The sequence below is a fragment of the bacterium genome (assembly GCA_014360495.1).
GTDB lineage: Bacteria > Armatimonadota > JACIXR01 > JACIXR01 > JACIXR01 > JACIXR01.
On the sequence record JACIXR010000005.1, the window covers coordinates 115,343 to 173,013 of the forward strand.

The 57,671-nt window shown below is 45.8% G+C and carries 52 protein-coding genes and 1 tRNA gene (1 of these 53 cut by a window edge); 11 read left to right on the forward strand and 42 right to left on the reverse strand.

Annotated elements, in window-relative coordinates; translation table 11 throughout:
- The 4 genes in view from mfd to eno are tightly spaced (at most 21 nt apart) and all read right to left on the reverse strand, a layout consistent with a single transcriptional unit that may run on beyond the window.
- Window positions 1–2,651 carry the 5' portion of a transcription-repair coupling factor gene (gene mfd, locus H5T88_05635; protein MBC7329825.1) on the reverse strand. 466 nt of this gene lie to the left of the window's left edge, so 2,651 of the gene's 3,117 nt are visible here — the first part of the coding sequence; the start codon lies at window positions 2,649–2,651; the stop codon falls past the left edge of the window.
- 21 nt (window positions 2,652–2,672) lie between these two features.
- Window positions 2,673–3,038 (reverse strand): hypothetical protein, encoded by a 366-nt coding sequence (locus tag H5T88_05640; GenBank protein ID MBC7329826.1) that lies wholly within the window; start codon window positions 3,036–3,038, stop codon window positions 2,673–2,675.
- A complete protein-coding gene (gene pyk, locus H5T88_05645) occupies window positions 3,035–4,771 on the reverse strand; it encodes a pyruvate kinase (protein ID MBC7329827.1) in 1,737 nt (578 codons plus the stop codon). Before pyk ends, H5T88_05640 begins: the two co-directional genes overlap by 4 nt.
- A complete protein-coding gene (gene eno, locus H5T88_05650) occupies window positions 4,768–6,045 on the reverse strand; it encodes a phosphopyruvate hydratase (protein MBC7329828.1) in 1,278 nt (425 codons plus the stop codon). The genes pyk and eno overlap by 4 nt, the downstream gene beginning before the upstream one ends.
- A gap of 496 nt (window positions 6,046–6,541) precedes the next feature.
- Between eno and H5T88_05655 the strand changes: the two genes are divergently transcribed.
- From H5T88_05655 to H5T88_05685, 7 genes are all read left to right on the forward strand, one after another.
- Window positions 6,542–7,345: an AAC(3) family N-acetyltransferase gene (locus H5T88_05655; protein MBC7329829.1), complete on the forward strand. Its 804-nt coding sequence runs from the start codon at window positions 6,542–6,544 to the stop codon at window positions 7,343–7,345.
- A 179-nt stretch (window positions 7,346–7,524) separates the two neighbouring features.
- On the forward strand, window positions 7,525–9,237 hold the full coding sequence (locus H5T88_05660; protein ID MBC7329830.1) for a hypothetical protein: 1,713 nt from the start codon (window positions 7,525–7,527) through the stop codon (window positions 9,235–9,237).
- A 5-nt stretch (window positions 9,238–9,242) separates the two neighbouring features.
- Entirely contained in the window at window positions 9,243–10,244 is a 1,002-nt protein-coding gene (locus H5T88_05665; protein ID MBC7329831.1) for a hypothetical protein, read from the forward strand.
- A gap of 159 nt (window positions 10,245–10,403) precedes the next feature.
- Window positions 10,404–11,576: an FAD-dependent oxidoreductase gene (locus H5T88_05670; protein ID MBC7329832.1), complete on the forward strand. Its 1,173-nt coding sequence runs from the start codon at window positions 10,404–10,406 to the stop codon at window positions 11,574–11,576.
- On the forward strand, window positions 11,573–12,862 hold the full coding sequence (locus tag H5T88_05675) for an FAD-dependent oxidoreductase (GenBank protein ID MBC7329833.1): 1,290 nt from the start codon (window positions 11,573–11,575) through the stop codon (window positions 12,860–12,862). Before H5T88_05670 ends, H5T88_05675 begins: the two co-directional genes overlap by 4 nt.
- The gene (locus H5T88_05680; GenBank protein MBC7329834.1) at window positions 12,859–13,266 is read left to right on the forward strand and encodes a tetratricopeptide repeat protein; all 408 of its coding nucleotides are present in this window, start codon (window positions 12,859–12,861) and stop codon (window positions 13,264–13,266) included. Before H5T88_05675 ends, H5T88_05680 begins: the two co-directional genes overlap by 4 nt.
- A 6-nt stretch (window positions 13,267–13,272) precedes the next feature.
- Window positions 13,273–15,210: a hypothetical protein gene (locus tag H5T88_05685; protein MBC7329835.1), complete on the forward strand. Its 1,938-nt coding sequence runs from the start codon at window positions 13,273–13,275 to the stop codon at window positions 15,208–15,210.
- 62 nt (window positions 15,211–15,272) lie between these two features.
- Here H5T88_05685 and H5T88_05690 read toward each other — a convergent pair whose 3' ends face one another.
- The 6 genes from H5T88_05690 to H5T88_05715 form a co-directional block, all read right to left on the reverse strand.
- Window positions 15,273–17,189: a right-handed parallel beta-helix repeat-containing protein gene (locus H5T88_05690; GenBank protein MBC7329836.1), complete on the reverse strand. Its 1,917-nt coding sequence runs from the start codon at window positions 17,187–17,189 to the stop codon at window positions 15,273–15,275.
- A 244-nt stretch (window positions 17,190–17,433) separates the two neighbouring features.
- Window positions 17,434–19,614, reverse strand: a complete 2,181-nt coding sequence (locus tag H5T88_05695) for a hypothetical protein (protein ID MBC7329837.1) — start codon at window positions 19,612–19,614, stop codon at window positions 17,434–17,436.
- Window positions 19,615–19,635: 21 nt separating this feature from the next.
- Window positions 19,636–20,835, reverse strand: coding sequence for an aldo/keto reductase (locus H5T88_05700; protein MBC7329838.1), 1,200 nt, complete (start codon window positions 20,833–20,835; stop codon window positions 19,636–19,638).
- 16 nt (window positions 20,836–20,851) lie between these two features.
- Window positions 20,852–21,514, reverse strand: a complete 663-nt coding sequence (locus tag H5T88_05705) for an HD domain-containing protein (protein ID MBC7329839.1) — start codon at window positions 21,512–21,514, stop codon at window positions 20,852–20,854.
- A complete protein-coding gene (tgt, locus tag H5T88_05710; protein ID MBC7329840.1) occupies window positions 21,501–22,625 on the reverse strand; it encodes a tRNA guanosine(34) transglycosylase Tgt in 1,125 nt (374 codons plus the stop codon). The genes H5T88_05705 and tgt overlap by 14 nt, the downstream gene beginning before the upstream one ends.
- 80 nt (window positions 22,626–22,705) lie before the next feature.
- Complete coding sequence (locus H5T88_05715) at window positions 22,706–24,565, reverse strand: LysM peptidoglycan-binding domain-containing protein (GenBank protein ID MBC7329841.1); 1,860 nt, start codon at window positions 24,563–24,565, stop codon at window positions 22,706–22,708.
- Window positions 24,566–24,667: 102 nt separating this feature from the next.
- Here H5T88_05715 and H5T88_05720 point away from each other — a divergent pair, with 102 nt between their 5' ends.
- Window positions 24,668–25,153, forward strand: a complete 486-nt coding sequence (locus H5T88_05720) for a GNAT family N-acetyltransferase (GenBank protein MBC7329842.1) — start codon at window positions 24,668–24,670, stop codon at window positions 25,151–25,153.
- 6 nt (window positions 25,154–25,159) lie between these two features.
- Here H5T88_05720 and H5T88_05725 read toward each other — a convergent pair whose 3' ends face one another.
- The gene (locus H5T88_05725; protein MBC7329843.1) at window positions 25,160–25,537 is read right to left on the reverse strand and encodes a hypothetical protein; all 378 of its coding nucleotides are present in this window, start codon (window positions 25,535–25,537) and stop codon (window positions 25,160–25,162) included.
- Between the two features lie 75 nt (window positions 25,538–25,612).
- Between H5T88_05725 and H5T88_05730 the strand changes: the two genes are divergently transcribed.
- The 3 genes from H5T88_05730 to H5T88_05740 are packed head-to-tail and all read left to right on the forward strand — an operon-like array spanning window position 25,613 to window position 28,489.
- Entirely contained in the window at window positions 25,613–26,455 is an 843-nt protein-coding gene (locus tag H5T88_05730; protein MBC7329844.1) for a sugar phosphate isomerase/epimerase, read from the forward strand.
- A complete protein-coding gene (locus H5T88_05735; GenBank protein ID MBC7329845.1) occupies window positions 26,424–27,539 on the forward strand; it encodes a PmoA family protein in 1,116 nt (371 codons plus the stop codon). Before H5T88_05730 ends, H5T88_05735 begins: the two co-directional genes overlap by 32 nt.
- Window positions 27,536–28,489 (forward strand): ABC transporter permease, encoded by a 954-nt coding sequence (locus H5T88_05740; protein MBC7329846.1) that lies wholly within the window; start codon window positions 27,536–27,538, stop codon window positions 28,487–28,489. Before H5T88_05735 ends, H5T88_05740 begins: the two co-directional genes overlap by 4 nt.
- 5 nt (window positions 28,490–28,494) lie before the next feature.
- Here H5T88_05740 and H5T88_05745 read toward each other — a convergent pair.
- From H5T88_05745 to H5T88_05895, 31 genes are all read right to left on the reverse strand, one after another.
- Window positions 28,495–28,569, reverse strand: a tRNA-Ala gene (locus H5T88_05745).
- A gap of 156 nt (window positions 28,570–28,725) precedes the next feature.
- Complete coding sequence (locus H5T88_05750; GenBank protein MBC7329847.1) at window positions 28,726–29,760, reverse strand: Gfo/Idh/MocA family oxidoreductase; 1,035 nt, start codon at window positions 29,758–29,760, stop codon at window positions 28,726–28,728.
- 18 nt (window positions 29,761–29,778) lie between these two features.
- Entirely contained in the window at window positions 29,779–30,225 is a 447-nt protein-coding gene (locus H5T88_05755) for a hypothetical protein (protein ID MBC7329848.1), read from the reverse strand.
- Window positions 30,226–30,254: 29 nt separating this feature from the next.
- On the reverse strand, window positions 30,255–31,019 hold the full coding sequence (locus tag H5T88_05760; GenBank protein ID MBC7329849.1) for a slipin family protein: 765 nt from the start codon (window positions 31,017–31,019) through the stop codon (window positions 30,255–30,257).
- A gap of 4 nt (window positions 31,020–31,023) precedes the next feature.
- Window positions 31,024–32,307: a nodulation protein NfeD gene (locus tag H5T88_05765; GenBank protein MBC7329850.1), complete on the reverse strand. Its 1,284-nt coding sequence runs from the start codon at window positions 32,305–32,307 to the stop codon at window positions 31,024–31,026.
- A 154-nt stretch (window positions 32,308–32,461) separates the two neighbouring features.
- Window positions 32,462–33,076 carry a hypothetical protein gene (locus tag H5T88_05770; protein MBC7329851.1) on the reverse strand — a complete coding sequence of 205 codons (615 nt, stop codon included), beginning with the start codon at window positions 33,074–33,076 and terminating at the stop codon, window positions 32,462–32,464.
- Window positions 33,077–33,082: 6 nt separating this feature from the next.
- Complete coding sequence (locus H5T88_05775; protein MBC7329852.1) at window positions 33,083–33,814, reverse strand: ZIP family metal transporter; 732 nt, start codon at window positions 33,812–33,814, stop codon at window positions 33,083–33,085.
- Between the two features lies 1 nt (window position 33,815).
- Complete coding sequence (locus H5T88_05780) at window positions 33,816–34,157, reverse strand: histidine triad nucleotide-binding protein (GenBank protein MBC7329853.1); 342 nt, start codon at window positions 34,155–34,157, stop codon at window positions 33,816–33,818.
- Window positions 34,114–35,415 carry a tRNA (N(6)-L-threonylcarbamoyladenosine(37)-C(2))-methylthiotransferase MtaB gene (mtaB, locus tag H5T88_05785; GenBank protein ID MBC7329854.1) on the reverse strand — a complete coding sequence of 434 codons (1,302 nt, stop codon included), beginning with the start codon at window positions 35,413–35,415 and terminating at the stop codon, window positions 34,114–34,116. Before mtaB ends, H5T88_05780 begins: the two co-directional genes overlap by 44 nt.
- A gap of 144 nt (window positions 35,416–35,559) precedes the next feature.
- A complete protein-coding gene (locus H5T88_05790) occupies window positions 35,560–36,501 on the reverse strand; it encodes an ATP-dependent 6-phosphofructokinase (GenBank protein ID MBC7329855.1) in 942 nt (313 codons plus the stop codon).
- Window positions 36,502–36,506: 5 nt separating this feature from the next.
- Window positions 36,507–37,877, reverse strand: coding sequence for a hypothetical protein (locus H5T88_05795; GenBank protein MBC7329856.1), 1,371 nt, complete (start codon window positions 37,875–37,877; stop codon window positions 36,507–36,509).
- 6 nt (window positions 37,878–37,883) lie between these two features.
- The gene (locus H5T88_05800; protein ID MBC7329857.1) at window positions 37,884–38,927 is read right to left on the reverse strand and encodes a type II secretion system F family protein; all 1,044 of its coding nucleotides are present in this window, start codon (window positions 38,925–38,927) and stop codon (window positions 37,884–37,886) included.
- Between the two features lie 52 nt (window positions 38,928–38,979).
- Window positions 38,980–40,050 carry a type IV pilus twitching motility protein PilT gene (locus tag H5T88_05805; protein MBC7329858.1) on the reverse strand — a complete coding sequence of 357 codons (1,071 nt, stop codon included), beginning with the start codon at window positions 40,048–40,050 and terminating at the stop codon, window positions 38,980–38,982.
- A 25-nt stretch (window positions 40,051–40,075) separates the two neighbouring features.
- On the reverse strand, window positions 40,076–41,797 hold the full coding sequence (locus H5T88_05810; GenBank protein MBC7329859.1) for a type II/IV secretion system protein: 1,722 nt from the start codon (window positions 41,795–41,797) through the stop codon (window positions 40,076–40,078).
- A 208-nt stretch (window positions 41,798–42,005) separates the two neighbouring features.
- A complete protein-coding gene (nadA, locus tag H5T88_05815; GenBank protein MBC7329860.1) occupies window positions 42,006–42,908 on the reverse strand; it encodes a quinolinate synthase NadA in 903 nt (300 codons plus the stop codon).
- Window positions 42,884–43,921 carry a tRNA 2-thiouridine(34) synthase MnmA gene (gene mnmA / locus H5T88_05820; protein MBC7329861.1) on the reverse strand — a complete coding sequence of 346 codons (1,038 nt, stop codon included), beginning with the start codon at window positions 43,919–43,921 and terminating at the stop codon, window positions 42,884–42,886. The genes nadA and mnmA overlap by 25 nt, the downstream gene beginning before the upstream one ends.
- Window positions 43,914–44,555, reverse strand: coding sequence for a serine O-acetyltransferase (gene cysE / locus H5T88_05825; protein ID MBC7329862.1), 642 nt, complete (start codon window positions 44,553–44,555; stop codon window positions 43,914–43,916). Before cysE ends, mnmA begins: the two co-directional genes overlap by 8 nt.
- A gap of 221 nt (window positions 44,556–44,776) precedes the next feature.
- Window positions 44,777–46,786 carry an AMIN domain-containing protein gene (locus H5T88_05830; protein ID MBC7329863.1) on the reverse strand — a complete coding sequence of 670 codons (2,010 nt, stop codon included), beginning with the start codon at window positions 46,784–46,786 and terminating at the stop codon, window positions 44,777–44,779.
- Window positions 46,783–47,343 carry a hypothetical protein gene (locus H5T88_05835; protein MBC7329864.1) on the reverse strand — a complete coding sequence of 187 codons (561 nt, stop codon included), beginning with the start codon at window positions 47,341–47,343 and terminating at the stop codon, window positions 46,783–46,785. Before H5T88_05835 ends, H5T88_05830 begins: the two co-directional genes overlap by 4 nt.
- A complete protein-coding gene (locus tag H5T88_05840; GenBank protein ID MBC7329865.1) occupies window positions 47,340–47,987 on the reverse strand; it encodes a hypothetical protein in 648 nt (215 codons plus the stop codon). The genes H5T88_05835 and H5T88_05840 overlap by 4 nt, the downstream gene beginning before the upstream one ends.
- Entirely contained in the window at window positions 47,984–48,568 is a 585-nt protein-coding gene (locus H5T88_05845) for a PilN domain-containing protein (protein ID MBC7329866.1), read from the reverse strand. Before H5T88_05845 ends, H5T88_05840 begins: the two co-directional genes overlap by 4 nt.
- Window positions 48,565–49,530, reverse strand: a complete 966-nt coding sequence (pilM, locus tag H5T88_05850) for a pilus assembly protein PilM (GenBank protein ID MBC7329867.1) — start codon at window positions 49,528–49,530, stop codon at window positions 48,565–48,567. The genes H5T88_05845 and pilM overlap by 4 nt, the downstream gene beginning before the upstream one ends.
- A 205-nt stretch (window positions 49,531–49,735) precedes the next feature.
- Window positions 49,736–51,178 (reverse strand): hypothetical protein, encoded by a 1,443-nt coding sequence (locus H5T88_05855; GenBank protein ID MBC7329868.1) that lies wholly within the window; start codon window positions 51,176–51,178, stop codon window positions 49,736–49,738.
- A complete protein-coding gene (locus tag H5T88_05860; GenBank protein ID MBC7329869.1) occupies window positions 51,142–51,663 on the reverse strand; it encodes a hypothetical protein in 522 nt (173 codons plus the stop codon). Before H5T88_05860 ends, H5T88_05855 begins: the two co-directional genes overlap by 37 nt.
- Window positions 51,626–52,009 (reverse strand): prepilin-type N-terminal cleavage/methylation domain-containing protein, encoded by a 384-nt coding sequence (locus H5T88_05865; protein ID MBC7329870.1) that lies wholly within the window; start codon window positions 52,007–52,009, stop codon window positions 51,626–51,628. The genes H5T88_05860 and H5T88_05865 overlap by 38 nt, the downstream gene beginning before the upstream one ends.
- Window positions 52,010–52,080: 71 nt before the next feature.
- The gene (locus H5T88_05870) at window positions 52,081–52,440 is read right to left on the reverse strand and encodes a prepilin-type N-terminal cleavage/methylation domain-containing protein (protein ID MBC7329871.1); all 360 of its coding nucleotides are present in this window, start codon (window positions 52,438–52,440) and stop codon (window positions 52,081–52,083) included.
- Between the two features lie 237 nt (window positions 52,441–52,677).
- Entirely contained in the window at window positions 52,678–54,204 is a 1,527-nt protein-coding gene (purH, locus tag H5T88_05875; GenBank protein ID MBC7329872.1) for a bifunctional phosphoribosylaminoimidazolecarboxamide formyltransferase/IMP cyclohydrolase, read from the reverse strand.
- 21 nt (window positions 54,205–54,225) lie between these two features.
- Window positions 54,226–55,143 (reverse strand): GNAT family N-acetyltransferase, encoded by a 918-nt coding sequence (locus H5T88_05880; protein ID MBC7329873.1) that lies wholly within the window; start codon window positions 55,141–55,143, stop codon window positions 54,226–54,228.
- 15 nt (window positions 55,144–55,158) lie between these two features.
- Window positions 55,159–55,962: a radical SAM protein gene (locus tag H5T88_05885; protein MBC7329874.1), complete on the reverse strand. Its 804-nt coding sequence runs from the start codon at window positions 55,960–55,962 to the stop codon at window positions 55,159–55,161.
- Window positions 55,946–57,133 carry an aminotransferase class I/II-fold pyridoxal phosphate-dependent enzyme gene (locus tag H5T88_05890; protein ID MBC7329875.1) on the reverse strand — a complete coding sequence of 396 codons (1,188 nt, stop codon included), beginning with the start codon at window positions 57,131–57,133 and terminating at the stop codon, window positions 55,946–55,948. Before H5T88_05890 ends, H5T88_05885 begins: the two co-directional genes overlap by 17 nt.
- On the reverse strand, window positions 57,130–57,609 hold the full coding sequence (locus H5T88_05895; protein MBC7329876.1) for an Lrp/AsnC family transcriptional regulator: 480 nt from the start codon (window positions 57,607–57,609) through the stop codon (window positions 57,130–57,132). Before H5T88_05895 ends, H5T88_05890 begins: the two co-directional genes overlap by 4 nt.
- Window positions 57,610–57,671: the final 62 nt, after the last annotated feature.

Sequence of the window (57,671 nt, forward strand, 5' to 3'; positions counted from 1 at the left end):
AGGGAAAGATACATATCAAACCCTACAGCCTGGATATGCCCATGCTGTTGAGGTCCGAGGATATTGCCCGCCCCTCTTATCTCTAAATCCCTTATAGCAAGACGCAATCCCGAGCCCAACTGTGAGAATTCTTCTATTGCCTGTAATCTCTCTTTAGCTTCTTTTGTTTTCAACTGCTTGGGGTCGTAGAGAAGATAGGCATAGGCTTGTCTATATGAGCGCCCCACCCTACCCCTTAGCTGATAGAGCTGACCCAATCCGAATGAGGTGGCTTCGTCAATGATGATTGTATTTGCATTGGGCACATCCAAGCCGTTTTCTATTATTGTAGTAGAGACGAGGACATCTATTTTCCCCTCGTAGAAATCTAGCATAGTCCTCTCCAATTCCCTCTCTGGCATAGCGCCATGCGCCACCTTTACCCTCGCATTGGGACATAACCCCTTTATCTTTCTCGCTTCTTCGTAAATATCCTCAATCCTGTTGTGAACATAGAAGCACTGCCCTCCCCTTGCTAATTCCCTGTTTATAGCCTCCGCGATTAACTTATCATCCTTTTTCGCCACTATCGTTTTTATCGGCAATCTCCCCTCGGGAGGTTCGGTTATTATGCTTATATCCCTTATATTGCTAAGAGCCATATTGAGGGTTCTTGGAATTGGGGTGGCGGTAAGGGTTAAGACATCAATCTTCGTCTTCATCTTCTTCAGCGCTTCCTTCTGAAGCACTCCGAACCTTTGTTCTTCATCTATTATAAGCAAGCCGAGATTTTTGAATTTCACATCTTTTGACAAGAGCCTGTGGGTCCCTATTATTATATCAACACTTCCCTTTTCAAGGTCCTCAAGGATTGCCTTTTGCGTCGCTTTTGAAACGAATCTGCTCAATACCTCCACTCTAATGGGAAATGGTTGGAGGCGCTCCTTGAAGACTGCATAGTGTTGCTGAGCTAGAACGGTTGTGGGCACGAGAACTGCCACTTGATAATTATCCATAACAGCCTTGAAGGCTGCCCTAATTGCCACCTCTGTCTTTCCGAATCCAACATCTCCACAAATCAACCTATCCATAGGCTTTGGTGATTCCATATCTCTTTTAACTTCCTCTATGGCTCTCTTTTGGTCCTCCGTTTCCTCATATGGGAAGTATGCTTCAAGCTCGGCTTGCCATGGTGTATCGGGAGAAAAGGAAATTCCCCTTTCTATCTCTCTTCTCGCATAAAGCTCCAAAAGCTCCTTAGCCAATTTCCGCGCTGATTCCTTTGCTTTCCTCTTTATCCTCTCCCATTCCCCTCCGCCAAGCCGACTGAGGGGAGGATTCGCTTCCCCTATATAGCGCTGAAGCTGACGAACATCCTCCACGGGAATATAAAGCTTCGCCCCCTCGGCGTATTCCAAGCAAATATAATCCTTCTTCACACCTTGAACCTCCAAGGGGAAAATTCCCTTGAAAGCTCCAATCCCGTGGCGAGGGTGGACGATGAGGTCCCCAATTCGCATATCGGTTATATCCGATATCTTCGCAACCTCGCGGGAGGGGAATATCGGTCTCGGTCGCCACGCCTTCTTTATCCCTGTGAGCTCTTCATCAGTTATGAATGAAAATTTCCCTTCCGGAATGAGGAATCCACCTCTAAGGGTGAGGGAAAGGAGATTAACTCCACCAATCTTTAGGGAATCCTCGTAGCTCTCCAATTCGCTTATTTTGATTCCTTCCTCTCTCAAAAGGTTCGCCACACCATATCCCTTTCTGGTGCAGATGATTTGCGTCCATCCGAGAGCTTCCCTTGTCTTTATATCTTCTATGAGGAGATTTAACTGCCCTCTATAGGAAGGAGGAGGCAATACCTCAAGATTAACTGTTGGAGAGCGAGGAAAAATGTAAAGGATATTCGCTTCTTGTGGCAAATTGAGGTCATCAGGAGCTACTCCCAACACTATTTTGGGGTAATCTGCAATTATTTCCTCAATTTTTCTTCCTTTGCCCGAGTCGAGGAGTGAGAAAATATCCTCCTCCTTCGTTCTTTCATAGGAGCGCTGGGTTGAGATATCAAAACGGCGTATCTCCTCAATCGTATCGCCGAGAAATACGAGGCGAATTGGTTGGGGAAGATGAGGAGGGAAGATATCAATAATCCCACCCCTCACCGCAAATTCCCCCGGACCCTCTACGATATCAACTCTTTCATAGCCAAGCTCTATTAGCCTTTTCAATAGCTCTTCAAAAGGGAAATCTTTTCCCTCTTCAATCTTAATATACTCCCTCTCCCCTATCCTCTGACCAAGGGTTTGAAAAGGTATGACGACCTTTCCTCTTCCTCTTTTCAATTCCTCAAGGGAGTTGATTTGCCAGTGGAGGAGTTCTTCTTCAAGGAACTCCTCGTGATGAGGAGGAAGGAATTGAACATCTAAGCCGATATCGTAAAGCTCCTCGTAAAGCTTCCTTCCCGATATGAAATCGGGAGTGATGATTACCGCTTTCTCCATCTCCCTCAGCAACCCAGCCACCAGGAGGGTATAGAGTGAGCCTACATTCTCTATACCGACCCATCCCTTCCCCTTACCTTTGAGGAAGGAAAAGAGTGTCTCGGAAAGAGAAGGAAGGGATAAAAGGCTACCCCAAATACTCTCCGGGTTTAGCTTTATCACCATTATCCTTTTTAAATTTTAACCTTACTTTTTCCCCTTTTCAAACCAACTTAGAAATTTTTGTAATAATCCTGCCTTTTCCTCCTTCTTCTCCGGCAGCTTTCCCTTAATCCTTATCAATATCTCACCCTCTTTCACCCACCCTTGCTCGGGCAATATCTCTTCCCACCCCTTACCCTTCTTCAAATCCATGATTCGTTCCTTCATCTCCTTGTTTTCGCCGCTCAATCTCTTAATATTTCGTTCTAATATTTTGACTTCTTTTGTTGTCTTGATGTAGGAATAGCAAAAGGTAATAAGGGAGGGAATAACTCGTATGAGGAGAAATAGCCACACCACGCATATCCCGATAATAAAAAGTATCGTTTTCCTTCCCTTTTTTCTCCTCACACTACCTGCGTCTCCCCTTCAAGGACAACTCCTTTATCAACATCTACCGTCAACACCATCCCTTCCTTCAACACCTCCTCCCCGACATCTATGCCAGTTAACAATGGCACATCTATCTCCGCTTTAGTCAAGAGAAGATAGGGTTGGACTCCCTCTTCCCTAGTGAGGATTGCCTTGGCTTCCTTCAAATAGGGAAGAAGCTTTTCCTCAACTTTCTCCACTGCAACGATATATCCCTTAACCAATTGTCCTTCCTTCTTTAACCACTTAAGGACACCAGTGATGGTTCCTTCCCCGAAGCCCTTTCCCGTAGCAAGAGTCCTCGCTATCATATGAACTTTGAGGAGATTCGTCGTTCCCGGAACCTTTATGGGAACACCTCCCGTCAGCACAACAACATCACCATCTTTCACAAGACCGCTTTCCTTTGCAGCTTCAATGCTATTGGAAAGCATCTCATCGGTGCTTTCATAGTAGGGTCTAAAACAGGGATAGACTCCCCAAACCAAGGGAAGTCTGCGGAGGGTTTTCTGCTCCGGCGTAATGGCGATGATGGGAATTGAAGGTCTGTAGCGGGAGACCATCCTTGCAGTGTAGCCTGAAGAGGTCACAGTGATTATTGCTTTTGCAGAGAGATTTTCCGCTATTTGGCAGGCGCTAATCGCTATTGCATCGGTTGTGCTCTCAACTTTTTCGCTGAGGCGTTGGGCGAAGAAGTTTCTCTGCTCTATGAATCTTTCCGTTCTCTCCGCTATGCGGTGCATAATCTTAACCGCTTCAACAGGATATTTGCCAATAGTAGTTTCCTCCGAGAGCATAACTGCATCAGCACCATCAAGGATTGCGTTTGCCACATCGGTCACCTCAGCCCTCGTAGGACGAGGGTTACGCACCATTGATTCCAGCATCTGTGTCGCCACGATACAGGGTTTCCCGAGTTTGTTCGCCAAGCGGATGATGTTCTTCTGTTGGGCAGGCACTTCCTCAAGCGGTATCTCCAAGCCCAAATCGCCGCGCGCTACCATAATCCCATCCGCTTCCCTGCATATCTCCTCTATGTTTTGCACCGCTTCCTGCTTCTCTATCTTTGCTATTATCGGAATGTAGTCGCCTCTGCGCAGCATCAATTGCCTTAAACGCTTTATATCCTTAGCCGACCTTACGAACGACAGCGCTACCCAATCCACTCCCATGTCAATCCCGAAATTGAGGTGTTTGATGTCTTCCTCGGTAATAGAAGATATGGGAAGGCTAACCCCGGGAAGATTTATCCCTTGATGGGAGAGAAGAGTTCCACCCGCTATAACCTGACATTCAATTCTCTCTTTTCCGGGTTTAAGCACCTCAAGTTGGATGTTCCCATCAGCTAACAAAACCCTATTTCCTTCTTTTAGAGCAGAAAATATGGGTGGAATGGGGATTGGAATATCCTTTTCGGCTTTCTCGGCTAAAATGAGATTAACGATAGCACCTTCCTCTAAAACCAATCCTTCCTCGCTTGCGAGTTCCCCGATGCGGAGCTTCGGACCGGGAAGGTCCTGGAGAATTGCCACAGGCTTGCCAAACTCACTGGCGATTCTCCTTGTGTTTTTTATCCTTTCCCTATGTTCCTCATAGGTGCCATGGGCGAAGTTTAGCCGTGCTACATCCATACCTGCTTCTATGAGAAGCCTTAATACCTCGGGCTTCTCGCTTGCGGGCCCTATTGTGGCTACTATCTTTGTCTTCCTCATCTAATGAAGGCGCTCCTGCCGGGGAAAATCGCTGCCCTGCCCAAATCCTCTTCTATCCTCAGTAGTTGATTGTATTTGGCAACTCTTTCCGTCCTCGCAGGAGCTCCGGTCTTTATTTGACCGGCGTTCACCGCAACCGCAAGGTCAGCGATTGTGGTATCTTCCGTTTCTCCGCTTCTGTGTGATATAACAGTCGTATAACCAGCCTTCTTGGCAATCTGTATGCATTGAAGGGTTTCCGTTAGTGTGCCGATTTGATTGACCTTTATTAGAATTGAATTCGCTACCTTTTCCTCAATACCCTTTTGGAGCCGCTTGATATTCGTAACGAATATATCGTCTCCCACTAACTGGATTTTGCTTCCAAGCCTTTCCGTGAGAAGTCGCCAGCCTTCCCAATCGTCCTCTGCGAGTCCGTCCTCCAATGAAATAATGGGGAATTTTTCAATCAATTTCTCGTAGAGTTCCACCATGTCCTCCGAGGTCAATGTTTTCCCCATTCCCTTGAGGACATATTTCCCATCCTCCCACAGCTCGGAAGCGGCTGAGTCCATTGCGAGATAAACAGTCTTGCCAGGCTCATAACCCGCTTGCTCTATAGCCTCTGTAAGAAGACCCAAAGCCTCCTCGGGGGTGGTGATATCAGGGGCGAATCCGCCTTCATCCCCTACTCCAGTGGACAAACCCTTTGACTTGAGAAGCTTCTTGAGTGATTGATAGACTTCGGCTCCAATTCTTAGAGCTTCCTTAAAGGAGTCCGCTCCCGCGGGAACAATCATAAACTCCTGCATATCCAACTTGTTATCCGCATGCACTCCTCCGTTTATTACATTCATCATTGGAACGGGAAGCTCCCTCGCTGTCAATCCACCTATGTATCTGTATAGGGGTAAGCCCAGGCTATTTGCGGCGGCGTGGGCGACGGCTAGCGATACACCCAATATTGCATTGGCGCCCAAACGGCTCTTGTTCTCCGTTCCATCCAACTCTATAAGGGTCATATCTATCTCTACTTGGTTCATAGCCTCCATACCGACGATTTCCTCCGCGATTACCTCGTTCACATTCTCAACCGCTTTTAAAACTCCTTTCCCTCCGTATCTTTCCTTATCTCCGTCCCTCAGTTCAAGAGCCTCATGAGCTCCTGTGGAAGCTCCGGAAGGAACAATTGCCTTCCCTACAGCGCCATCCTCAAGAAAAACTTCCACCTCAACGGTTGGGTTGCCTCGGGAATCTAAAACTTCTCTCGCTTTTACATCTACGATACCGCTCATAGTTTAACCTCCTTTCGTGGTGAGAGAATATAGGATTTCTATAAAGTATATTAAAACAAAAAAGAGTTAGCAAGGGAGAAATAAGATGAAATTTTTCTTTCCTTTCAAGAGGCGCTAAAAAGAGATTTATTCTTTCTTTTTATGAAAATCTTCATCGGGAGGATTTGAACCATTCCGTTATCGCGAGCCTAAACCCCTAAGCATAAGCAAAGCAATCCCGCTTATAGGATGAAATCTTTCCTCACAACTGCCTTATAATAGCGATAAACAGCGAGACATCCCAACAGTATTTACAGGAGATTAAGAAAAGAAATAGCGCAGCTATATCTACCCAAACAATAAGAATTGCTAAAAAATGAAACGAATAAGACCTAATGCAAAAGGGCACTTATCGTGGGATTTTGTTCAATTTCCCATTATATACGTCCTTAATAGATTTGGACACCGAGAAAAATTATAATTGCTATAAATCGTCAATAAAGGGAGGTAGAATAAGATGAATCAGTATCGCTCAATTGCAACGAAAAGAGACTTGATAGAAGGTTGGGAGAAATTGGGGATAAGGAAAGGGGATGTGGTTTTTGTCCACTCTTCCCTCTCAAGTTTCGGTTATGTTGAGGGTGGAGCGGAAGTGGTCATTGGGAGCTTGATGGAGGTTATTACAGAAGCAGGCATACTCGCTATGCCCAGTTTCCCCGCCTTCGTTGATGGGGAATATGGAATAGCCAAGAACGAGATGATTTTTGATGTTCGTTTCTCCCCTACGGCTATGGGTAAAATCCCCGATACATTTTGGCGAATGGAAGGGGTGCGAAGGTCCCTCCACCCAACACATTCAGTTGCCGCTTGGGGAAAGGAAAAGGAGTGGTTGATAGAAGGACACGAAAAATGCCCTTCTTCCTGCGGAAAGGATACTCCCTTTCACAAACTCTGTAAAATCAACGGGAAGATTTTGCTAATTGGAGTTGGGCACAGCTCAAATACCACTCTCCATACAGTTGAAGATGCGAATGGATGCCCAACGAGAGGCTGTATACCTTATTATCCAAAGGTTATAGATTACGAGGGAAGAATCATACCGGTAGAGACATATCCCCATCTACCCGATTTGCCGAGGGATTATGATAAGGCGGATGAGATATGCAAGCAACACGGGATTCAGAAAGAGATAAAAATAGGAAATTCCCTCTGTAAGCTCGTTGATGCTGGTAAACTGTTTGAGATTTTCAGCGTATTCGTTAGGGAAAATCCCCTCTTTTTGATAAATATGGAAATCTATAAAAACCCGCCTTTATCATAATTTGTGGATGTTTTCGTTTCTCAAGGAGCATTTTTCTTCCTACTCTTGTCAATGCGAGCCCGCCTTTGACGCGCTCGCGTGTTCCCGTCTTGAGAAATGAAGCCGAGTGATTCATAAATTGCGTTCTAACAATTTTATTGATAAACTTTATTAAATCACGATTAAAGGAGGCGAGACCTATGCTCTTTGCAGCTCTTCTTTTAACTAGCCCTCTCGGACCAGCGAGCGAGGGAGATTTTAAAGTCAGTCTCAAGGTTGAAAGTGTACCTAAAATGAATCCCGTCGACCTTTCCCACATACTCCTGCCACCCTCTTACCTCGTCGTTCCTGATGATGGTTTCATACTGGTAAGGGTGGAGATTGAGAATGTCTTAAATAGAGAGGCTTCCCTCACCATTCAAGTCATCCCTTCCTGGGAATCCCTCAAGGAGGACCTTGAAATTTTACGCTCGGGAGAGAAGAAGAGAATTATCACGAGGATAAACCCTTCCCTTGGTTCCCATTCCCTTAAAGTGATACTTAAAGAGGGGGACGAAGTCATTTTGGAAAGGGAGTGGAAGGTGATTTGTGAGGAGAAGGGAGATATTCCCTCGTTTGGCGCTTCCTATGGTGACTTGACCTACGACCTTCCTGTCCTCTTTCATAAGGATGGGAAATTTGAGAAAAAGGATTGGAAGGAGGTCTGGCGATTCGGGCCTCTTTCCGATATCATCGTGAGATTCCCCAACGGCGCTCGCCTCGTCTTCTGGAAAGGAACAAGCTTTATTCCGATTTGGGCTTTTCAAAATTGCGGCTTCTCCTATGAATGGGTTGAGGTAGTGAGTCCTCGCCCGCCCGAGTTTGTTGATTGCGTTGAGCCATTGATGGATAGGGAATGCAGATATTCCCGCGCTTCCATTATCCACAACACACCCGCTCGCGTGGTTGTCCATTGGCGATATGCCCTCTGCGATTTCAACTACAGAATCTACGAGGACGAATGGGTTGACGAATATTATTATCTCTACCCTGATGGGGCTGGCGTAAGGGCGATAATCGGATGGCTGAAGCCGGGCGTTCATCATGAGATGAACGAGCTCATAACCGTTCTCCCACCAGCTACCCATCCTAATGATGTCCTCCCATCCAACGCTGTTGACTTCTTCGATTTGGAGGGAAACAAGGAGTCAATTAGCTGGCCTCAGCCAAAACTGAACTGGCCAACCGGCAAGCCATCGGTTATAAGGGTCAAGCTGAAGGATGATTTCCATCCTTTTATGGTCTCTCCCTCAATCGCCGAATATCTTGCTGTTTGGGATGGATGGAAAAAGGATGGAGAATATGTTTCCCCTTGCTATTGGGGAAATCACTGGCCAGTGACGAGGGGGCTCGGCACGGTGGGGTATATTCCAGTTGGCTGGGAGGAAGGACCAGCTCACGCCTCCCTCATCTCAATGAACCACAAGCCTCTCAGCGAGGAGGATGTTTCTCCTTCCATTCACAAAACCGTTTGGTCTCTGCTAATAGGAGCGATTGGAAAGGACGAAAGCGACGAACAACTTATCCTCTTTGCCTCTTCTTGGCTGAATCCCGCGGATATAAAAGTGGAAACCCCGGGGATTGAGTTCCAGGGTTATGACCAATTGCAAAGGGCATATGTTTTGAAATGCAAACCAAATGTTTCTTTAATCAATTTGAGGCTCGAGCCAAAAGCTAAGATAATTAATCCAGTGTTCGTTTTCAAGAATTTAGCGAAGGGAATTTCGGAAGTTAGTTTGGATGGGACGATATTATCCACTGACCTCTATAGATGGGGAATGGAGGTTGAGGGTAATAGGAAGGATTTAGTGCTTTGGCTTGAATCCGAGATTGATAAGCCCACTCAGTTTACGATATCTCTTATTGGAGAGTGAAGTTTATGACAAAGAAGGAAAGGGTTAAATTAGCGATATCTCATCAGGAAACGGATATCGTGCCCTACGATATTGGCTTCACCTATCCAGCTTGGCAGAAGCTAATCAATTATATGGGGAGAGTTCCAACCATAGACGAACTCGGCTTGCATATAGTCCATCTTGGCACTACTCCGCAAGGAGCTTGGGTAGAGGTCAAGCCCGATTTCTGGCGGGATGAATTCGGCGTTATTTGGAATAGGACGATTGATAAAGATATAGGCAATCCCGAGCCAATCCTCTTGGAGCCAAGTTTGAAGGGATACGAGTTTCCCGACCCCGATGACCCAGAAAGATATGCCCATTTCCCTTCCTTCATTGAGGCTAATAAGGATAAATTCATCCTCTGCGAGATAGGTTTCTCCCTTTTTGAAAGGGCTTGGTCTATGAGGGGAATGGAGAACCTTCTGATTGATATGGTGGAGAATCCCTCTTTCGTCCACGAGCTTATGGAGGCTATTGCTTGGTTCAATATAAGGGTGATTAGAAATGCTACTAAATACCCCATAGATGGCTTCTACTTTGGCGATGATTGGGGGCAGCAAAGGGGGTTGATAATGGGTCCTCGCCATTGGCGAGAATTCATCAAGCCTCGCTTGAAGATGATGTATGATGAAGTTCATAAGGCAGGACTCCCCGTTTTCATTCATTCCTGTGGCGATGTTCAAGAGCTTTTCCCTGAGCTAATAGAAATAGGCGTGAATGTCTTCAATCCCTTCCAGCCGGAGGTTATGGATATCTACGAGATGAAGAGAAAATATGGGAAGGATTTAACCTTTTATGGAGGGATAAGCGTGCAAAGGCTGTTGCCCTTCGGCACACCTGAGGAGGTAAGGAACGAGACGAGAAAGATATTGAAGAAGTTGGGAAGAGGTGGAGGATACATAGCTTCTCCTTCCCACGCCATTCCCAAAGATGTTCCTATAGAAAACATCCTCGCACTCATTGAAACCCTGCAACAGCAATGAAAACAAAGCGGAGCGCTGAAGACGGGCGTGGCAATCTCGTCTTTTCATTGGATGTTTGAGAAGGTAATGAGTAAGGAAATGCAGTTCGTTTTTAATTTTAAAAATGCAATAATTACTTCGTTGACCTGTTGACCTTACAGGAAGTATAATTCTATTGCTATGGAGAAACATGTATTTATCTTTCTTATTGTGTCGCTTATCTCCATTTCGGCGAAGGCATTTGAAACTTCTTCTCTTGAAGCCTTTCAGGTAGATGTTCCCGTTCTAAAGGAAGTTGATGTTTTGGTTCTCGGAGGGAGTATCTCCGGAATCGCTTCCGCCCTCATGGCGAAATCCCTTGGAGAAGAGGTGCTTATCGTTGAGGATAAAGGCTTTTTAGGCGGTGCCCTCACTGCTTCCCTTGAATTCTCCAGTTATCGCTTTGGGTGGGAAAACGATGAAGAACTTTATGCCTATCTTCGGGAAAAGAAAGCCATTATTGAAGGTGATATCATCGTCAATCCCGAAGGGTTGAAGGTTGCTCTTGAGGAACTCTGTAGGGAAAAAGAGATTCCCTTCCTCTATTGGTGCAGACCGCTTGAGCTCGTTATAAGAAATAAAAAAATAGAGGGAGTCGTTTTCGCCAGCAAAGGAGGAGTTTTTCTCATCAAATGCAAGATTTTGATAGACGCAACTCCCTTCGCCCAAGCCACTTACCGCTTCCTTCTTGCTCCCCTACCCTCTCTCTACATTGAGAGTAGAGGATTTATAACCTTAAGCGAAATAGGAGAGATTCCTCCCAAATCTCTCATACTTTGTGAGAATTCGCCGAAGGGCGATGGAAAAGTCTGCCGATTTTTAACCCTACAAAGTGGAACAATTTCTCCCCTGGAGCTATCGGAAAAAGCGGGAGAATTAATCAAAACGATAACGACCACCTTCCGCCCTCTCGCAATCGCTCCCTATAGCACAATCGCCCCCCAACGCTTTCCTCCCACTTATAGAACCATCTATCTCTCCGATTGTTCCGAGGGAAAGAAAGCGAGAAACCCCATAGCGAGGGGAAAGGGAACTGTTATCTTTATGGACTCACAGGGAAATATTCACCAATGGGAGAGTAAGGAAGTTGAGGTGGACAAGGGCTTCTTCATTTCCCGTCAGATAACCAATCTCCTTTTCACATTTGGCGACAAGATTCCCCTTCAACCCGGTGTGGCTTGGTTGGAGAGCCTGGGGATTTCCCTGAAAGCGGGAAGAGCAATTGGTGCTTTATCAGCACTTGCCGTGAAGAAGAATTTTGCACCAGTTAGGGTGAGTTATGAGGAATTGATGAAGGAGGTGAAAGGGAAGTGAAAATCGGTCTAATAATCCTTATCTGTGTTTTTCTTGCCTCGGCAGGCGAGCTCCATCTTTTACCAAGCCAATTTTTCAAGCCAAATCAAACGACGAGGATGTCCCTCAAAATAGCCTTTCGTGAGCAAGCAGATGTAGTTGTCGTCGGCGGAGGTCCAGCGGGATGCGGCTCAGCAATCGCTGCAGCTTCCCAGGGCGTGAAGGTGATTTTGATTGAAAGATTTGATTATCTGGGAGGGGCTGGAACGGCGATGGGCGTTTCCCTCTTTATGGGACAGGAAGTTGTGGGAGGGCTTTATGAGAAAATTAGGGAGGAGCTGAATAAGAGGGGAGGCTTAAAGGGAAACGCATACGACCCAGATGTTATGAAAGTCGTCCTCTATGATATGTGCAAGGAGAAGGGCGTGAGGATTATCTTCAATGCTTGGGCTATTGGTGTTGTTAAAGAAAACTCAAGAATTAAAGGAATTCTCATCCATATCCCAGAATTGGGCTTTGGAATCGTAGAAGGAAAGATGTTCATTGATGCAACTGGAGATGGGGATATCGCTGTCTCCGCTGGCGCTCCCTATGAGATATCCCCCGAGGATAGGATAATGCCCCTTACCCTTTGCTACATTCTCTGGTGGCAGGATGGTTGGCCACCACTTTGGAGAAACTACGGGGCTGTTTGGCGAATGGACCCTTACAGGGTATTCGCTAACCAAACCCGTATTCCCTCCAATCCACTCAACCCCTTCAAATTAACCGAAGCGGAAACGGAGGGAAGGGAGGAAATGCTCTCTCAAGTGGAGGAGTTGAAGGGCAAGAATTATCCCGTTGAGCTCCTTATATCCGCCCCCCACATTGGGATAAGGGAGTCAAGGAGAATAATCGGCGATTACATCTTAACTGAAGAAGACCTTGTTAAAGGCAAAATGTTTGAGGATAGGATTGCCCTTTGCAATTATCCAATTGATGTCCACTATCAAAAAAGGAGCGCTAAATTGGAGGAGAAAACGGGCAGACTTGATAAAGTTCCAACATATTCTATTCCCTACAGATGTTTACTTCCCAAGGGGTTAGATAATTTGCTTGTAGCTGGGAGATGCATTTCTGCTACCCAGGAAGCTATGGCTTCCTTCCGCATTCAGCCCACTTCAATAGCTATTGGAACTGCTGCGGGGGTTGCAAGCGCAATTGCGGTGGAAAAGGGCGTATCTCCTCGCAATATTGATGTCAAAGAGCTTCAAACGCGCTTACGGGAATTGGGTCAGATGATTGATAAGCCGGAGGGAAAGAATTGAAGTGTCCAGTTTGCGGGAAAGAATGTAGTGAGGAGGACAATTTCTGCTCCAACTGCGGGACGAGGCTAAAGCTCCCTCCCCAAAAGGGGGTTTCTCTTGAAAGCCTTGATAGGATGATAAACGACTTCCGAAGGAAGCTGGAAGATAATCCCAAGGACCCCGATATCTATTACAACCTTGCTTTGGCGTTTAGTATGAAGGGAGAGGATGAGATTGCTATGACGCAATTGCGCAATGTTTTGGCATTGGACCCAACATTTTCCGATGCGCTCTTCCTTTTGGGGAAGCTTTGCCTAAAACACAAACTTTATGAGGAAGCAAAGGAAAATTTTCGCAAGCTACTGGAAATAGAGCCTGATAGGGAGGATGTAAGGGAAATCCTTCAACAGCTTGAGGGCGAGTGAGGAGGTTTGGGGTTTCGGCTAACCCTCCGCTCCCTACTTTTAGGAGTTTTTCTCTCAGCTATTATGGGGTTTCTCTGCCCCTTTGTGGAGGTCTTCAACTGGACATGCGACTATACTATCCCACCTCCTCCCATCGGGGTTATGTTCCTTCTTTTTCTTATCCTTTTAGCAAACGGCTTCTTGAGAAGATATGCTCCCCGAAAGGCTTTATCAAGTGGGGAATTGGTGGCGGTTTATGTGATGGCTATGATATCAGCCCCCTTCTCTTCTTTTGGCTTGGTGCAATTTCTCATCCCAAGCATAGGAGACCTCAAATACTTCTCTCGTATTGAGCTTCATTGGGACAAATTCCTTCATTATTTGCCCGCTTATCTCTATCTCCAAGACGAAGGGGCGATAAGAGCCTTCTTTGATGGTGGGACGAGCGTTCCCTGGCGAAGTTGGATAACCCCTCTTATCCACTGGCTCATATTCTCGTTTGCTCTCTATTTCTTTTTCTGGTGCGTGGCGGTGATTTTTCGCAAGCAATGGGTGGAGAATGAGAAGTTAACCTTCCCCCTTGTCATTTTACCCCTTGAAATGCTCAGGGAGCCGGAAGAAGGACATATCTTAAATTCCTTCATCCGCCATCCCTTAACCCTTACGGGAATGGCTCTAACCATTCTCTCTCAAATCTCCTACGGCATCTATCACATAAAACCCTCTATACCTCCTTTTGTCCTCTTACACAATAATCTTATGCGCTACTTCCCCTACCCTCCTTGGAATGCTATGCAATGGTTGGAAATAAGTCTTTATCCTTCCTTTCTGGGCATAGCATATATCGTCTCGGCGGAAATCGCCTTCAGCTGCTGGTTCTTTTATTTTATGGGGAAAGCGGAACTCGTGCTTGGCTCCGCCTTCGGCTTCAGTGCTGGAAGGGAGAGCGGTTTCTTGGCTCGTTTTCCCGGCTTGGAGGAACAGACTTTGGGTGCCTTTCTTGCCCTTTTTGCCCTTATGCTCTGGTCGGGAAGGCATCATTTAAAGAATGTGTTTCTAAAGGCTATTGGTAAAAACAAGGAGATAGACGACTCCTTTGAGCCCTTATCTTATAGGTCTGCAGTCCTTGGTTCCCTCATTTCCTTACTCGTTCTTCTCGTCTGGCTTAACCGAGCGGGGCTTTCCATTGTTTCCTCTTTGTTTTTCATTTTCGTTTTTCTCGTCTTCTCCCTTGTCCTATCAAGAATGAGGGCAGAAGGCGGGCTTACCTGGATACATACCCCCGACCATCCAAGCAATATCGCCGTCTCGGCTTTGGGCGTGAAGGGAATAGGTGAGAGAAATCTGACGATTCTCTCCGCACTGAAGTTTTTGGAGGTTGATGGAAGGGGTTATCTCATGCCGTCTCTCGTTGAGGGAATCAAGTTCGTTGACCCGAAAGCTAAAAGAGGATGGATTTTCAGCTTAGCTATATGGCTGGCGATTATCTCTTGCGTTTTGGTAGCTGTTCCTACTACTCTTCATCTTTACTATCTTTACGGAGCTGGTTCAGCTAAGGCCGATAGATGGAGGGTGGAGAGCGGTGTATGGGCTTTCAGGGAGCTTGCCTCTTGGCTTAATGTTCCTCCCCAGCCTAATCCTCAGAGATTCATCTATTCAGCAGCGGGAGCATTATTCACGATTTTCCTTGGCTTTATGAGGATTCGTTTGCCCTGGTGGCCTTTCCATCCTCTCGGCTATGCGGCGAGCAACACTATCAGTATGAATTTCCTCTGGTTCTCCTTCTTTTTAGGATGGCTTTCCAAGACCATAGCTTTGAAGGTAGGTGGATTGAGAAGTTATAGAAAGGCGCTTCCCTTTTTCCTGGGGTTAATTATGGGTGAGGTCATAGGGAATGGCTTTTGGGCTATACTTCAGGCAATTTTCGGTTTCCACGGTTTCGCCTACAATCCCGGCACACCATAAGGATACTTATTCGCTATTATCACCATGGAAGGTCTTTACACGGGAAAGATAATAAAGCCAATTCAATCAGGGTATTTATACAATTTTCTTTCCGGCAGGTTGCAACCAGCTATCCATTCATCTCCGCCGTACTCGTAGGCTCCAATATCCGGAGCACTGCCAACGAACTTGTCCGTTATGCCGGGAATCACCGCCCCACGGTCAATAGCAGGAGAATCAGGTCTCAGCCTGAATTTCAGCCCTCCCCAACCCTTATTCATGAACTTGGGGTCCGTTGGTGCTGTAAGCTCATTAGCTCCCGGAATGTTTGGACGAATAGATGCACGGTATATGTTGTTATTAATATTCTCGGGAGTGTGGGCGGGATAGGATTCCAGTGAATTCCAGAACTCGGCTTCCGTGGAAGCGAGAGTGTTGTTGAAAACCCGATTAAATGGGGGATTGTGTTGTTCTATGCGCAAATCGTTTTTGTGATTGTTCCAGAAGACATTGTGATGAATCAACACGGGCTTGGCGTTTTGGTCCAAGTAGATTCCCGCTCCCACTGGGTATTTATGAGTCTTATCATTTCCTGCGTCATGGAGCCAGTTGTGGTGAATGTGTGTCCCTGTAAGGTCGCTTCCACGTGCTGAGTAAATCGCCCCCAGGTCGGTGTTGAGCAGACCAAACCAATATATGTCATTGTAAGCTATTTCCACATTACCGCGGAGTAAATCAATGGCTGAGCGACCCGTTCGGAAAATCGTATTGTGAGTAACTACAACTCGTGTTGCTTTGCCTGGGGCAGGGCAGATAGCGCAGAGATAGGTGCCACCGTAGGAGATATCATGAATAAGGTTGTTCTCCGCTACACATCCTTCCCCTCCCAAAACAATTCCATGACCCGCGCTGTATTCAATGATGCTGTTCCGAATGACATTGTTGGGACCCATAAGCCGAATACCGGTTTCATCGGAGTGTGAATAGAGGACATCGCCTCCCGGAAGAGTCACGAAATGGCTGATGTACTTGGCTTTAATCCCATCCAAAACGATGTTTTTACTGTTTTCATCTGTGATGATTGTGGCGGCGAATATGCGGATATTCCTGATAGTAATGTAAGATTTTCCACGGAGGTCAAACGCGTAGTTGCGTCGCTTAACCTCCACATTCTTTGGTTTATTTCCGTCCGGCGGCCATAAATAAAGGTATGTGCCGTCGTAGAACCACTCACCCGGGGCGTCAAGCAAGCCCAATTTTCCGGTAATGTAATAAAAGTCGTGGAACTCTTCTCCTGCAGTGGAACGAAACACAATCGCCCCAGGTGATGAAGATTCAATTATGCTTGTATGAGGAACGAACCAACCTAAATACCAAATAGTTGCACCTGCCAAGCCCTCGGGAATATCAGGGATGGCTTGGTCTTGAAGCATTACAGTGCCATTGGGCAATGCCGTCCAGGCGTTTTTGGGAATGTGCCTAAAATCCTTGCGGTTCATCAAGTCATCCAAGTTGCTCACATTTGGCCAGCGAGCTTCAATCATCATTTTTCCATTGACGAATACTTGATTGGCAAGGAGCGTTTCGTTATCGGTTATCCGGTCGTTATATCCAGTCAATGGAAGGGAGATTTCCCTTTTGTAAATCCTGCCTTTATAAACAGTCCAGCCTCCTTCAACGGGGTCTGCCCCACTTATGACTACGACAGAATTTCCCTCCGGTTCAAACACGATGGGCTTGCCTTCCGAGCCCGAGTTTGTGGGAATCACTGTTTCGCGGTATATGCCAGCGCGTATCTTGATTACATCCCCTGCCTTTGCCACCGTAGCCGCTTTCTGGATTGTCGCAAAAGGACGAGATGCCGACCCTGGGTTTTTGTCCGAGGCCCTTCGTCCGCCTACATAATAAACCGAGGGAAAAATCCGTCCCGTTCCAATAACCAACAAAACTATTAGCGCCAATATCTTGATAGCGCTACTAAAATCGCATACTCTATTCATATTCCAATTCCTCCTTCAAAGTAGCGTGTTATTTATTTCCATAACATATTACTTCTCAAGTCCGGGGTAATCAATCCGAAGACTTTTGCAGGGCGATGGCTAAGGTCGCAATATAGTCCTGCAATCCATTTTGCAGGCGGTAGCATTAAGAAGGAAACCTTTTGCTTTCATTCCTTGCTTAAAATCGCCCCCCAAACGAGATATCAAACGAATAAAAACAATAATACCAGGCGATTAATCATAATCACTTTTCTTCTACCCCTTTATAGAGTGAGTCAATGAAGTTTATAGAGAGCTCCCTATCAACCGAGCTGTGCAAGATAATATGATATCCACAGGGCTTGTTTATTCGCTCGTGAAGAATCTTCTTCCCATCCGAGATTGTCTCCACTTGTTGAGAAGCTTTTATAGAGATTGCAAGCTCAACAAAGTAAGCAGACCCACCTTCCTTTTTTATCTTCAAGCTCGCCCTTTTCCCCTCGTTTTTCCATTCCATCGCCCACTTGCTATCTCCAACCATTATATTCGTTAATTTAAGGGAAGTGAGTTCCTCGGGGATATGAAGGGTCATCTTTATTCTCTTTTCCAGGGCATTCGGCTCCAATCCCAACATCCCTTTGACCAAAGGAAGGATGACCATCGCCTCTGACCAACCTTGCAAGGGACAGCCTCCTGCCTCATATCTATCGCCATTCAAAATCTCGGGTATGTAGCCAAGGCAGAAATCCCTCGTCATTTTGGCGTTGCGAAGTAGATTTGCATATCCATCTATTGGATGGCAATTGATGAACTGCGCCCAAGAAGCCCAACCCGTTACAAGCGGCCAAACCGTCCCCTCATGATATCCCCAGGGATTGTAAATCCTTTCGTCCTTTGATGTTGTCCTAACTCCCCAATCGGTTGTGAAAGAGGTAGAAGCGAAGTAATGGAGGGTGGTTTCCGCTTTGTTTTCCTCAATCTGCTGCCAAAGAAGCGGTATCAAGGGATTACAGGTTGCGAGATCAAGGAAGGAGCCATCTGGCAACTTTCGGTCATAAAAGAAATTTCTTCTCGCATTCCAAAAGTCCTCATTCAAAATCCTATGCACCTTCCTTGCCTTATCTTCCCACCTTACCGCTAAATCCTCTTTCCCCAAAAACCTTGCTATATATGCTCCTTCCTCCAATGCTTTTTGCCAGATAGCAACGAGGTCTATCATGTTCTTCTCCCCATAATCAAACCATTGATGTCCGGCGGGAGGATTATCAATCAATAAATCGCCATCTACATCCATTCTCTCGCACCAATCCAAAGCATCTTTGATGCTTTCCCAATTTTCCCTCAAGAATTCCCCATCCCCTGACCATTTGGCATATTCGGAGCAGAGTATTACATATAGAGGGGTGGAATCGCCAGCGACATAGGCGTAGGAAGGGTTGGAAACGAAACTATGAGCAAGGGAAAGCTCGTGATATATTTTCCCCTTGTCATTCCCCTCTTTGATTTGAAATCTCTTTTGAAGAAGGAGGTTTTCCTTCACTTTGGAAAAATCTCCTATGGAAAGCAAAGCGAGTCCCATCCAGAAGGAATCTCTACCGAAATACCAAGCGAAGCCGGGACGATTGCCTTCTCCCGCCATATGATAACCGGCTACGAAACCTTTTCCTAAAGCGGTCTCAACGAAGCATTTATCCAGCCCAGCTTTAGCCCAATAGAAAGCCTCATCAAAAAGAGGATTGGAGCTTCTCAGTTGGCTGGTCCTTGCTTGAAATTCGTTCTCCTCTCCCTCGTTTTCCTCAAGCAAAAGTTCTGGTTTATCCAAATAGCGTTTCGCTATTCCCTCACAATCCTCCCCTACCCCGCCACAGAAAGCCAAACAAACATGGGCATCTAAAACTTTTATCTCAATCCGTCCATCCTGATAATTCATCGCTTCATTGGAAAGAATGGAAAATTTGAGCTCTTTTCCGCCCGCCAGGCGGGAGAATTGGAGAAAATATGGTGATTTCTGTTGATATTTCACATCGCCTTCCGTTGAAGCAGGCCACATAAGAGTTAGGGAGGGTTGGAAGGTGATTATGATTTTCTGAACAGTGTTCTTCAAGAGATGGAACTCAAAGAGGGATACGGGAAATTCTTTTGAGCATAGAAAATCTATCCTTCCTATAACTTCTCCATTGAAGACTATAGAGGATATAGCAGGGGAGATGATGACCTGGCGGGAAATCCGTGATAAATTTAGGGTTTTCCCATCCGATATAAAGGTTATTCGTCCATTGTAAACGGCTTTGAAGGGATAGAACCATAGTTCAAATTCCCCGTTCTCCCTCGCGAGAATTGAGCATTTCCTTCCTAAAACGGGAAGAAATTCGTTCTTACCCTCACGAGTGAGGGTAAAAGGATAGGCTAAGCAAATCGCAAATAATAGCAGAGGAATCGCTTTCAACTCAATTCCTCCTCCTTGATTTTAGGGATTGAAGGATTCTATTTTATTTTGAATATCCTTAATCCTTTTCCGCACCGGGATATTGTAAGGGCATCTTTCCTCGCATTTGCCGCAATCCATGCACGCATCAGGTTTAATGGTAAGGTCCTCATAAAGCGACTTCGCCCATTTCTCGTTTCCGTACCAATGGGCGAGAGTGTAGCGCCACTTGTTCTCCTCTTCTCCTCTATCCACTCCATCCACTACCTGTCTATCAAAGGCTCCCTCAACCAGGAAGACCTTAGGGATATCAATTCCCACTGGGCAAGGGAGGCACTTCCCGCATTGCCTACATACGAAATTTCCAAGCTCTGGCGCCTTCTTGAACCATTCCTCCTCTTCCTCCTTCGTCATTGGCTTGAAATTTCTCGCCACGCTTATATCCAACTTTGCTTGCGCTATTGTATTCATCCCTAAAACAGCTACATCGCAATGGGTGAGGGCATAGCGGAGCGCCATCCGCGCTGAATCCCTCAGCAATCCATCTCCTATAGCCTTCATCGCTATAACTGCTATCCCCTTTGCTCGTGCATAGGGAATTATCTCCTCAAAGATGATTGGATAATTGAAGCGGTCAAGATAATTAACCCACACGAGGATAGAATCAAAGGGATAGAGCTTAATCGCCTTAGAAAGGATATCGGGGCGATGAGAGGAAATCCCGAGGAAGCGAATTAGCCCTTTCTTCTTCAATTCCTCAGCGGCCGCAATGGCTCCATAGGGTTCGAAAATCGTGCCGAAATCCTGCCAATTGCTTACTCCGTGAAGTTGTAGAAGGTCAACGTAATCGGTCTGCAATCTCTTCAAGCTTTGTTCAAAGAGTTGAAGGGTTCCCTTCTTCGTTCTTTCGTGTGTTTTCGTTGCGAGGAAAACCTCTTTTCTTCTGCTTTTCATTACTTTCCCCACTTTCACCTCCGCATCCCCATAGGAGGGGGCGACATCTATGTAATTCACCCCCTCATCTATGATATAATTCAAAAGCTTTACCGCTTTCTCCTCACTTCGTTCAATGAGATGGAAGCAGCCAATCCCTATAATGGAAGTTTCAACGCCCATTTTCCCCAGCCTTCGTTTGGGGATTTCTTTCTTCTCATCCGTTAACCCGCTTTCTCCAAGGGCAAGCAGGGAGAAGGTTCCCGCCGCCAAAGTTTTTAAAAACTCTCTTCGCGTTTGTTTGAACATTTACAACACTCCTTTCTCACATCTCTAAGTTATTGACTACAAGCCTGAAGGAACAGCCTAAGAAATCTGCTGCCCTTCGGCAAAGAAGCATTCGTTGTAAAAATATCTCAAAATATTCCATAATGGAGATTTGATTCGTATCTATATCCAATTCCAACCTCAACTTCTTAGCTTCTTTATCCACATTTAAGAATGATTTGTGAACGGCGAAGTTCACTCTGTCGTGAATGTCAAAAGTGGAGGGATTGGGATTCCTTACCCTCGTGTAATGCACATCCGATTTGTCCGCGATTATAAGAGCTGCGCAGATAGTATTAACTGGATAGCCGGAGTCCTCATCGTGATTGCCGATTGCGGCCATAACTTCCGTTATCTCCTCCAATGGCATACCGAGATTGGAGAGAATCTCATAGGCTAACATTGCTCCAGCGACTGAGTGCCCCTCCCTGTTGACCGCGTTTCCGATATCGTGAAGATAACCGCTGATTGCAGCAAGTTCAGCTTCCCTTTCAGGATAGCCGAGACGAATAAGGATGTTGCGTGCGATGTTTGCTGTGAGGTCAGCGTGTCGTACACCGTGCTCCGTGTATCCCATCGCCTCTAAGTTCTTATCCGCTGCAAGTAAGAGAACCTTCACCATTGGGTACTCCTTGACATCCTTCAGTTTAACCTGCGTCATCTTCATCACCTCTATATTTTCTCAGAAAATCTTCCTTAAACTCCAAAAATCTATCCTCCATTATCGCTTTCCTTGCTTGCCTCAAAAGTTCTCTGTAAAAGTAGAGATTGTGATAAGTCGCCAATCTGGCGGCGAGGATTTCCTCCGCTTTATAGAGATGACGAAGATAGGCTCTCGTATAGTTGCTACAAGCCCAACATGTGCAGTTGGGGTCAATGGGGGAAAAATCGTCCTTAAAACGAGCGTTCTTTATGTTGAGTTTCCCTTCACTTGTATATACGCATCCGTTTCTCCCAAGCCTTGTCGGCAAAACACAATCAAACATATCTATTCCCTTCTCTATCGCCTTCAGTAGGTCAATAGGGCTACCAACCCCCATCAAATAGCGAGGTTTATTTGAGGGGAGCAACGGTTCAACCCATTCAATCACTGCCCAGAGAAATTCCTCCGGCTCACCAACACTCACTCCACCTATTGCATAGCCATCAAAATCTAAGGAGGTGATTTCCTCAGCGCTTCTTATCCTCAAGTCCTGATATATTCCTCCCTGAACTATGCCGAAAAGAAGCTGGTCTTTCCTTGAGTGCCTTTCTTTGCTCCTCTTTGCCCAGAGAAATGTTCTCCGTGTAGCCTCTTCAGTATAAGATTTTGTTGAAGGGTAAGGCGGACATTCATCAAGGACCATCGCTATATCGGAGCCCAGTCTCTCCTGAATTTCAATAACTAATTCTGGGGTGAAGAAATGCTCTGAACCATCAATGTGGGAACGAAACAGGACGCCATCATCCTCTATGCTTCGTAAGTCTATCAAGCTGAAGGATTGAAAGCCTCCACTATCGGTCAATATCCCGCCTTTCCAATTCATAAATTTATGCAGACCTCCACCCGCTTCTATCACCTCTAAACCTGGTCTGAGGTAAAGATGATAAGTATTGGCGAGGATAAGCCTATATCCTATATCCCAGACTTCCTCTGAACTCATCGCTTTAACAGTGGCTTGCGTTCCAACAGGCATAAAGGCAGGTGTAGGAACGCTGATATGGGAAGTGTGTAGTATCCCTGCCCTTGCTTTACAATCGTTAGATTGCTTAACGAGATGGAAATGAGGCATATTATTCTTTAATAATAAGGGTAGGCTCCCTAAAAGACAAGGAAGCCTACCCTTGTTTATTATCTTTATCTCAATTCTTTCTATGGCGTGGAGATATAGAGATGACCCGTTTGAGGGTCCCATTGGATTTGAGCGTCAAGAGCGTAGTGGAAGAGAGTAGCGGGAACATAAGTGCGATTGAACTTGATGAAAGCTGCTACCTCCATAAGAATCGTCTGGTCGTTCACTTGCGCCTTTCTGCTTCCAATCTTCAACCATACATTCTTATCCCCTCTGTGTGCCTCAACTTCCCGGCTATCCGCGTGCCATATGACAGTTCCACCTGCTGTCTCAAAAACCGCTCTGAAGGGAACAAGTGGAATGTCGTTCTTCACAAACGGGTGTGCATCGGGGAACGATACTTCGTTTTCGTTGTAAAGGACGGTGATATTGGGAACAAGAAGCTTCTCGCCAGCTTTTATAAAGTCAGGATTCTCTAGGTTATTCAGGCTCGCAATCGTTTCCCAGGGAACGCCATAAGCCTTAGCAATCCTAAACAGGCACTCACCTTTCTGGATAGTATGTACCTTGAAACTATTCTGGGAAGAAGCGTTTGTGGAAATGACGCTCAAAGTTTCGGATGGCTTGCTCACTATCAGCAAGGTCTTCTGATTTGTTCCTTTAGGGGAGGCGAGTGCCCCGGAGGGAGTTGCGATTGATTTAGCAGCGGATGGTTTGCTTGAGGGAGGAGCGGAAACTACGGGCTTTCCTCCGATTTTACTATGCTGGTAGGAAGGTCCAGGGCTTTCTAATGGGGTAGATTGAACCGTGCTTTTAGCCTCCGCCTTGGGGATAACTGGAGGTAAAACGGGAACTCCACCGACCTTGCCTTCCTTTGCGGGCTTGTCTTTAACGGCTTCCTTGAAAGTCGCGCCACCAGCGATAGCGGATTGACCTTTTGTAGTTGTGGAAGGCGGGGTCTCCTTTTGGGGCAAGTTAAGAGTTATTGTTAACGTTCCCTCCCCCTTGCTGATTTCCTTCGGTTCAGCTCCTGGGGAAGTCACTGCTTGCCCCTTACTTGTCACCGAGGGTGGTGTCTCCCTCTTTACAGTTGCAATTGAAGGCTTCGTTCCCTCATCCTTTTTTGCTTCTTTTGGTTCAGCTTGCCCCTTAGCGGGAGTGGATAAGGCTTCCCCTTTTGCTTCTTTCGTCTCTGGTGTAGAGGGCGGAGTTATTATTGAGGGCGGTGTAATTTCCTCTTTAGCTGAAGTTTTCGCCTCTCCAAGAGCTGTCTTGCCCGATGGATTATCAACTACTACTTTTACGGGTTTGGATTCCCCTTTGTTTTCCGCGGCATCATAAGCGAATGCCTGCAAAATATGGATACCATTTAAATAATTTGTCGTGTCCCAAATGTCGGTATAGGGAGGATAGTTCTTGAGGAATTTGAATTTATCGTCAATGAACAGCATCACATACTTGACTTCCCTATCATCCACCGCTTTTATCTTTACCTCTACCTTACCCGCTAACTTTTGTCCCCCTTTCGGATAGAGAATCTCCACAAGGGGAGGTGTTATATCCTCAAGACCATTGTTTACATACACCATTATTGTTGCCTCTCCTACATCCTCAGGTCTGCTGTATGCTTTAGCAGTAAGGCTGTGGGGACCATTAGCCAGCTGTAAAGTGTTTATATAGTACACCTGCTGACCCGAAAGCAGGGGAGAATCAAGCGTCGTTTCTTCTACCAATTGTCTATCAACATAAAGCTCCAGCTTAGTTACGAGATGCTCGGCGGTAGCGGAGAAAGAGATTGTTATCTTCGCTTCCCCGCTGATTGTCGACCCATTTCTCGGTGATACAAAGGAAACAGCTGGCGGGTAGGTGGTAGCATAGGAAAGGCTTACCACCATAACCAGCAGAGCGACAAGTAACCATATTCTCTTAGTAAACAGCATGGTGAAATGACACCCCCTTAAAAAGATTGATTGTAAAAAGTATAAACACAGTTTGAAATGCTGTCAAATATTATATGCAATTCTAAAATATTTATTATAGTTATGCAAGTGGAAAATTTATTAAAAATAACGAATTTGGAACGCTCCGAATTTCTCAAGTTGAGGTCAATCCTTGTGGATATCTATTTATCAGCCTACAAGGATATGCCTGAATACGCCTATAATAAGAGAAAATCTGTGAAAAGCTATATGGATTGGTTGTTCAAGGGAGACCCTTCGGGATTCTTCGTTGCCAAATTGGGCGACGAAGTTGTGGGTTTCATCTCCTGCCACGGAAACTGGGAGGATTATAGGGAAGGTAGAGTTTGCGAGATTCACGAATTTGCCGTTAAGGAGGAATATAAAGGACGAGGGATAGGAAGAGCCCTCTTGCAAAAGGCGATGGATTATGCGATTTCTTTGGGACGCAAGAAAGTGACGCTTTGGGTTGGAGAAGGGAACGAGAGGGCGATTAATTTATATTTGAAAATGGGGTTTAAACCCCTCTACAAGGCGGGAATATGGGTGAGAATGAAGAAAGAACTATAAGTCAATTCATTCCTCCATCTTTTCTATCAATATACCCTCTCCTTCCTTTACCTTATCCAATTCCTCGGGAGAGGCTTTTATCTTGCCGAATATATTAACCGCGCTTGCCGGTCTTATCTCTCCTTCCTTGCTTATCGGTGTCGGTCCAAAGAATATGCACCAAGCCGAACCCGGAACCCAATATCCCATATCCCCTATCTCCACGACCTCCTTCTCGTTTTCGGGTGGGCATTTAACAGGTATAGTGAAATATATCTCCATTCCCCATCTCTTTGCCTTTGAGCGAATAGGCAAGGAATTATAGATTGCCCTGGCAGTCTCATTATCTAAAAGCTCTCCCTCCGCTTCCAAGCCTGTTTTCTCAAATTTTATCTTTACCTTCATATTTTCACCTCCTATGATTGTTTTCTTCAATTATACAATGGATTGTTTTTTGAATAAATGATAAAATATCAACAAATGCAATTCGCAATTTGCAATGAGATATTTAAGGAATGGGATTTCCCAAAGGTATGCGATTTCGTCTCATCCATAGGCTACGATGGGATAGAAATCGCTCCCTTCACCTTCGCCTCCGATGTAAGGGATTTGAATGAGAAAGATTGCAGGAACATAAGGGAAATCGCAGAAAAGAGAAAGCTCCAAATAGTGGGTTTGCATTGGCTCTTGGTTTCCCCTCCCGGTCTCCATATAACTCATCCCGATTCATCTATCAGAGAGGAAACCCTTGAATATATGAAGCACTTAATCAAATTCTGCCATTTATTGGGTGGAGAGTTGCTTGTTTTCGGCTCGCCGAAGCAGAGGGATATTATGCCCGGTGTTGAGAAAGGGGAAGCTTGGTTATGGGCGAAGGATTTCTTCCTTCGGGCATCGGAGGAAGCAGATAGATACAATATCTTCATTTGCTTGGAACCTCTCTCTCCCAGGGAGACGAACTTTATCACCACGGCGAGAGAAGCAATAAAACTAATTGAGGAGGTTTCCCATCCCAGATTCAAACTGCATCTTGATGTAAAGGCGATGTGCTCGGAGGGAAGGGATATTGGGGAGATAATTAAGGAAGGTGCTCCCTATTTAATGCATTTCCACGCAAATGATGAGAGCGGAAAGGGACCCGGATTTGGCGAAACTGATTTTCAACCCATAATCAGGGCTTTAAAATCCATAAATTATCAAGGCTTCGTTTCAGTGGAGATATTTGATGTTTCGCCTTCTCCCGAGATTTGCGCTATTGAGAGCTTAAAATATCTGAAGGAGGTAATGAAAGATGAGGATAAAAGTGAAGGCAGGTGCTCATAGAAGGCTTTTTTGCCCTGTTGAAATTGGAGATTTTGAAGATTTGCCGGATAGCTTCTCGCTGAGAGACGAGGGAAATGGAGCCCTTTTACCAGCCCAATTAGAGGGAGGCAAAATCGTCTTTATAATCCCATACTTGGAGAAAGGGGAAGAGAGAACTTATGAGATTGTGGAAGGGGAAGCAGAGGAAAGAGTGGAGCTCAAAGAGAGGGAGAATTTGGTGGAAATTATCCTTGGAGGAAAAGTGTTTACTAATTATCATTTTGGCGCGGATTTCCCTCGTCCTTTCCTTTATCCCCTTAATGCTCCTGGGCAGATACCTATAACGAGGAGTTATCCAATGGAGGATGTGGAGGGAGAAAGCAAGGACCATAAGCATCATCGTTCCCTGTGGGTAGCCCATGGAGATGTTAATGGAGTGGATAATTGGAGCGAGGAAGAGGGACACGGAAGACAGATTCATAGATTTTTCAGAGAAATAAAAAGCGGAGTAGTGAGAGGGTCTCTGCGAGAGCTATTGGATTGGGTGGGGACAGATGGGAAGAAGGTTTTGGAGGAGGAAAGAGAGATAATTTTTTATGCTCTTTCCTCGCCAATAAGAATGATTGATTTCCGCGTAACCTTCCACGCAAGTGAGGAAGATGTTGTATTCGGGGATACGAAGGAAGGAGGGATAATCTCCTTACGAGTGGCGAGCGCGTTGGAGGGAAAGAGGGGCGGCGTAATTGAGAATTCCTTCGGAGGAATAGGCGAAAAAGAAGCTTGGGGGAAAAGGGCTCATTGGTGCGATTATTGGGGATACATAAAGGGAGAGAAGCTCGGTGTGGCAGTGCTTGACAATCCCTCTAATCTCCGCCATCCCACATATTGGCATGTACGAGATTACGGTCTCTTCACTGCTAATCCATTTGGTGTCTCCTACTTCACCAATAACCCTCTTAATAGAGGGGACTATAAATTGAACAAAGGGGAGAAGCTGGAGTTTCGCTATCGTCTTATTATCCATAAAGGAAGCGCTGAGGAAGCTTCAATAAAGCAACATTTTCTCAATTATGCTTTCCCTCCAGAGGTGGTAATAGAGAGATGAGCAAAGCTTTGAATTTTCTCAGAAAATTGTTTTCCATCAGGGAAGCGAACATATTGTTCGCCTTCATAGCCCTATGCGCCGCGGTATCCATTTATGCTCCCGACAAGTTCCTAAACCCATTCAATATAGAGAGCGTTCTTCGGCAGGTGGCTTTCTTCGGTCTTCTCTCCATAGGGGAAACAATAGTGATAATAACGGGAGGAATAGACCTTTCCCCTGGCTCTGTCATAGCTTTCATCGGGGTAATCGTAGCGCTCTTCATAAAGCAAGGTATTCCCGTGCCGCTCGCCATCCTTTTCGCTTTAGCTATTTCCTCATTAATTGGTCTTTGGCATGGCATCTTTGTAACTAAACTTAGAGTTCCTCCCTTCATCATAACATTGGGAACCCTGAGTATGGCGAGGGGAGGAGCTTCCGCTCTTACCAAGGGCTGGCCGGTAACGGGATTGCCCGATTCCTTCAATTTCCTTGGCAGGAAAGGACTCCCCTACCTGCCCATTCCCTTTATCATTTTAATAGTCGTTTTCCTGGTCGCTCACATTACGATGAACTACACGACATTTGGAAGAAGAATCTACGCGATCGGAGGGAATATTGAGGCGGCAAGATTATCGGGTATAGATGTGGATACTGGAAGGATTCTGTGTTATATGATAAGCGCCTTTTTAGCTGGACTGTCGGGCATACTAATAGCGGCAAATATGGGGCAGGGACAGCCAGGTGTAGGCAGTGCCTACGAGCTTCAGGCAATAGCGGGCGCAGTGATAGGAGGGACAAGCCTTATGGGAGGGGAAGGAACTATGCTCGGGACATTATTGGGGACATTCATAATCTCGGTTCTTTATAATGCATTGATACTATTACAGGTTTCTCCTTACTGGCACGAGATAGTGGTGGGAAGTGTGGTAGTTGTGGCGGTAACGATAGATGTTTTACGCAGGGTAAAATAAAAAATTGGTGGAGCCGAGCGGAATCGAACCGCCAACCTCCTCATTGCGAGCGAGGCGTTGTCCCATTCAACTACGGCCCCATCTATTTTTAATATTATACCAAAATCTATATCTAAGTCAAATCATTTTTGTAATTCGCATATTTTCTTGAAGCCCTATATGTCAACGGGAAAGAAAAAAGACCTGGAGAATTAGGAAAAGCTCTGTTAAAGAATGTTAAATTTTTCTCCTTAAACTTATACACTAAACTTTTCTTCAAGATACACCTTTTCTCCTTTCCTTGAAGCCTCATAGATTGCAAGGCAAACTTCCAATGCCTCTCTTGCTTCCTCTGGCTTGACTTCTGGCTCTTTATCTTTTAGCAGACAGTCAATGAAATGGTCAAGTGCCAGCTTCACGCTCAAGATGTGAGGATGGGAGCCCATTGGTCCTACATCTATAACATTTGGTTTGTTATCTTTAATTAATATAAGTGGTTCTTTAACATCATCCTTTATATGAATAGAGCCTTCCGTTCCATAGATATGCCTTGTTTCCTGCCAAGCCTCGGATAACACCGTGTAAGAGATGGCTATCGTCCCCAGAACCTTCTTATCGAACTCCAAAATTGCCACCGTATTGTCATCCCCTTTGTTCTCCGGCACAACCACTAATCTTTTCGCGACGGCGGCTACAGCTTTCGGCCTGCCGAAGAAATGTAACATCGTATAGATGGCGTGATAACCCGTGTCAATCATCGCTCCTCCTCCCGCTTTATCCCAGCTCCCTTTCCAATGGTTTGGGTCGTTCATTCTGATAAATTCGTTTCCCATTATGTTGAAAACAGCCATAAAAGGTCTGCCAATTGTCCCTTCGTCAATTATTTTTTTCGCCCTCTTGTGATATGGCATAAACCTCTGATTCATTGAGATAAATAACCGGTGTCCGGTCTCTCTCGCCGTTTCTATCATCTCATCTGCTTCTTTCAAGTTCATCGCTATGGGTTTCTCACACACTACATCCTTTCCAGCTTTCAGCGAGTGGATTGCCATCGGATGATGAAGATAATGAGGGGTGCAGATATCAACAAATTGGATGGGAGCCTCTTCAATCATTTCTCTATAATCTTTATAAGCTTTCCTTATTTTTGGATAATTGTCTTGAGCATAGCGGACTGCGTGTTCGTTTTCATCAGCGATATATATCTCTTCTATGTTTGAGTTTTGGGTATAAGCTAATAGATGGACCTGAGCGATTCCTCCAACTCCGATGATTCCGACATTAACCCTCATCTTCACACTCTCGCTTAATTATTCTTTACCGCTGAATAGGAGTGGTGCGACTAAAATTGGTAGGGCGGTGGCTAATCGGAAAAGGTCGCCCCTGTTTAAACCAACGGTGATTTTGTTTTCCCCTTGGGAAAGGGAGATAAAAGCTTGGATATTGCCTGTCTCAGCTGGTCGGAAGGAAAGGATTTTATCCTCTTCCCTTGAGGAGTTCGGCGTTGGACGATGATACAGCTCTAGGCTTTCTTTCCTTCTTTCCAATATATCCTTCGCCTGAAGAGCTATGTCAAAGGCTTCCTCTGGCGAGAGGGCAAAAACGATTTTATTCTCCCACTCATATCTCCTCTCCCCCTTTTGAGGTAATCCCGTTATTCCCTCTTTCGCTTTCGCAAAAGTAAAGAAAACAATCTGCCTCTCGTTATCAACTTCTATTCGTAAAGCCGATTTCGTCTTATATATTATCCAGGGCATTCCTCATTTGATTGCTCTTTATTATGATTTCAACTCTTTTCCTCTTCGCTACCCCTTTTAAGGAAAGGAGTGAGCAGGTCTATAGGGATGGGCATAACGACCGTGGCGGTGTGTTCGGAGGCTATATCTGACAGTGTTTGAAGGAAACGAAGCTGAATTGAAGCGGGGTTCTGGCTCAATATCGCTGCCGCCTCGCTCAACCTCTGAGCAGCTTGAAACTCTCCTTCCGCGTTGATTATCTTCGCCCTTCTCTCTCTTTCCGTTTCTGCCTGCCTTGCCATTGCTCTCCTCATACCTTCAGGCAATATGACATCTCTTACTTCCACAGTTGTAACCTTGATTCCCCATGGCTCGGTTTGCTCATCTATGATGGACTGAAGCTGCTGGTTGATTTTATCTCTGTGAGCGAGGAGGTCGTCTAACTCAGATTGCCCCACCACGCTCCGCAAGGTTGTCTGAGAAATCAGGGAAGTAGCCCTCATATAATTCTCCACCTTGCACACCGCATCCTCGGGATTTACGACCCTGAAGTAGACAACCGCATCAACCGTAACAGGGACATTGTCCCTCGTCATCATTTCCTGCCGCGGAACATCAAGGGTTACTACTCTAAGGTCTATCTTCACCATCTTATCCACTATCGGGATGAGGAAAAAGAGACCCGGACCCTTCGCTCCTATCAACCTTCCCAATCTAAAGATGACACCTCTTTCGTACTCCCTCACTACCCTTATCGCTTGCGGTAGAATGATGATGAGCAGGATGATTACAGCCCAAATGATAGCCTGCAACATAATATCATACCTCCTTTTCTTTTTTAACTTGAAGGGTTAAACCCCTCATAGCCACAACTCTAACTTTGCTTCCTTTTTCAATGAATCCCTCTGTGCTCTCCGCCCGCCAAAGTTCCCCTTCCAAAAAGACCAACCCATTTGGGTTGAGGTCGCTTCTCGCCTCTGCTATACTACCTACAATCGCTTCCCTACCCACTGCCTTTGCCCGGAATTGTGCCTTTATCCCAGCAGCAACTACGAAGAGGAAGAAGAGAGTGGTGAGTATCGTCATAGAGAGGATTAAGCCGAGGGAAAGCTTGCGATAGCCGACATTTTCAAAAAGCATAATGGAGCCAATTAGAAAGGAGATGGCTCCCCCTATCCCTAAAAGACCATGAGTGGGCGCCTTAACCTCCGCTAACAGAAAACCTATACCAAGAACCATAAGGGCTAAACCTGCCCAATTGATAGGGAGGATAGCGAGTGAATAAAGGGCAAGTATGAGAGCTATTGCTCCCACCACTCCCGGGAGAATCGCTCCTGGATTGGAGAGTTCAAATATTATTCCATAAGTCGCCAAGAGAAGAAGGAGATAGGCGAAGTTTGGGTCGGTGAGAAGGAGGAGAAGTCTCTCCCTCCAATTCATATTCTGTTTTGAGATAGGAGCTCCTTTCGTCTTGAGGACGAATTTTTCCCCGTTTTTTATTACCTCGCGTCCGTCCAGCTTATTGAGGAGGTCTTGTAAGTCGTTTGCTATAAGGTCAATTACCCCCAGCTTCAGCGCTTCCTCCGCTGAAGAGGAGCGTGCCTTGCGCACGGCATCCTCAGCCCATTGCACATTTCTCCCCTTTTTCTGGGCGAGCGACTGCATAAAGGCAGCTGCGTCATTCACAATCTTCTTCTCCATAGTTGTGCTTGTTTGCCCTTCAGGCATTCCTCCTAACTGCACGGGAGTGGCGGCTCCGATGTTCGTACCAGGAGCCATAGCTACTATATCCGCAGCTATAGCTATATAGGCTCCCGCTGAAGCTGCCCTTGCTCCCGGTGGGGAAACAAAGACGATAATGGGGATGTAGGAGGAGAGCTCCTTCTGGATTACCTCCCTCATGCTCTTATCTAAACCGCCGGGCGTATCCATCTCCATAATCACCGCTTGAGCATTATTGGCTATCGCTTCGTCAATCCCCCTTATTATATATTTGCTCATCGGAGGAGTAATCGCGCCGTCTATCTTGAGAAGATAGATTGGCGACTGGGGAAAGGCTAAAATCCCCAAAAGGCTAAGTAATAGAAACAATGACCTTCTCATAACTCCTCATCTCCAATGTAAAGGATAAGAAATGAAAAATGAAAAGTCAAGATGGTGTATAAGTGTTCTTGTCATTGTAAGCCATAGAGAGCTTATGGTGAAGCCAATTCTTTGTTTCAAATACTTTTTGCCCCTTTCCGGCGATTCCGTTAACTCAACTTGCCAATTTAACCACTATTTCCCAGGAGACTATGTCAAGGGGTGGAATGCAATCGCCAGTTGCATCCGTTCCCCTGTAGGTGCCATTTTGGTAGAGAGGGATTTCCAAAGGTCCAGAGTCAAGATAATCTATATTTCTCGTTCCCTGCCATCCTGGGTCTGTTGGTTTATAATCAATTGCTACAATATTGAAGCTTATCTTCTCTGCGTCCTCAAGCCATTTCCTCATTATCGTGAACTCTATAGTCCTTCCATCGGGAGATATCTGGTATATGGGAGGAGGGTCTGAAGGCAAGTCCCTTTCCGTTTCCGCATCATAAATAAAGGAAAGAAATTGCCCCATCGTCCATCTTATGAAGTGGGTATAGCCAGTGGCACAAGTATTTTCGTTTATGGGCCAGGGAGGACCATAGGTGATGGGGAAAGGTCCCTCAGCTGAATTGCCATTTGCATTTATAAAGACGAAGTAATAATAAGAAGGCTCTATCTCACCCTTGAGAGTGAAGCGGAAGGTGATTTGGTCGCCAAGCGTCTGCATCTCTTTTGGATAGCGGGCACATCCACTTATGAATAGACAAAGGATGAGCGATTTTAAAAAAACATGTTTCATAGACGCTCAATCAGATGGGAAGACCGTGGTGAGGAACAATATGAAAAGGAAACCCAGGATGAGGAAAATCAAAAGAGACCATTCCCTTTCCCTGTGAAGTTCAGGAAGGAGGTCAGAGGTTGATACATATATGAAAGAAGCCCCAGAAATGCCTAAAAGTGAGGAGAGGAGAATTGGAGGAGGAGATGAGCCTATAAGGGAATATGATATAACAGCGCCCAAAAGCGTCGCGATGGCAATAGCGATGGAGGATAGAATGGTTTTCCTTCTCGTCTCTCCCGCCGTCAGTAAGAGGGAAGAGAGCGCCAAACCGTCTCCTAACTTGTGGAAGATGACAGCGAATGAGGCGGTTAGACCGAGGGAAGGCGAAAAGCGGAAAGTGGAGCCGACCGCTATGCCGTCCACCAAGCTATGAATGGACAAGCCCAAGAAAGCGAGACTGCCAATGTTATGGCTAAGACAGTGCTCGCTGAATTCGGGACATGAATGAATCATCATAAAATCCTCAAGGGCAAAAAGAAATATAAAGAAAAGAAGCAGGGAAAGCGCACCAGCTGTCCTGTGAAGATGGAAGGATTCAGGAAGAATGCGAAGGAAGGCTGCGGAGATGAGCATCCCTCCGCTGAGGGCGGTTAATTTTTTGAGGAAAGATTCATTTGCTCCGCCCTTCATAGCGATAAGAGAGCCACTCACGCTCCCGATGCAAGCGATTAGTCCGTAGAGGAATGGCAAAAGCATCTTAGCCAGGCGGCCACGACATATGGCGTCCCGCAAGGAGATGTAGATGGAGGTGGGCTATTGCCTGCCCGCCAGCGCTTCCCGTGTTTATCACTACCCTGTAGCCGTCATCCAGATGGAATTTCTTCGCTAATTCCTTCACTGCGAAAAGCAACTTGCCGAGAAGATTCAAATCCCCTTCCTCTGCTTCATCCAAACTCGCCATATGCTTCTTCGGTACTATCAAAATGTGAAACGGTGCCTGCGGGTTGAGGTCGTGAAAAGCGACGAGCTCCTCCGTCTCCATCACTTTTTTGGATTCAACCTCTCCCCTGGCTATCATACAAAACACACATCGCTCCATTCTCTTCTCCTCCTTTCTCTAATTTCACCTTGATTCCATTTTCATACACCTCTTCAGAAATGCACCAGCAGGATTCTTCTACAGGTGGCTCATCCGAATAACAAGTAACATAATTGTGGGAAATGCCCTGCCACAAATTTCCCCTTTTACCTTGAAAGAGAATCCAAAGTTTTTCACCTATCAAGTTCATTCTGAATAAGAGGGAAAGCCTTGCCTCAAGGGCTTGCAAGACCCTTGCCCTTTCCTTCTTTATCCCCCAAGCGACATCGTCCCACTTCTCCGCTTTCGTCCCTGGACGAGGTGAAAAGGGGAATATATGGATTTTCCCGAAACCAACCTCCTCACATACCTTCAAGGTCTGGGAAAAATCCTCTTCGCTCTCGCTGGGAAATCCCACTATCACATCTGTAGTGATATTGACGAGGGGGACTCTCTTCCTTATCTCCTTCACAAGGGTAAGGAAATCGGAGGAAGTGTAGGAGCGTCCCATAAGCTTGAGGATTCTATCGGAGCCCGATTGAAGAGGGATGTGAAAATGGGGGCAAAGCTTTGGATGGGAAACGAGATGCAAGAGTTCTTCATCAAAATCCATAGGCTCAATTGAGCTGAGCCTGAAGCGGAAATCTCCCTCCCAGTTTAAGATTTCCCTCAAAAGCGAAGAAAGAGAGGTAGAATCCTCAAGGTCTCTCCCGTATTTGCCAAGCCTTATCCCACAGAGGACTATCTCCTTGTATCCAAATAGAAGGAGTTGTCTTATCTCCTGTAGGACCTCTTGGAGATTTCTGCTTTTAGGCTTTCCCCTCAAGTAGGGAACAATACAATATGAACAGAAATTATCACATCCTGTTTGAACGACGACATACGCCCTCTTTCTTCCTATAGCTCTTTTAGTAGCTACTCCCTCTTTCAAGGGACTGGGTTGAGGGGTGAATATCTCTATTAAAATCTTGGGAATCTCCGTTTTCCTTTCTTGTGGGATGAGAAGGATTTGTTCGTCTTTTCCAAGATTTTCCTCCATTGGCGGGGATATGCAGCCCGTCACTATTATTTTCTTCCCCTTTCTTTTCCCTTTGTAAATGATTTTTCTTGCCTTCCTTTCAGCGTGATGAGTAACGGCGCAGGAATTGAGGATGTAAATATCCCCGTCATCATTTAGCATCTCAAAACCGAGCTTTAGAAGCTCCTTTGCGATTTGCTGGCTTTCATATTGATTGACTTTGCACCCGAGCGTGAAAATGGAAAAAGAAGGTCTCCTCATAAGTGTTAAACATTATATAAAGATTGGTAGGAGATGTCAAATTAATGATTAATTCCGTAAAATTTTGAAACTCCTCAGGAGACTTCCAATAATGATACGGATTTATAGGAACGATGGAGGCAAAATAACTCATAAAAATATACCTCAACCATTAACGAGCCGATATCTCTCCACATCTATTTCCTTTTTCTTCTCCTTTATATTCTCTATCGGGATTCTCTCAACTTTCTCATCCCACCATCCAACCATAATGGCTAATCCGCCTTCTAAAAGGGCTTCTATCGCTTCCTCTGATAAAGCCCTTGCCAAGAACCTATCCCTAAACGACGGGCTTCCTCCCCTTTGGGAGTGCCCAATCGCAGTAATCCGCACCCTTATCCCCAATTTCTTCTCCAATCTTTCACCGACCATATTCCCACCCACCCCCTCCGCAACAACAACTAATGCCCAGCCCCTTTCCTTTGCCTTTTCCCCTATCTTCCCTATCATTTCTTCCCAATTCAACTCGATCTCGGGCACGCAGACATAGTCCGCTCCACCTCCATAGGCAACAGCAAGCGCTATATGTCCAGTGCGACCTCCCAATGTCTCCAAGACGAATATCCTTTCTGGAAGGGAAAGGGCTGTATCCTTGATGCAATCAAGAAGATAGATTCCTTTATTGCAAGCGGTATCAAAGCCGATGCTTCTCGTTAGAGGAACATCGTCATCTATCGTGCAGGGTATCCCCACAGTGGGAATGCCGAGCTCTGCGAGAAAGGGAACCCCTTCTCTCATTGACCCATCTCCACCCAGAACTATAACTCCTTCTATGTTGTTTTCTTTGATGTTTTTTAAAAGCGAAGCTCTTCCCTCAGCAGAGGCGAAATATCTCCCCCTGGAAGTCCTCAAAATCGTCCCTCCCCATCTTTCAATTCCCTCCACTTTCCCCTCTAATGGGAGAAAATTTCCCTTTGCCAATCCGTCAAATCCTCCAATAACGCCGACAAGTTCTTTCCCTTTCTCTTTGGCTTTTTTAAATGCGAATTCTATGCAGGCGTTCATTCCGGGCGAATCGCCACCCGAACAAAGGATAGCGAACGGCAAGCTAATCACCTCTTCTTAGGTTCATATCTAAATAAATAAGAAACGAGGTCTTCCCCTATGAGGCGATAATCCTTCCTTTCTTTCAAGACCTTACTCAATGGAGCTTCCTTATCCAATAAAAATAGGGTTATATTGTATTTCTTTTTCAAGCTTTCCCAATTGCTTGAGGCATTCCAAATGAAGAAATAATCGTTCAACACGCCCTTTCTCTTATAAACCTCCGCCCTTCCATCAACGAAAACCTTCTTTTGAGGATAACAATTAAAGATTAAATATCCTCCCCATTTATATTCATTGAAGATATTTCCCTCTTCCAGTTTTATTTTCTTCACATTTATTAACGGGAAGAAATGTTCGGTGTATTGGACGAAGACACTGAACATATCTTTATAGGATGGAAGGGCAGCGACTTGTGAGAGGGATAAAAGAAAGGGAAAGAGAAGAGCAATTGGTTTTGTTATCCTTCCCATTCTTTCCTCAAGGACCTGGGAGACATTTCTGAAATTGAAGACCATCAAGGGGGTGGCGAGGATGGCGAAGAGAGGAATATGTCTCACTGCTTGCAGGGAAAAGTGAACCAAGATGACGCCAAGAGCGAGGTCAATGATTCTTATATTGGGAGCAAAGATAAAGGAGAAAAAGAAAGCAAATATTAGGACCTCGAATGGGAGAACGTCCAGGCGATGGAAATTGGGGGAGAGCCACTCAACTATAACATCTTGAACCTCCTTCCAGCCAAGGAGGTCAAATGCGTGCTGATAAAGGTGCCAACTGTTTGGGTTGATAAAGGTTAAAAGAAAAGAGAGAGAAAATAGAAAAATCCATTTTCCCTTTTCCTCTCCCTTCCAAACCGCTTCCATAGTCCAAAGGAATAGGACTAATAAGCCCAAAATGAAACCACTGTGGAGATTGCACCATAGAAGGAAGACGGGAGGAATGAAGAGGAGATGTTTCCTATAAAGGAGGAAAAGAAGCAGGGAGAAAAAGAGGTAGGAAAAGATTTGAGGGCGGACATCAAAGAATATGCGGGAGGCAGTGGCGGAAAGGAGAAGAATGAGGAGGGGGAGAAGTGCCAATTCTTCCAAACAGATAAAAGCCAAAATCAGAAAGGCGAGAGCGATAATCACTCCTTTGAAAATTAGGAGCAAGTTGGGGTCTATTTTATGTATCTTATAGAAAATGACATCCGATAGCCACTCGTGGACGACCCATTTTTCCCCCTGCGCGGTGTAAGAGAATATATCCCGATGAGGGATTCCTTGCTTAACAATCACCTCGCCGGTTTTTACCTGCCAGAATGTATCAACGCCAGGGATTATTGTGAAGGAAAGGAGGAAAAAGAGGATGAAAAGGAGAGCGAATAGAATGAGCCTCATAAAAGTTCAGTGGATAACAGTTGCCATCTTGAAGAGGGGAAGGTAAATGGAGAAAGCTATAAAACCAACGACACATGCGAGTAAGATTATCATCACCGGTTCCATCAGGGATAGGAGGGCTTTTATTGACCTATCAACCTCCTCATCATAGAAGATAGCAATTTGCTCCACCATATCGGGCAGATTTCCCGATTCCTCTCCCGTATCAACCATCTGCACGACCATAGATGGAAAAATGTCGTAGTTAGCCATAGGGGTGGATAGCTTGTAACCATCCCGAACGTTTTCCCTTAAGGCGCTAACAGCGGCAGCGAAAACGCTGTTTCCCACGACATCTCTCACTATTTCCAATGCCCTTAGCATAGGGACGCCGGCACCGAGGAGAGTGGAGAAGGTGCGGGCGAAGCGGGAAAGAGCCATTTTTTGAACTAGCTGTCCAAATAAGGGAAGCTTCAATTTCAACAGGTCTATTTGATATCTGCCCGAGGGTATTCTCCGATAAACATAATAAAAGAGGAAGATTGCCAAAACCACGAGAGGGATGGCGAACCACCAATGAAGGAGCCAATCCGTGAAACTCATAGCGATACGGGTAATCATTGGTAGCTCTGCTCCCATTTCGGAGAATATGCCCTTGAAAGTTGGCATAACGAAGAAGAAAAGCACGATTAAAACCGCCAGAGCCACGGTTAAGACCAAGGCAGGATAAATGAGAGCTCCTTTAATGCGCCCTTTTATCGTCATCTCGTGGTCTATGAAGCTTGCTATTCTGTTCAATACATCCCCCATATTTCCCGTAGCCTCCGCCACCCTAACCATGCTTACATATAAGGGGGAAAAGACCTTGGGATGCCTTGCCATAGCATCTGCAAGGCTCATTCCACCCATAACATCGTTTCTTATTTGTTGAATTATATCCCGTAGCGCGGGATTAAGGGTTTGGTCTCGAAGCGAGTCCAAGCTGCGGATGATTGGGACACCCGCACGCACAAGAGTAGCAAATTGGCGGGTGAAAACAAGCAAATCCCTTTCCTTTATCTTCCCAAACAATTTATGACATTCCCATTTTCATCTATCGCCTCGTAACGAAAACTAGGCATATCTAATACCTCCTCCTCTCAATCAATCTCTCCAAATTTGCAGTGTCTATAGCATAAGCGAGAGCTTGGTCCAAGCTGATATAGCCATCTCTATAAAGCTCGGCAAGCGCCATATCCAATGTCTTCATCCCATAGCCAACGCTTGTTTCCATAACCCCATATATTTGGTATGTTTTCCCTTCTCTAATCAAATTCCTTATCGCTGTCGTAGCTATCATAACCTCAACCGCAACTATTCTCCCTCCCCCTATTTTCCGCAATAGCCTCTGCGAGAATATAGCCTCAATGCTTTCGGCAAGCTGAGTGCGCACTTGGTCCTGTTGATGGGGAGGAAATATATCTATTATACGGTCAATGGATTGTGGAGCGTTTCTGGTATGTAATGTGGCAAGGACGAGATGTCCCGTCTCGGCTGCTGTGATAGCTATGGATGTCGTTTCCAAATCCCTCATCTCACCCACCATTATTACATCGGGGTCTTCTCTCAGTGCCGAGCGAAGAGCCGCGGCGAAGGAACTTGTGTCTATACCTACTTCTCTTTGGTTTACCATGGAATTTTTATGCTTGTGAAGATATTCAATAGGCTGTTCAATTGTGATAATATGGCAACTTCTCGTCTGGTTTATATAATCAACAATCGCAGCTAAGGTTGTTGATTTCCCCGAACCAGTAGGACCGGTCACCAGAACGAGACCCGATGTTTTTTCAGCAACTTCTTGAATAACGGGAGGAAGGCGCAACTCCTCAAAGGACGGTATCCTGTCGGGAATTGCTCGCACAGCAGCTGCAATCGCTCCCCTCTGCCTGTATACATTAACTCTGAACCTTCCTATTCCCCTTACTCCATAGGAGAAATCCAATTCTTTTTGGGTTTCAAAAGTGGTTATTTGCTCCTCTGTTAATATGTCGTAGATGAGCCTTTGTGTATCCTGAGGAGTGAGGGGGGTGAACTCAAGTGGATGGAGAACGCCATCTACCCTTATCATCGGAGGAAGACCTGCAGTGAGATGCAAATCGGCGGCCTTCCTCTCCACTGTTAACCTTAAAAGGTCATCTATTATTACACTGGATATATCCTGTATCTCTTGGTTTCTCTCTTCATCCTGTATAGACAACTCTGATCAACTCCTCCCAACTCGTAATTCCCAGGAGGACTTTCTCAAAAGCGTCCTCCTTTAAGCTTTTCATTCCCGCTTTTGAAGCTGCCTCCCTAATCACGTGAGCAGGAGCCCTTTTGAGTATCAAATCTCTAATCTCATCGTCAACTACCATAAATTCAAATATGCCTGTGCGCCCGATATAACCCGTTTGTCTGCATTTTTCGCAACCTTTCCCCCTATAAAAAGTATAGGTTTTTTCCTCGTATCCGCCAACATCAATGCTCCGCAAAACTTCCACTGGAACCTCGTAAGCTTCCTTACAATGGGGACAAATTATCCGCACCAACCTCTGAGCCAAGACCCCTATAACGGTTGAGGCTATAAGGAAGGGCTCTATTCCCATATCCATAAGGCGAGTTACAGCGCTGGGAGCATCGTTGGTGTGGAGGGTGGACAATACGAGATGACCAGTTAAAGCCGCTTCAGTAGCCAAGAGAGCGGTTTCTCTATCCCTTATCTCGCCGACCATTATGATATCAGGGTCTTGCCTGAGAATGGAACGCAATCCCTCGGAGAAGGTGAAGCCCGCCTTGTAGTTAACTTGTGCCTGTGTAATTCCGGGGAGCTCATATTCAACTGGGTCCTCCAAGGTTACTATATTCTGCTCTCCCGTGTTGAGGCGATTGAGGACGGAATAAAGGGTCGTGGATTTACCCGAGCCTGTAGGGCCAGTAACCAAGATAATTCCCCAGGGTTGGCGAATTATCTTCTCAAACCTCTCCAAAGTTTGGGGAAGCATCCCCAATTTATCTATCCCTTTTAAAATGCTCGCCTTATCAAGGATTCGCATCACGATTTTCTCCCCGAATACCGAGGGATAGGAGGAAACTCGGAAATCGTAGGTTCTTCCTTCAAATGCAAGGGAAAATCTGCCGTCTTGAGGCAATCTCTTCTCCGCGATATCCATTCCAGAGATAATTTTGAAGCGAGAGACAAGGGATGGTTGGATTTCCTTGGGCAGGGACAGAGCCTCACGCAGAACGCCATCAATTCTATATCTTACCCTAACTCTATCCTCTTGAGGTTCCACATGGATATCGCTTGCTCTCTCACCTATCGCTTGGGTAACAATCAGATTGGCTAATCCGACCACTGGAGCTTCCTCTGCCATTTGCTGTAGCCTTTCAGGGCTAACCTCTTCTACTTCTTCGGAAATACCGGTATCCATACCTAAGGTTTTAGCCGTGGCGAGCGCTCTCTCTACCGTTTCCTTCACGGGAAAAGAGGGAGGGTAAAGCTCCTTCAAAAAATGTTCTATCTCCTCACCAACTGCCATTAAAGGCTCTATATCAAATCCTGTAATCAGTCTCATTTGGTCTATAGCGAAGACATCAAGGGGATTTTTCATTGCGACTAACAATTTCCCATCTCCCTCCAAGCGAAGGGGTATGGCGGTCAATCTAAAAGCGAGGTCCCGGGGCAATAGGCGAACAACATCTTCGGTTGGAGGGGATTGATTCAGGTCCACAAATGGCACCCCCCATTGCTTAGCGAGAATCTGGACTTTCTGTTTATCAGTTATATAACCTGAGCTAACAAGGTAGTCGGGAAAAGGGAGGACATTTTTCGTCTTGCGATATTCATTCAAAATCTCCTCCAGCTTTTCCCTGCTGATTAAGCCTTCCTCAATTAATAATTCCTCAAAGCTTTTCCTATTCATTTTCAATTATTGTAATACATCCTGTTGCTTTGTCAATAAAAAAATGAACGGTTATTATTAAAAGTCTTATTGGTAAGCGCCCAACTCGTTCACTGCCATTAAATACGAGATTGCTTCGTTGCTTCGCTCCTCGCAATGACAGAGAGGGTCAGCTCTCAATGACGAAATGTCTTTTAAGAAAGAAGTTATGTATTTTTAGATTCTGGATTCAGAGGGAGAACATCCTTTCTATCGTTTTCCTTGCCCTCTCTCTTATGCTTTCATCCAGTTCTATTTTATAGCTTAGAGTTTGAAGAGAGCGGAGGACTTTCTCCAAACTGATTTTCTTCATATCCTGACAAACAGCTTCCTCGTTCGCCGGCAAGAAGATTTTTTCGGACACCTCCCTTTTCAATCTATGACACATATCCCTCTCCGTCCCCACGATATAGCTTTGATAATTGCTCTCCTTGGCAAAACGAAGCATCTTTCCCGTCCCACCAACTAATTCCGCCCAGCGAATGACCTCCTCCTTGCATTCAGGGTGCACCATTAAAGCGGAATCGGGATGCTCCTTTTTAACCCTCAATACATCCTCCTCCTTAATCGCTTGATGAACTGGACATTCGCCTTGCCAGATGATTATATCTCTTCCCGTCTTCCTTCTCGCCCAGCTCGCGAGATGCCTATCGGGAAGAACCACCAACCTTCTATCCGCTGGCAGCTTCCGAATAACCTCAAGGATATTAGCTGAGGTATAACAGATATCGCATTCCGCCTTGACCGCCGCAGATGTATTCACATAAGCAAGAAATATAGCATCCGGATATTCTTCCCTCAATCTCCTCACATCCTCAGGGGTGATGCTATCAGCCAGCGGGCAGCCAGCTCCTTCATCCGGTAGGAGGACTATCTTTTCGGGATTCAGGATATGCGCCATCTCCGCCATAAATCGCACTCCGCAAAGCACTATTACCTTAGCATCTATATCCATACTGTACCTCGCCAATTCAAGTGAATCGGCGGCGAAATCGGCTATATCCTGCACCTCTGGGGGTTGATAATTGTGGGCGAGGATTATAGCTTTCCTCTCCCTTTTGAGTCTCTCTATCTCAGCCAAGATATTCTGCATATTATACCTCCTCCAAGAACTATTTCATCTCTATATAAAACCACAGATTGACCGAGGGCGGGAGCCCTTACGGGCTCCAAAAATTCAACCCTTAAAAGCTCGCCATCCCAGAAGATTTTGGCAGGCTTCTCGGGAGAACCATATCTTATCTTCGCTCCAACTATTTCTCCCTCTTCTGGTGGCTCGGTGAGCCAATTTAGCTCGCCAGCCCAGATTTCACTTGCCTCAATTTCCTCCTCCCTTCCCACCACGATGATGTTTTCTTCAGCCCTTATCTCCTTAACATAATAGCGTTCGCCCAAGGCTACGCCCAATCCCTCCCTCTGCCCAATCGTATAATTGGCAATCCCCTTATGTAATCCAAGAAATCTTCCCTCACTATCCATAATCGTTCCCTCTTTGAAGGCATCCGGGAAATGTTTCCTCAACAAATCGCGATAATCTCCTCTGACGAAGCAGAGGTCTTTGCTCTCCTCCTTATCAGCCACCGCGAGCCCTATCTCCCTCGCTTTCTCCCTCACCATTTCCTTGTCCCAATCTCCCAGAGGAAAGATTATCTTATCAAGAAGCTCAGCCTTGATGCTATAAAGGAAATAAGACTGCTCTTTTTTAGCCCTTCCCTTCAGCAGGATTTTCCTTCCTCTTTCATCTGTGGATATCCTCGCATAATGACCAGTAGCGATATAAGAACAGCCGAGCTCCTCAGCTTTTTCCCAAAGGACCCCAAACTTAATCATTCTATTGCAAAGGACACAGGGATTGGGCGTTACTCCCTTGCTGTATCCAAGAAGAAATGGTTGGAGAACTTCCCTATGAAACTCCTCTTGAAGATTGAAGACATAGTGTGGCATGCCAAGCTGTTCCGCTACGGTTTTTGCGTCTTTTATAGAAGGCGATGGGGTAGCAAGGAAGTTCATTGTCGCCCCAATCACTTCATACCCCTGTTGGAGAAGGAGATAGGCTGAGAGGGAAGAATCCACCCCACCGCTCATTGCCACGAGGACCTTAGCCATTTTGTCTTGCTTCTAACTCCCTTATCCTTTCCTCTAACAGGGAGAGACGTCTATTGATCTCTTTCAAGTATTCATCAAGAGGGTCGCCGACACGAGCGTGTTCAAGTGGAGGGATTCTTTTTCCCTCTCTCCGAACGATGCGAGCGGGAACGCCCACTACGGTGCAGTTAGGGGGAACGGATTTCAAGACAACCGAGCCCGCCCCGATTCTCGCTCCCTTGCCGACATAAATCGGACCCAAAAGAACAGCCTCAGCTCCTATAACGACATCATCATCTATCGTAGGATGGCGCTTGCCCTTTTCCTTTCCTGTTCCCCCCAGCGTCACTCCCTGATAGAGCGTAACATTATTACCTATAATGGTCGTCTCACCGATAACCACTCCCATCCCATGGTCTATAAAGAAACCCTTTCCGATTTTCGCCCCTGGATGGATTTCTATTCCCGTGAGGAGTCTGCTGATTTGTGATATTAGACGGGCGAGGAAGCGGAGATTTGCCTCCCAAAAAAGATGAGCGATGCGATGAAATATTATCGCCCAGAGCCCGGGATAAGTGAGGACCTCCCAGATGTTCCTCGCCGCTGGGTCTCTCTCAAAAACCGCTCTTATATCTGCTTTGAGAGTTTCAAGCATATTGAAATAAAATTATAACTAAAATTCTCGGATTAACAAATTAAATAAAGTGTGTAAACGCGGGTTTCGTTGCTCAAATAAAATCCAAAGGCGAGCTTTTAGGTATAAGGCATAAAATGAATTTTCTAAAAATTTGTAAATGCTTTGAACGAGTTGTAGGCAATGTGGGAAAGCCTCGCATTCATTTTCTCGTTTTACTATCTCAAGGTCTCACAATATCCTTACTCAATAACTGAAGCTGTTATGAATATGAGTATCTCGCTATGCGTCTTTGTCTTGCTCCTCCATCGGAAGAGATTACCAAAGAAAGGTAGGTCGGCGAGGAGGGGAACTTTCCTCATCTGTTCTAAATCCTTCTCCTGCAAAAGCCCTCCTAACACGATGCTTTCTCCACTTTTCAGCCTCAGCACTGTTTCCGCCTGGCGAGTGGCTATTTGGGGGAGGTTTTCCGGACCGGTCATTCCTATGAGATAGCTGATTTCCGGTCTGACATAGAGGGTTATAGAGTTATCCTCGGCTATCTTCGCGTTAAGCCTTAATATAACGCCGACCTGTTCCTCAGCGATCTCATAAATGGGCATACCCAGGGGAGTAATGCCTGTCCTTTTTGTATACATAATCCTTTCTCCAACCAATATATTTGCTCCCCTTCCATCAATTAAAGCCAAGCTTGGATTAGCAAGCTGGATTCCCTTCCCGCTTGAAAGTATGGCATCAAGTTGAGCGGCAACCTGCAATGGGCTTCTATCAATTCTTCCTATTTTCAACCCTTCACTGGCAGATTCCGTAAAGGTTTGAGAAATTGGGAAGCCCCATTCTATTCCGATTTGTTTTGCCGCATCCTCGCTTATATCCGTAATCCTCACTTGAATGTGGATTTGCTTGGGGGGAATATCCAATTTCTTTAAAGTTTCCTTAGCTTTGTTTACGATGCTTTCCGGTCCACTAAGGACGAGTTTATCGGGTTTCTGCTGAAACATCGCCGGCGAATAACCCATCCCCATACCAGCTCCATAACCCATACCCAAACCGCCGAGACCGCCTACCCCGGTTGTCCCCGTTGTTGTTCCAGCGCCCAAACCGCCAAGCCCCCCATATCCTCCCATACCATATCCCCCCATCCCATATCCGCCAGCCATAGCGGCGAAAGCGGTGAAGGCTTGGCCCGGCGCCTTGGCAGCTTTCACCTCCGGATAAAGGTTCTTCAGCATCTCTATTGCATCGTCCACATCTAAATAGGAAAGCCTGATTACCTCTGTAACTTCCTTTTCCTTCTCAGGAGGAGCTTGTGCTGTGTCCAAATCAGAGATGAACTTGGAAACACTTTGCAATTCTTCTACAGGGACAGTTGCAGCAATGGCATTTCCAACCACTTGAAACTTCCCTTTAGGGAAAACTTTCTCCAGCACAGGCTGAATATCGGAGGGCTTGGCGAACTTGAGGGGAATGGTTGTAGTTATGGTGGGAACGGGGGAAAGCCTTTCCATCTCCTGAGGGGTAGCGATTATATATCCTGCTTTTTCCTTCTTAAACACGAGATTATTCAGTTTACAAATCATCTCTATTGCATCCTCAACCTTTATATTCTCAGCCGTCAGCGTTACCTCCCCTTTGACCTCCGAGGACAAGAAGAAATTTATCCCCGTTTGCATTGTCAATGACTTGAAGACATCCCTTATGTCAGTCTTGAGGAAATCAATTGATATCAAACCATTGTCATAGGAAATTGTATGTTTAACATCGCTGTTATCCGGCTTAGGGTCATCTTGACTGTTGTCCAGTTTGGCGGTAGGAACAGGTAAAATGGGAAAATTGTCCCTTGTTCTTTTCTTCTCAGGAGCCTCCGTTTGGGGTTTCTCCCGCCCCTTAATCAAAAGCCTCAGCTTATTATCTTCCTGCACTACATAATATGAAGTTTTCTCCGCCATTTGAACGACTAAGCGAGCTATTGGAGGGGATTGTTTGAACTGGGCGAGCCTGATTTCGTCAACGGGATAAAATAGGGGCTTTTCCAATCGTGTGGCTTCCTTATAAATCGTCTCGGGGAAATCTATCACAATTCTAAATGGGGCGCTCATTTCCACCACTTTGTAATTTTGGGGAATCTTCCCCGAGATGTTGACGCAAAGGATATCCTTCCTCTGCTCAAGTGATAACCCGGTAATTGAATTATCGGCAAAGAGAAGCCCAAAGACGAAAACGGAAATAATCAACAACAGGTGTCTCTTCATTCGGGCCTTCCTCCTTCCAAAATGATGTTTCCTTCCGCTCCCTCAATTATAATTTTTCTTCTTTCTACCTTCCTTAACTTATACCCATCAATCTTTTCTCCCTCTCTTACAAGCAGGCTCTTCTCACCCACTTTTATAATCGCTAAACTTCTCGGACCCACAACAGTTCCCGAAAGGACAACGCTTTTGATAGCTTCAGTGGAGGTTGGTTGACCTTGAACCTGCCCCTGAACAATCACCGGTGCGGGAAGCTTGGGAGGTTGAGTGGTTGCAGATGGTTTCTTAGGGGTCGGTGCCTTTTCGGAAACCAAGGGGACGAAGGGATTGCGAGGTGGGAGGGCAAGGGATAGGTTCGCCATTGTTTGAGGTGGAATAGATGTGGGGGCAGGTTGAGCTGTTTCTGGACTTGTTGTTGGCGCTGCACCACCTACTTTTTTCACTCCGGCAGGTTTGGGCGAGGGGGTGACTCCTTTTAACATAGTAATTGAGCGATAGAGAAGCCCGACTAAGACGATTGCCAAAACAACGAGCAAGATAATCTTCGTTCTATTCTTCATTTCCTCTCACCCGCCAGGACAGCCATATTCAGAAACATAGAAACCCTCAATATAGGTGCTCCTCCCTCCCTTTGTTGGGTGGTTATATCAAGCTTGGAAAGCGAAATAGCCTTGGGGGAACGGCGAAAACCGTCAAGGAATTTATTGATGGCGTAGAAATTTCCCTCAACTTGCAGATTCAAGGAAATCGTCTCATAAGGGCTGGGCTCCGTGGTCTCCTTTGGTTTCGCTTCCTCTCTGTAGGCACCCCGCTTTGCGGTTTCCTCGGGCGCCTCCTTTTTGGGGGGTGGTTGAGAAGGTGCTGCTTGAGGTGATATGTTGGTTATCTTTACATTGCAAACCTTAGCCCAGTTCTCAATTTCCATTAGGAAAGTGGGAACATAAGCCGGTTTGGGAAGCTCCCACTCTATCTCCTTCATTTGCGTTCTCAGGGAGCTCAAAGTCTCTTCCAATTGGGGTATTTTATTATAAATAGCATAATAGCCCTCTAACTCACTTGTTCTTTGTTTTATTTGTGTCTTCAAATAACCCATATTTCTCTGCTGAATATACACGATGAAAGACAATAAGAGGAATTCCACAACAAAAATGAGGATGATTATCCTTAAAGTTCTACGTGTTACCCTTATCACGGGAATTTTCATTTCGTCCCACCCCCTTGCAGGGGAGCTTGAAGCTCTATCTGATATTGAACGACATTCCTTTCACCTATCTTCGTTAAGTTCGCTGATTTTAGATTCGTGTTTTGATAGCGATTCGTGCTTTGTAGCCTCAGGATGAAATTCCCCACACTGCTGTAGCTCAAAGCTTTTCCATTTACCTGTATTTGAATGGCGCTGGTTTGGAGTGGAGAGAAGGAGAGGCTATCAAGCCAGCAATCTGAGGGGAGAAGCCTTTGAATTTCCAGTGAAATTCCCTGCAAATAAAAAATCCCCTGTCGCAAGCCTTGAATAAACTGTATGCGGGGATTAAGAGAATCTATTTCTCTCTGAAGCTCTTCAGCATGCCGAAGAAGAGGAGTAAATCCCTCAATCTTGGTTTGAATTTCCCTTAAGTCGCCTTGGAGGGTATATATCCGGATGGAGGTATAAAAGAGGTAAAAGATAATGACCGCGAAAAGGAAGACACAAGCCCAAATCATTTGTCTTCCTCTCTTCTCTATTAGTCTCTCTCTTCTCTTCCTTTCCGCGACGAGATTTATGAGGACGAATCTCCTCTCCTTCATTCCGCTACCCCCTCAAGGATTGCTATTCTTTCCCTCATAGCTAAGCCGAAAGCTACAACGAAGAGAGGGTATGAGGATAGGAGGTTATTTAGTGCTGTCTCTTTGCTTCTTGCGTCAAATTGTTCCCTTTCAATTGAGGCAACTTCACAAGGGATGCCCAGAGATTTGCCCAAATACTCAGAGAATTCAGCTAAATCTTGCCTGCTCCCAGAAACTATCAGCCGATTCACGACTTCTCCTCCCCCACTTTCTTCCCCATATTGGGCGCGATAGAAATCCAAGAACCTCCTCACCTCTCGCATCAACCTATCCCTATCCTCTTCTTTTCTCTCTTTCGTCGCTGGAAGAGCCCTTGTAAGAGTGAACTTGCCCTTTTCAACTATAAGCATCGTGGAGTATGAACCACCCGTATGTAGGATTGCTAAGTTTTCTCCTCTCCTTACCTCCGATATGTCAACGAGGGCTCTTTGAATGGCGAATGGCTCTACATCTAAGGCTGTGAGCTCCAATCGCAATCTTTCGGCAAGTATTACTCTCTCCTCAATCATAGCTGTAGGGACGACGGCGAAGATGACATCCACCTGCTGCTGTTCGCCCTCGGGAGGAGAGATGACTTGATATTCTATGGTTGCATCCTCTGGTGGGAAAGAGATGAGGGATTTAGCCTCCCATAGCAAGGTTCTTTTCAATTGACCTTCAGGCATAAGGGGAATCCTCGTCCTGCGGACAAGGACGAGGGGATTGAAAACGGACATCGCAATTCTATCCGCTACAAATTGCTCAGCGCTGAGCAATTTGTCAAGCGCAACGGCTAATTTATCCAAATCCCTTATCCTTCCCTCCTCAATTGCTCCTTCAGGAGTGGGAGCTATGGCCGCCCGAAGGAGATTTATCTTCTCCCCTCGGGCATCCAGCTCAACTGCTCTGATATAACGAGAGCCTAAATCTATTCCTGTATACATATTTTTGTTCTATTGTATTATAAAATAGATTTCCACGCAAGTGAAATTTTTATCTAAAGCTAAATCGCTTTTTGTCATGGCGAGCAAAAGCGAAGTAATCTCCTTTCCGTGTTCTTAAAAAGAGATTGCCACGGGCTCCTTGTAGGGGCCCTCGCAATGACAGTGGAGGTGATTGCCACGGGCTTCCTTTCGTCTATGTAACCTTTCATTTTTCCTGCCATGCAAGGAAGTAGATGGGATGGGCTATCGTCTCGCCGGGAAGTGGAAGATTAATCTCCCTTATGCGGGGGTCATAAGTTATTTGCACATTCCCCTTCGTTATTATTTCGTCTCCTATCACTGCTCCGTTTATCTGCACATTACCTAAAAGGTCAACCTCTGTCGGCAACTCAACATTGTGGGAGTATAGCAGGCCATCAATCCTAACATTCCCTGCCACTTTCAGTTGTCCCGGGGTTATTAATGCTAAGAAATCATCTCCCGATTGATATACTACATCCCCTGTTACAGATATTCCTTCCACAGCAACTATCAACCCCTGCCCACTCACTGTTCCCGATACGCTCGCTTTTCCCTCAACGAAAATTACCCCATTTATCGTGAAATTCCCTGAAAAGGTTTTATCACCGGGATAATATTGGGTTGCGATGGAGCGATAATAATTTAAATCTATATCAGGAAGAGGTATCTTTGGTTGGTTCTCCAAAACCTTGCCATCTATTTGATTGTCTCCACCATAAGTTACATTCCCTCCCGCGGAGACATTTCCCGAGGGCGAATCAGCAATATTATCCCCATTTGTATCAACATAATATATAAAAGGACCCGAGCTTTGCACGCTGTCAACCCTTTCATCCCCATCGCTATCATAGAGTAAAGGAACGCCATTTTGGTCCTTAACCACATCATCTACTACGCCATCAAGATTGGTATCTATTGCGTAGGGTGTTTCAACTACGCCGTTTCCATCGTAGTCTATGTATTTGGGAACCTGAAGCCCTTGCACCGTCACCCATTCAGCATTAGAGGGAATGGGATTGACTGTCTTCAAAGATATAGTTAGGGTGTAAACATCCGCCGTCCCGGTAAAGAGAATGTCTCCGTTTCCCCCCATCTCTCCCTTTACCCAGCTGCTTCCGACTAATTCAATGTCCCTATTGCTAAATATAGCGAAATCAAAGATTCTTGAGCGTTGAAGGCTCCAAGAAAGCCGGATTAACGCCCTAACGGTCCTTTTCTCTCCTGTAGTGGAAAAACCCTCGGAGATAACTTCCGCATAATAGGGACCGGGTTCAGGCTCAGAGGGATTGAGGATGTTAACCGTGAACTTGAAATAGCCGATATCAAACCTATCGCTTGGGTCGGCTGAGGGGTCTTCGGAGTATTGCCCAGTGGAGCGGAGAGTTTGAGCTGATCCATTATAGTTGTTTGCTAAAGCCCAAAGGCACTTGCTCACTCCGGCATCTGCGAGCTGGAGGGCAACCGTCATTTGGGAAGTTCTTGTGGAGGAATGGAGAGCCTGAACAGCGAAGCTCAAAAAGAATACGCTAACGATAGCGAGCAGCAATATGAGAATTAGCACAGTTATAAAAGCCACCCCTTTCCTGTTCCTCAATTTCTCGCCCAAGCCTTTGCTTCCAATGAGCATACCTGTTCACCTTCTCTCGCTGAGATTTCCACTTTCACTCTGTCCAAATTTCCCTCCAAATAAAAGGAGAGAGAATCTATCCCATCGGTAATCGTTCTCGTTTCCGTCCCCTTCTGGCGGATGATTTTTCCATCGTTTGATAGATAATAAATAACGGGCTCTGGGTCTCTAACCGTTGGGAGAAGGATGTTGCCGTTGGAATCCATCATCGGCAGATAAAGTGTAATGGAAGAATCTCCTTCTTGAGGAAGCTCTATATCCATCGCCGTTCTTATATCTCGCAAAATCCATTCCATCGCCAATCTCGCTTTCCTCTCAGCGCCTGCTTTTTTCTCTCCCCATTCCCTGCCTCGCAATGCGAGGAGATAGAGGCTCCATGCGGAGAGAATTACGAGGACTATGATGAGGGAGACGACGAGCGCCTCAATAATGGTTAGCCCTTTTCTCTTAGTAGTATAAAGAAATGAGGGACGATATTTTAACATTTCCACTTGTCCTTTCCGTTCCTTGCCAGCTTATAACTATATCTACCTTTGCTAAATTGGGGGATGTGGGGGTTGGATAAGGGGATATGATTATTTCTCCCTGCCCATTCGGCAATTGGCTCACTTGGAATGTCTGTGTGCCAAAGGTCAAGGAATTATAGCCTGCCTTTCTCAATTCCTCCATTTTCCCTTGTGCTATATCGGTCGCTATGCTAACTAATTCACCTTTTTGGATGATTGCCTGCCCACTTGGAAAAGCGGCAGAAAATATAAGAACTAATAGAGCCGCCAATAACATAGCAACGACGGCTTCAATTAATGTGAATCCCTTGATATTCATTTTCATCATTTCCCTTCAATATGGGGAGGTGGGGCTCCCCCCCAAGGGGAACCCCACCCTCCTTCAGACGCTGGTGGTTAGAGGCTGTTCATAGCAGCGGTCAGCTCTCCATGGACATTGCATGTAATGGTGTAGGTGTTAAGAGTACCAGTAATGGTGTATATTCCACCGCTCGGGCATGTAGGGATTGTTTTGAGCCAGTTATTGTATGCATTGAGGTCGGTTGGGACCGCTGTATCGCCGGAAGCCTTTGTCTCCATGCCCCATTGCTCTATCGCTGACTGTATCTGCTTCATATTCGCTACGCAAGCTCTCAGCCTGGCATTCTCTCTTGCCCTCAGGAAGTTGGGGAGGGCGATGGCGATGAGAATGCCGATGATGAGCACGACTATCATCATCTCCACCAGTGTGAAGCCTTTCCTGTTTCTCTTCGTCATTTCTATCCACCTCCTTTCTTTTTGGAATTTAGACTACGAAAAGCCATTTTTTGTTCCATATATATTATTATACATCGCTTTCAAGTTCCGTCAATATAATTTTTTAATTTTTAAAGCAAAAGAAAATATTTGTCAATGTTTTTAAAAGACCTCTAAAGAAAGATTGCTACGGTCTCCCGTCGGGAGCCCTCACAATGACAAAAAGAGCTTCGCTCCTCGCAATGGCAAAATTCCATCCTAATGCCTGAAATGCCGTATGGATGTGAAGACCATCGCTATGCCGAGCTCGTTTGCCTTCGCAATCACTTCCCCATCCCTCACTGAACCTCCCGGCTGAATTATCGCCCTTATCCCATACCTTCCCGCCAATTCCACGGAATCGGGAAAAGGGAAAAAGCCATCTGAAGCCAGAACAGCTCCTCTCGACCTTTCCCCTGCCATCTCAAGCGCTATCCTCGCCGACCTTACCCTGCTCGGCTGTCCTCCCCCTATCCCAAGCGTTGTCTTCCCCTTCGCAACAACTATCGCATTTGACTTCACATATTTGCAAACTATGAAGGCAAACAATAAATCCTCCATCTCCTCCGCCGTCGGCTCCTTCTCCGTCACTACCCTCAGCTCCTCTGGCTTATATGTCAATTCATCCCCTTCCTGTAAAAGAATGCCTCCTTTCACTCCTCTTATATCCCACCAATTCCTCTTTCCCATCTCTACCCTCACCAGGCGAAGATTCCTTCTCCTTTGCTTCAAAATCTCAATCGCTTTATCCGTGAAGGAAGGAGCAACGACAACTTCAATAAATGTTGAGGCTATTTCCTCCGCCAATCTCTCATCCACTTCCCTATTCACCGCTACAACTCCCCCGAAGGCCGATTCTGCATCCGCCTCCCTCGCCTTTATATATGCTTGAAGTATATCCTCATCAATGCTCACTCCACAGGGGCTTGTGTGTTTAACGACGACGGCGCAGGGCTCCTCAAATTCCTCCGCCAGCCTCATTGCCCCATCAATATCAAGGATATTATTGAAAGAGAGCTCCTTTCCTCCAAGCTGGCGAAGTCCGCCAAGGGAGAAGGGTGGAAGGAAGCGATAGAAAGCGGAGCTCTGATGGGGATTCTCTCCATAACGAAGATTTTGAACTCTCTCAACCGGAAGCTGGTAGATGGGAGGGAAAGCCTCTTCCTCAAATTGGGATAGGTATTGCCATATGCTCAAATCATAAAGGGCAGTTCTACGAAAGGCTTTTATGGCGAGATTGCGTAGGGTTTCCTCGGAAAGGGAAAGGGCATTTTGCTTCAATTCCTCAAGCACCAAGGGATAATCAGCAGGGTCGCAGATGACAGCAACGAAAGGAAAATTCTTACCTCCCGCTCTCAATAGGGCAACCCCTCCTATATCAATCATCTCCAAAGCCTCATCTAAAGAAGGGGCTTTCTTTATTATTTCCTCAAATGGGTAAAGATTGACGCAGACGAGGTCTATGGGCTCAAGATTCATCTCCCTCAACTCATTCAAGCTTTCTTCCTCCCTCTTCGCCAGGATAGGAGCGAAGATGTTGGGATGGAGGGTCTTAACTCTGCCGAAAAGAAGGGATGGGAAGCCAGTGAGTTCCCCCACTTCCTTAACTGTCAGCCCCTGCTGTTTCAGATAAGCGGCTGTCCCCTCCGTGCAAATTACCTCTACTCCCATACTCAGGAGAGAGGAGACGAATTCAAGTATTCCCGTCTTATCATAAACGCTCACAAGTGCTCTCTTTACCTTCATAGATAAAAATCAACCTCCTTTTTAACTAACTATTAAATTGATAGTCCTCTGCATATCGCTGATTGCTTTTTGCGTTTCCCTCTCTCTTTCAATTTCCTCCGCCGAGGGCGGAAGTTCCTTTTTGAGAGTCCAATAAACACGCAGGATTTGAGCACCCACAGCCTTCCAATAAAAGCAAATCGGTCCAACCCAAGGGATTATTGCCCTCTTATATCCCAACTCCTTCAAATCCCTCAAGCTTCTCCTCAACAGCTCGCTACCGATTCCCCTCCTTCTCATATCCTCTCTGGTTCCCGTTGGTCCGAAAAAGCCTGGATTTGTAACCTCATAGGCGGCGAAGGCGACGATTTTCCCATCTATCTCCCCTATGTGGCAGGAGATGGGATTGTTCTTGTAGGCAGCCATCGTTTCCTCCAGCCAATTGATGGAGAAGTTGGCGAGCATAAATTTCCTCAGCTCCTCTTTATCTTTTTCCTCCAACCTCCTAATAACCACGCCCGGAATATCTTGGTCATTGTGTTGGAAATCCTCTAAATCAAGGAACATATCAACCGCTTCACCCACCTTTCTATAGCCTTTCTTCTGGAAGAAGCAGAATGCCTGGGTATAGCGTGGGTCCAAGCCGGGGAAGAAATACCAAAGCCCGCCTCCAACCTGCGCCTCCTTGGCTCCCATTACTTGGGCGTGTTTTTCCCATTCCCTCAAAATTATGCTTCCATACCCCTCCTCGCAAGCTATCGCCTTTATGTAAGCAGTCTCACCTCGCTTAGCTCCCAAGATGACTGCCTTCCCATCCTCTACGATGTTCAGGGAAGGAGTATAAGCAGGGTCCTCAAAAACCCTCATCCTCACTTGCTCATAAGTGAAGCTGTCTAAATAGAGCTTCTTATTGAGGAAATCTGTAACCCAGCTGGCATCGTCAATATTCATAAACCTCATATCTCTCATCCTCCTTTAGAAGCTAATATCGCATCTAATCCTTTTGCCCTTCATAATCTCCCTTATCCTCTCCCTTAACTCGCTCTCATACCCGATTCCCTTGGCGTAATTTAATCTCTCCATTGCCTCCTTGCCGAATTTCCGATATATCTCCTTTATCCTCCCTCCCACGAAGCTATCAATATAATGGAGTGTATCAAAGCCTACGAAATCAAATCCGAGCCTTTCAGCCTCATCCACCATAGATTCAAGCTCTCGCTCGGTGAAATAAGGGAGAATCGGATTGATAAGGATTCCCGTCTCTATTCCCCTCTCTTTCAATTTCAAGCCAGCTCGCAGTCGGTGTGAGGGAGGAGAGGAGCGAGGCTCAAATATCCTCGCTATCTCGTCATTGAAGGCGGTAATGGAGAAGCTGACCTTGAGCTTGGGGATTTTCTCCAAGATATCTATATCACGCAAAATCTTTTCCGATTTGGTGAGGAGAAAGAGGGAGAAATCGCTCTCAGCTATGATTTGTAGACAGCCCCTTGTTATTTGATAGAGTTCCTCAATTGGCTGGTAGGCATCGCAAACAGTTGATATGAAGATATCCCCGGTTTTATATTTTCTGATTTCCTTTCTCAATACTTGGGGGGCGTTCAGCTTTACCTCGACCCAATTCCCCCATTCCTCAATTTTCCTATGCCTCCAGCGGGAGATGTAGACGGAATAGCAGTAAACGCAGTTGTGAAAGCAACCTACATAAGGATTTAGGGTGAAGAAACTTCCTCCCGAGCTTTGATTTAAAATAGAACTGCTTTCCCTAAGTATTACTTCCATGTTCTTTAAGAACTGGGGATGGGGTTAATGAAGAGACGAATTCGCCCATCCTTCTCAATGCTTCCTTCAAATCGGAGAGGGAGGAGGCATAAGTACATCTTATGAAGCCTTCCCCACATTCCCCGAAAACCGAGCCCGGGATGACCACTACCCTTTTCTCCCGCAGGAGCCGTTCGGCGAACTCCTCACAGGATAGACCGAATTTCTTGACTGAAGGAAATATATAAAAGGCGCCCTTCGGCTCCACCACATCAAAACCTATCTCCTTCAGACCATGGTAGAAGAAGCGCCTTCTTTGATTATAGGAATCCCTCATCTTCTCCACTTCTTCCTCCAACTTCAAAGCCTCAAGAGCGGCGAATTGGGCGACTGTGGGGGCGCAGAGCATTGTGTATTGATGGATTTTCATCATCGCCTCAACAATCTCCCTGTTTCCTGCCGCATATCCCAAACGCCAGCCGGTCATTGCATAAGCTTTTGAAAAGCCATTTATAAGAATCGTCCTCTCTTTCATATTCGGAAGGGAGGCGAAGCTGGTGAATTTCCCATCATAGACAAGACGGTCATATATCTCATCGGATATCACGATGAGGTCATATTTATCCACAATCTCCGCTATTTCCAAGAGGGTATCTCTATCCATTATCGCTCCTGTAGGGTTGTTGGGGTAGTTCAAGATGATGGCTTTTGTGCGATTTGTTATCATTTCCTTCAATCTTTGGGGATTGATTTTGAATTCCTCCTGGGGATAAGTGGGAAGGATTTTCGGAACACCACCTGCGAGGATAACGCAGGGAAGATAGGAGACATAGGAAGGTTGATGGATAATTACCTCATCCCCTGGCTCTATAATGGCTCTGATGGCGAGGTCCAATGCCTCGCTTGAGCCAGTGGTGATTAAAATCTCGCCTTCGGGGTCATAGAGGATTTTGTAAAGCTTGTAGAGATGTTCGCTTATCGCTTCCCTCAGCTCCAGGATTCCCCAATTGGAGGTGTAAGTTGTGTTTCCGTTTTCCAAAGCATAAATTCCTGCTTCTCGGATATGCCAGGGAGTGGGGAAATCAGGTTCGCCCACGCCGAGGGAGATGATATCCTCCATGTGGGAGGCGAGGTCAAAGAATTTCCTTATGCCGGAGGGAGGAATCGCTTTTATGATTTTGGATATCTTCATGGCGAGACAGCTAATCTCTTATTTGGTTTCTCCTCAACGAATATCTCCCTGTCGTCTTTATATTTTTTGAGGAGAAAATGGGTCTCAGTTGAGGTGACGCCCTCAATGGTTGCGAGCTTGTTCGCGACGAAGAGAGCCACTTCCTTTAAATCTTTCCCCTCAACCACTATCTTCAAATCGCTTCTACCAGAGACGAGGTAGACGGAGTGGACTTCGGGAAAGCGATATATCCTTTTCGCTATTTCATCAAATCCCACACCCCTGCTGGGAATGACCTTTATATCAATGAAGGCGAAGACTCTCTCCTTTCCCGCTTTTTCCCAATCTATAATCGCCTTATAGCGGCGGATAATCTTTTTCTCCTCGCACTCTTTGATTATCCTTTTTACTTCTTCAGCATCCTTTCCCGTGAGGGCAGCGATTTCTTCAGGGGAAAGACGAGCATCCTGCTCCAGAAGCTTGAGGATTTCCTCCAATGCACTCGCCTCCTTGAATGGGATAGTAAAAAGAAATTATAAAGGGAAAGAATATGATTGTA

Excerpts from the sequence above, each read along its gene's own strand:
- H5T88_05765 (MBC7329850.1), bottom strand. The coding sequence starts at position 32,307 with ATGAGAAGGTCATTGTTTCTATTACTTAGCCTTTTGGGGATTTTAGCC.
- H5T88_05670 (MBC7329832.1), top strand. The coding sequence starts at position 10,404 with ATGGAGAAACATGTATTTATCTTTCTTATTGTGTCGCTTATCTCCATT.
- H5T88_05660 (MBC7329830.1), top strand. The coding sequence starts at position 7,525 with ATGCTCTTTGCAGCTCTTCTTTTAACTAGCCCTCTCGGACCAGCGAGC.
- H5T88_05720 (MBC7329842.1), top strand. The coding sequence starts at position 24,668 with ATGCAAGTGGAAAATTTATTAAAAATAACGAATTTGGAACGCTCCGAA.
- H5T88_05715 (MBC7329841.1), bottom strand. The coding sequence starts at position 24,565 with ATGCTGTTTACTAAGAGAATATGGTTACTTGTCGCTCTGCTGGTTATG.
- H5T88_05870 (MBC7329871.1), bottom strand. The coding sequence starts at position 52,440 with ATGACGAAGAGAAACAGGAAAGGCTTCACACTGGTGGAGATGATGATA.
- H5T88_05655 (MBC7329829.1), top strand. The coding sequence starts at position 6,542 with ATGAATCAGTATCGCTCAATTGCAACGAAAAGAGACTTGATAGAAGGT.
- H5T88_05845 (MBC7329866.1), bottom strand. The coding sequence starts at position 48,568 with ATGAAGGAGAGGAGATTCGTCCTCATAAATCTCGTCGCGGAAAGGAAG.
- H5T88_05725 (MBC7329843.1), bottom strand. The coding sequence starts at position 25,537 with ATGAAGGTAAAGATAAAATTTGAGAAAACAGGCTTGGAAGCGGAGGGA.
- H5T88_05795 (MBC7329856.1), bottom strand. The coding sequence starts at position 37,877 with ATGAGGCTCATTCTATTCGCTCTCCTTTTCATCCTCTTTTTCCTCCTT.
- H5T88_05760 (MBC7329849.1), bottom strand. The coding sequence starts at position 31,019 with ATGTTGCAGGCTATCATTTGGGCTGTAATCATCCTGCTCATCATCATT.
- H5T88_05830 (MBC7329863.1), bottom strand. The coding sequence starts at position 46,786 with ATGAAGAGACACCTGTTGTTGATTATTTCCGTTTTCGTCTTTGGGCTT.
- tgt (MBC7329840.1), bottom strand. The coding sequence starts at position 22,625 with ATGCCTCATTTCCATCTCGTTAAGCAATCTAACGATTGTAAAGCAAGG.
- H5T88_05700 (MBC7329838.1), bottom strand. The coding sequence starts at position 20,835 with ATGTTCAAACAAACGCGAAGAGAGTTTTTAAAAACTTTGGCGGCGGGA.
- H5T88_05860 (MBC7329869.1), bottom strand. The coding sequence starts at position 51,663 with ATGTTAAAATATCGTCCCTCATTTCTTTATACTACTAAGAGAAAAGGG.
- mtaB (MBC7329854.1), bottom strand. The coding sequence starts at position 35,415 with ATGAGGAGACCTTCTTTTTCCATTTTCACGCTCGGGTGCAAAGTCAAT.
- H5T88_05865 (MBC7329870.1), bottom strand. The coding sequence starts at position 52,009 with ATGAAAATGAATATCAAGGGATTCACATTAATTGAAGCCGTCGTTGCT.
- H5T88_05705 (MBC7329839.1), bottom strand. The coding sequence starts at position 21,514 with ATGACGCAGGTTAAACTGAAGGATGTCAAGGAGTACCCAATGGTGAAG.
- H5T88_05890 (MBC7329875.1), bottom strand. The coding sequence starts at position 57,133 with ATGAAGATATCCAAAATCATAAAAGCGATTCCTCCCTCCGGCATAAGG.
- H5T88_05755 (MBC7329848.1), bottom strand. The coding sequence starts at position 30,225 with ATGCCCTGGATAATATATAAGACGAAATCGGCTTTACGAATAGAAGTT.
- H5T88_05730 (MBC7329844.1), top strand. The coding sequence starts at position 25,613 with ATGCAATTCGCAATTTGCAATGAGATATTTAAGGAATGGGATTTCCCA.
- H5T88_05880 (MBC7329873.1), bottom strand. The coding sequence starts at position 55,143 with ATGAGGTTTATGAATATTGACGATGCCAGCTGGGTTACAGATTTCCTC.
- H5T88_05840 (MBC7329865.1), bottom strand. The coding sequence starts at position 47,987 with ATGAAAATTCCCGTGATAAGGGTAACACGTAGAACTTTAAGGATAATC.
- H5T88_05750 (MBC7329847.1), bottom strand. The coding sequence starts at position 29,760 with ATGAGGGTTAATGTCGGAATCATCGGAGTTGGAGGAATCGCTCAGGTC.
- nadA (MBC7329860.1), bottom strand. The coding sequence starts at position 42,908 with ATGCAGAATATCTTGGCTGAGATAGAGAGACTCAAAAGGGAGAGGAAA.
- H5T88_05740 (MBC7329846.1), top strand. The coding sequence starts at position 27,536 with ATGAGCAAAGCTTTGAATTTTCTCAGAAAATTGTTTTCCATCAGGGAA.
- H5T88_05770 (MBC7329851.1), bottom strand. The coding sequence starts at position 33,076 with ATGAAACATGTTTTTTTAAAATCGCTCATCCTTTGTCTATTCATAAGT.
- purH (MBC7329872.1), bottom strand. The coding sequence starts at position 54,204 with ATGAAGGTAAAGAGAGCACTTGTGAGCGTTTATGATAAGACGGGAATA.
- H5T88_05780 (MBC7329853.1), bottom strand. The coding sequence starts at position 34,157 with ATGGAGCGATGTGTGTTTTGTATGATAGCCAGGGGAGAGGTTGAATCC.
- H5T88_05735 (MBC7329845.1), top strand. The coding sequence starts at position 26,424 with ATGAGGATAAAAGTGAAGGCAGGTGCTCATAGAAGGCTTTTTTGCCCT.
- H5T88_05855 (MBC7329868.1), bottom strand. The coding sequence starts at position 51,178 with ATGCTCATTGGAAGCAAAGGCTTGGGCGAGAAATTGAGGAACAGGAAA.
- mnmA (MBC7329861.1), bottom strand. The coding sequence starts at position 43,921 with ATGGCTAAGGTCCTCGTGGCAATGAGCGGTGGGGTGGATTCTTCCCTC.
- eno (MBC7329828.1), bottom strand. The coding sequence starts at position 6,045 with ATGAGCGGTATCGTAGATGTAAAAGCGAGAGAAGTTTTAGATTCCCGA.
- cysE (MBC7329862.1), bottom strand. The coding sequence starts at position 44,555 with ATGCTTGAAACTCTCAAAGCAGATATAAGAGCGGTTTTTGAGAGAGAC.
- H5T88_05665 (MBC7329831.1), top strand. The coding sequence starts at position 9,243 with ATGACAAAGAAGGAAAGGGTTAAATTAGCGATATCTCATCAGGAAACG.
- H5T88_05835 (MBC7329864.1), bottom strand. The coding sequence starts at position 47,343 with ATGAAGAATAGAACGAAGATTATCTTGCTCGTTGTTTTGGCAATCGTC.
- pyk (MBC7329827.1), bottom strand. The coding sequence starts at position 4,771 with ATGAGGAAGACAAAGATAGTAGCCACAATAGGGCCCGCAAGCGAGAAG.
- pilM (MBC7329867.1), bottom strand. The coding sequence starts at position 49,530 with ATGTATACAGGAATAGATTTAGGCTCTCGTTATATCAGAGCAGTTGAG.
- H5T88_05690 (MBC7329836.1), bottom strand. The coding sequence starts at position 17,189 with ATGAATAGAGTATGCGATTTTAGTAGCGCTATCAAGATATTGGCGCTA.
- H5T88_05775 (MBC7329852.1), bottom strand. The coding sequence starts at position 33,814 with ATGCTTTTGCCATTCCTCTACGGACTAATCGCTTGCATCGGGAGCGTG.
- H5T88_05810 (MBC7329859.1), bottom strand. The coding sequence starts at position 41,797 with ATGAATAGGAAAAGCTTTGAGGAATTATTAATTGAGGAAGGCTTAATC.
- H5T88_05885 (MBC7329874.1), bottom strand. The coding sequence starts at position 55,962 with ATGGAAGTAATACTTAGGGAAAGCAGTTCTATTTTAAATCAAAGCTCG.